Annotated in this window: 59 protein-coding genes (2 of these 59 only partly in view); 26 read left to right on the plus strand and 33 right to left on the minus strand. The window is 27.1% G+C overall.

From position 1 onward, the window contains the following. The 3 genes from AVENP_RS09225 to fliP form a co-directional block, all read left to right on the plus strand. On the plus strand, positions 1 to 174 hold the final stretch of the coding sequence (locus tag AVENP_RS09225; protein ID WP_128358053.1) for a hypothetical protein. The gene continues 267 nt to the left of window position 1, outside the view; 174 of the gene's 441 nt are visible here — the last part of the coding sequence; its start codon lies off the left edge, out of view; the stop codon is at positions 172 to 174. Next, on the plus strand, positions 171 to 1,949 hold the full coding sequence (gene mrdA, locus AVENP_RS09230) for a penicillin-binding protein 2 (RefSeq protein ID WP_128358052.1): 1,779 nt from the start codon (positions 171 to 173) through the stop codon (positions 1,947 to 1,949). Before AVENP_RS09225 ends, mrdA begins: the two co-directional genes overlap by 4 nt. 69 nt (positions 1,950 to 2,018) lie before the next feature. Beyond that, complete coding sequence (gene fliP, locus AVENP_RS09235) at positions 2,019 to 2,747, plus strand: flagellar type III secretion system pore protein FliP (RefSeq protein ID WP_128358051.1); 729 nt, start codon at positions 2,019 to 2,021, stop codon at positions 2,745 to 2,747. Between the two features lie 13 nt (positions 2,748 to 2,760). On the opposite strand, the gene AVENP_RS09240 is transcribed toward fliP, so the two are convergent. Both AVENP_RS09240 and AVENP_RS09245 read right to left on the minus strand, forming a co-directional pair. Further along, the gene (locus AVENP_RS09240) at positions 2,761 to 4,554 is read right to left on the minus strand and encodes a PAS domain S-box protein (RefSeq protein WP_128358050.1); all 1,794 of its coding nucleotides are present in this window, start codon (positions 4,552 to 4,554) and stop codon (positions 2,761 to 2,763) included. 9 nt (positions 4,555 to 4,563) lie between these two features. Next, on the minus strand, positions 4,564 to 5,436 hold the full coding sequence (locus tag AVENP_RS09245; RefSeq protein WP_172664270.1) for a sulfurtransferase: 873 nt from the start codon (positions 5,434 to 5,436) through the stop codon (positions 4,564 to 4,566). Positions 5,437 to 5,680: 244 nt separating this feature from the next. Between AVENP_RS09245 and AVENP_RS09250 the strand changes: the two genes are divergently transcribed. From AVENP_RS09250 to AVENP_RS16005, 4 genes are read left to right on the plus strand one after another with little or no spacing between them, the layout of a single operon-like run. Next, positions 5,681 to 7,039: a TolC family protein gene (locus AVENP_RS09250; RefSeq protein WP_128358048.1), complete on the plus strand. Its 1,359-nt coding sequence runs from the start codon at positions 5,681 to 5,683 to the stop codon at positions 7,037 to 7,039. Continuing rightward, positions 7,036 to 7,788 (plus strand): efflux RND transporter periplasmic adaptor subunit, encoded by a 753-nt coding sequence (locus tag AVENP_RS09255; RefSeq protein WP_128358047.1) that lies wholly within the window; start codon positions 7,036 to 7,038, stop codon positions 7,786 to 7,788. The genes AVENP_RS09250 and AVENP_RS09255 overlap by 4 nt, the downstream gene beginning before the upstream one ends. 8 nt (positions 7,789 to 7,796) lie before the next feature. Continuing rightward, positions 7,797 to 9,356: an efflux RND transporter permease subunit gene (locus tag AVENP_RS16000; RefSeq protein ID WP_128358046.1), complete on the plus strand. Its 1,560-nt coding sequence runs from the start codon at positions 7,797 to 7,799 to the stop codon at positions 9,354 to 9,356. 8 nt (positions 9,357 to 9,364) lie between these two features. Continuing rightward, positions 9,365 to 11,023, plus strand: a complete 1,659-nt coding sequence (locus tag AVENP_RS16005; protein WP_128358045.1) for an efflux RND transporter permease subunit — start codon at positions 9,365 to 9,367, stop codon at positions 11,021 to 11,023. A gap of 15 nt (positions 11,024 to 11,038) precedes the next feature. Here AVENP_RS16005 and AVENP_RS09270 read toward each other — a convergent pair whose 3' ends face one another. The 3 genes from AVENP_RS09270 to AVENP_RS09280 all read right to left on the minus strand — a co-directional run bounded on the left by AVENP_RS09270 (position 11,039) and on the right by AVENP_RS09280 (position 12,779). After that, positions 11,039 to 11,737 (minus strand): hypothetical protein, encoded by a 699-nt coding sequence (locus AVENP_RS09270; RefSeq protein ID WP_128358044.1) that lies wholly within the window; start codon positions 11,735 to 11,737, stop codon positions 11,039 to 11,041. Positions 11,738 to 11,824: 87 nt separating this feature from the next. Next, entirely contained in the window at positions 11,825 to 12,061 is a 237-nt protein-coding gene (locus AVENP_RS09275) for a hypothetical protein (protein WP_128358043.1), read from the minus strand. Positions 12,062 to 12,182: 121 nt separating this feature from the next. Next, positions 12,183 to 12,779, minus strand: coding sequence for a pyridoxamine 5'-phosphate oxidase family protein (locus AVENP_RS09280; RefSeq protein ID WP_128358042.1), 597 nt, complete (start codon positions 12,777 to 12,779; stop codon positions 12,183 to 12,185). Positions 12,780 to 12,875: 96 nt separating this feature from the next. Between AVENP_RS09280 and pdxR the strand changes: the two genes are divergently transcribed. Then, on the plus strand, positions 12,876 to 14,249 hold the full coding sequence (gene pdxR, locus AVENP_RS09285; RefSeq protein ID WP_128358041.1) for a MocR-like pyridoxine biosynthesis transcription factor PdxR: 1,374 nt from the start codon (positions 12,876 to 12,878) through the stop codon (positions 14,247 to 14,249). Between the two features lie 3 nt (positions 14,250 to 14,252). Here pdxR and AVENP_RS09290 read toward each other — a convergent pair whose 3' ends face one another. The 16 genes from AVENP_RS09290 to AVENP_RS09365 all read right to left on the minus strand — a co-directional run bounded on the left by AVENP_RS09290 (position 14,253) and on the right by AVENP_RS09365 (position 25,595). Continuing rightward, positions 14,253 to 15,104, minus strand: a complete 852-nt coding sequence (locus AVENP_RS09290) for a transglutaminase family protein (RefSeq protein ID WP_128358040.1) — start codon at positions 15,102 to 15,104, stop codon at positions 14,253 to 14,255. Between the two features lie 9 nt (positions 15,105 to 15,113). Next, positions 15,114 to 15,899, minus strand: a complete 786-nt coding sequence (locus AVENP_RS09295; protein WP_128358039.1) for a transglutaminase-like domain-containing protein — start codon at positions 15,897 to 15,899, stop codon at positions 15,114 to 15,116. Positions 15,900 to 15,983: 84 nt separating this feature from the next. Then, positions 15,984 to 16,445: an N-acetyltransferase gene (locus AVENP_RS09300; RefSeq protein ID WP_128358038.1), complete on the minus strand. Its 462-nt coding sequence runs from the start codon at positions 16,443 to 16,445 to the stop codon at positions 15,984 to 15,986. Continuing rightward, positions 16,435 to 17,037 (minus strand): ribosome biogenesis GTP-binding protein YihA/YsxC, encoded by a 603-nt coding sequence (yihA, locus tag AVENP_RS09305; RefSeq protein ID WP_128358037.1) that lies wholly within the window; start codon positions 17,035 to 17,037, stop codon positions 16,435 to 16,437. Before yihA ends, AVENP_RS09300 begins: the two co-directional genes overlap by 11 nt. Continuing rightward, on the minus strand, positions 17,037 to 17,528 hold the full coding sequence (gene lptA, locus AVENP_RS09310; protein ID WP_128358036.1) for a lipopolysaccharide transport periplasmic protein LptA: 492 nt from the start codon (positions 17,526 to 17,528) through the stop codon (positions 17,037 to 17,039). Before lptA ends, yihA begins: the two co-directional genes overlap by 1 nt. A 12-nt stretch (positions 17,529 to 17,540) precedes the next feature. Further along, positions 17,541 to 18,071, minus strand: coding sequence for an LPS export ABC transporter periplasmic protein LptC (locus AVENP_RS09315; RefSeq protein WP_128358035.1), 531 nt, complete (start codon positions 18,069 to 18,071; stop codon positions 17,541 to 17,543). Continuing rightward, positions 18,062 to 18,559 (minus strand): KdsC family phosphatase, encoded by a 498-nt coding sequence (locus AVENP_RS09320; RefSeq protein WP_128358034.1) that lies wholly within the window; start codon positions 18,557 to 18,559, stop codon positions 18,062 to 18,064. The genes AVENP_RS09315 and AVENP_RS09320 overlap by 10 nt, the downstream gene beginning before the upstream one ends. Continuing rightward, on the minus strand, positions 18,556 to 19,128 hold the full coding sequence (gene hisB, locus AVENP_RS09325) for an imidazoleglycerol-phosphate dehydratase HisB (protein ID WP_128358033.1): 573 nt from the start codon (positions 19,126 to 19,128) through the stop codon (positions 18,556 to 18,558). The genes AVENP_RS09320 and hisB overlap by 4 nt, the downstream gene beginning before the upstream one ends. 9 nt (positions 19,129 to 19,137) lie before the next feature. After that, positions 19,138 to 20,148 (minus strand): septal ring lytic transglycosylase RlpA family protein, encoded by a 1,011-nt coding sequence (locus AVENP_RS09330; protein ID WP_128358032.1) that lies wholly within the window; start codon positions 20,146 to 20,148, stop codon positions 19,138 to 19,140. After that, positions 20,132 to 21,376, minus strand: coding sequence for a transglycosylase SLT domain-containing protein (locus AVENP_RS09335; protein ID WP_128358031.1), 1,245 nt, complete (start codon positions 21,374 to 21,376; stop codon positions 20,132 to 20,134). Before AVENP_RS09335 ends, AVENP_RS09330 begins: the two co-directional genes overlap by 17 nt. Before the next feature lie 35 nt (positions 21,377 to 21,411). Further along, positions 21,412 to 22,200, minus strand: coding sequence for a TatD family hydrolase (locus AVENP_RS09340; RefSeq protein ID WP_128358030.1), 789 nt, complete (start codon positions 22,198 to 22,200; stop codon positions 21,412 to 21,414). Then, a complete protein-coding gene (locus AVENP_RS09345) occupies positions 22,197 to 22,505 on the minus strand; it encodes a hypothetical protein (RefSeq protein WP_128358029.1) in 309 nt (102 codons plus the stop codon). Before AVENP_RS09345 ends, AVENP_RS09340 begins: the two co-directional genes overlap by 4 nt. A 62-nt stretch (positions 22,506 to 22,567) precedes the next feature. Continuing rightward, on the minus strand, positions 22,568 to 23,896 hold the full coding sequence (gene hslU / locus AVENP_RS09350) for an ATP-dependent protease ATPase subunit HslU (protein WP_128358028.1): 1,329 nt from the start codon (positions 23,894 to 23,896) through the stop codon (positions 22,568 to 22,570). A gap of 6 nt (positions 23,897 to 23,902) precedes the next feature. Continuing rightward, positions 23,903 to 24,439, minus strand: a complete 537-nt coding sequence (gene hslV, locus AVENP_RS09355; protein WP_128358027.1) for an ATP-dependent protease subunit HslV — start codon at positions 24,437 to 24,439, stop codon at positions 23,903 to 23,905. Between the two features lie 4 nt (positions 24,440 to 24,443). Then, positions 24,444 to 24,890 (minus strand): 50S ribosomal protein L9, encoded by a 447-nt coding sequence (rplI, locus tag AVENP_RS09360; protein WP_128358026.1) that lies wholly within the window; start codon positions 24,888 to 24,890, stop codon positions 24,444 to 24,446. 66 nt (positions 24,891 to 24,956) lie between these two features. After that, a complete protein-coding gene (locus tag AVENP_RS09365; protein ID WP_128358025.1) occupies positions 24,957 to 25,595 on the minus strand; it encodes a recombinase family protein in 639 nt (212 codons plus the stop codon). A 210-nt stretch (positions 25,596 to 25,805) separates the two neighbouring features. On the opposite strand from AVENP_RS09365, the gene AVENP_RS09370 reads away from it, so the two are divergent. The 7 genes from AVENP_RS09370 to AVENP_RS09400 are packed head-to-tail and all read left to right on the plus strand — an operon-like array spanning position 25,806 to position 31,908. Next, positions 25,806 to 26,360, plus strand: coding sequence for a UbiX family flavin prenyltransferase (locus AVENP_RS09370; protein ID WP_128358024.1), 555 nt, complete (start codon positions 25,806 to 25,808; stop codon positions 26,358 to 26,360). 2 nt (positions 26,361 to 26,362) lie between these two features. Further along, complete coding sequence (coaD, locus tag AVENP_RS09375; RefSeq protein WP_128358023.1) at positions 26,363 to 26,848, plus strand: pantetheine-phosphate adenylyltransferase; 486 nt, start codon at positions 26,363 to 26,365, stop codon at positions 26,846 to 26,848. Further along, positions 26,839 to 27,405, plus strand: coding sequence for a dTMP kinase (tmk, locus tag AVENP_RS09380; RefSeq protein ID WP_128358022.1), 567 nt, complete (start codon positions 26,839 to 26,841; stop codon positions 27,403 to 27,405). The genes coaD and tmk overlap by 10 nt, the downstream gene beginning before the upstream one ends. Further along, entirely contained in the window at positions 27,398 to 28,621 is a 1,224-nt protein-coding gene (gene hisS / locus AVENP_RS09385; protein WP_128358021.1) for a histidine--tRNA ligase, read from the plus strand. The genes tmk and hisS overlap by 8 nt, the downstream gene beginning before the upstream one ends. Before the next feature lie 2 nt (positions 28,622 to 28,623). Continuing rightward, positions 28,624 to 30,429: a biosynthetic arginine decarboxylase gene (gene speA / locus AVENP_RS09390; RefSeq protein ID WP_128358020.1), complete on the plus strand. Its 1,806-nt coding sequence runs from the start codon at positions 28,624 to 28,626 to the stop codon at positions 30,427 to 30,429. A gap of 25 nt (positions 30,430 to 30,454) precedes the next feature. Next, on the plus strand, positions 30,455 to 31,171 hold the full coding sequence (gene cysE / locus AVENP_RS09395) for a serine O-acetyltransferase (RefSeq protein WP_128358195.1): 717 nt from the start codon (positions 30,455 to 30,457) through the stop codon (positions 31,169 to 31,171). 2 nt (positions 31,172 to 31,173) lie between these two features. Next, a complete protein-coding gene (locus AVENP_RS09400; RefSeq protein ID WP_128358019.1) occupies positions 31,174 to 31,908 on the plus strand; it encodes a sulfite exporter TauE/SafE family protein in 735 nt (244 codons plus the stop codon). Positions 31,909 to 31,910: 2 nt separating this feature from the next. Here the strand turns inward: AVENP_RS09400 and AVENP_RS09405 are convergent, their stop codons facing one another. Then, positions 31,911 to 33,146 (minus strand): DEAD/DEAH box helicase, encoded by a 1,236-nt coding sequence (locus tag AVENP_RS09405; protein WP_128358018.1) that lies wholly within the window; start codon positions 33,144 to 33,146, stop codon positions 31,911 to 31,913. 219 nt (positions 33,147 to 33,365) lie between these two features. Between AVENP_RS09405 and AVENP_RS09410 the strand changes: the two genes are divergently transcribed. After that, a complete protein-coding gene (locus AVENP_RS09410) occupies positions 33,366 to 34,400 on the plus strand; it encodes a D-alanine--D-alanine ligase family protein (RefSeq protein WP_128358017.1) in 1,035 nt (344 codons plus the stop codon). 25 nt (positions 34,401 to 34,425) lie between these two features. Here AVENP_RS09410 and AVENP_RS09415 read toward each other — a convergent pair whose 3' ends face one another. Together AVENP_RS09415 and AVENP_RS09420 are read right to left on the minus strand one after the other, a co-directional pair. Continuing rightward, entirely contained in the window at positions 34,426 to 34,935 is a 510-nt protein-coding gene (locus AVENP_RS09415) for an HPP family protein (RefSeq protein WP_128358016.1), read from the minus strand. A gap of 67 nt (positions 34,936 to 35,002) precedes the next feature. Then, the gene (locus tag AVENP_RS09420) at positions 35,003 to 35,557 is read right to left on the minus strand and encodes a TetR/AcrR family transcriptional regulator (RefSeq protein ID WP_128358015.1); all 555 of its coding nucleotides are present in this window, start codon (positions 35,555 to 35,557) and stop codon (positions 35,003 to 35,005) included. 116 nt (positions 35,558 to 35,673) lie between these two features. Between AVENP_RS09420 and AVENP_RS09425 the strand changes: the two genes are divergently transcribed. From AVENP_RS09425 to aldA, 3 genes are all read left to right on the plus strand, one after another. Continuing rightward, on the plus strand, positions 35,674 to 36,363 hold the full coding sequence (locus tag AVENP_RS09425) for a hypothetical protein (RefSeq protein ID WP_128358014.1): 690 nt from the start codon (positions 35,674 to 35,676) through the stop codon (positions 36,361 to 36,363). Between the two features lie 103 nt (positions 36,364 to 36,466). Then, positions 36,467 to 36,751 carry a hypothetical protein gene (locus tag AVENP_RS09430; protein WP_128358013.1) on the plus strand — a complete coding sequence of 95 codons (285 nt, stop codon included), beginning with the start codon at positions 36,467 to 36,469 and terminating at the stop codon, positions 36,749 to 36,751. Between the two features lie 175 nt (positions 36,752 to 36,926). Then, on the plus strand, positions 36,927 to 38,366 hold the full coding sequence (aldA, locus tag AVENP_RS09435) for an aldehyde dehydrogenase (protein WP_128358194.1): 1,440 nt from the start codon (positions 36,927 to 36,929) through the stop codon (positions 38,364 to 38,366). 44 nt (positions 38,367 to 38,410) lie between these two features. Here aldA and AVENP_RS09440 read toward each other — a convergent pair whose 3' ends face one another. From AVENP_RS09440 to AVENP_RS09455, 4 genes are all read right to left on the minus strand, one after another. Next, positions 38,411 to 38,932: a YbhB/YbcL family Raf kinase inhibitor-like protein gene (locus AVENP_RS09440; protein ID WP_128358012.1), complete on the minus strand. Its 522-nt coding sequence runs from the start codon at positions 38,930 to 38,932 to the stop codon at positions 38,411 to 38,413. 64 nt (positions 38,933 to 38,996) lie between these two features. Then, positions 38,997 to 39,848, minus strand: a complete 852-nt coding sequence (locus AVENP_RS09445) for a helix-turn-helix domain-containing protein (protein WP_128358011.1) — start codon at positions 39,846 to 39,848, stop codon at positions 38,997 to 38,999. Positions 39,849 to 39,869: 21 nt separating this feature from the next. Next, positions 39,870 to 41,759 (minus strand): PAS domain-containing sensor histidine kinase, encoded by a 1,890-nt coding sequence (locus AVENP_RS09450; protein WP_128358010.1) that lies wholly within the window; start codon positions 41,757 to 41,759, stop codon positions 39,870 to 39,872. Then, positions 41,752 to 43,218 carry an ABC transporter substrate-binding protein gene (locus AVENP_RS09455; protein ID WP_128358009.1) on the minus strand — a complete coding sequence of 489 codons (1,467 nt, stop codon included), beginning with the start codon at positions 43,216 to 43,218 and terminating at the stop codon, positions 41,752 to 41,754. Before AVENP_RS09455 ends, AVENP_RS09450 begins: the two co-directional genes overlap by 8 nt. A gap of 493 nt (positions 43,219 to 43,711) precedes the next feature. Between AVENP_RS09455 and AVENP_RS09460 the strand changes: the two genes are divergently transcribed. Both AVENP_RS09460 and AVENP_RS09465 read left to right on the plus strand, forming a co-directional pair. Continuing rightward, on the plus strand, positions 43,712 to 44,275 hold the full coding sequence (locus AVENP_RS09460) for a DUF2179 domain-containing protein (RefSeq protein ID WP_128358008.1): 564 nt from the start codon (positions 43,712 to 43,714) through the stop codon (positions 44,273 to 44,275). Positions 44,276 to 44,299: 24 nt separating this feature from the next. Then, entirely contained in the window at positions 44,300 to 45,478 is a 1,179-nt protein-coding gene (locus tag AVENP_RS09465; RefSeq protein WP_128358007.1) for a N(5)-(carboxyethyl)ornithine synthase, read from the plus strand. Positions 45,479 to 45,563: 85 nt separating this feature from the next. On the opposite strand, the gene AVENP_RS09470 is transcribed toward AVENP_RS09465, so the two are convergent. Next, positions 45,564 to 46,019, minus strand: a complete 456-nt coding sequence (locus AVENP_RS09470) for a carboxymuconolactone decarboxylase family protein (protein ID WP_128358006.1) — start codon at positions 46,017 to 46,019, stop codon at positions 45,564 to 45,566. A gap of 424 nt (positions 46,020 to 46,443) precedes the next feature. Between AVENP_RS09470 and AVENP_RS09475 the strand changes: the two genes are divergently transcribed. Then, positions 46,444 to 46,776, plus strand: a complete 333-nt coding sequence (locus tag AVENP_RS09475; protein ID WP_228201842.1) for a hypothetical protein — start codon at positions 46,444 to 46,446, stop codon at positions 46,774 to 46,776. Between the two features lie 66 nt (positions 46,777 to 46,842). Here AVENP_RS09475 and AVENP_RS09480 read toward each other — a convergent pair whose 3' ends face one another. The 3 genes from AVENP_RS09480 to argC form a co-directional block, all read right to left on the minus strand. Continuing rightward, the gene (locus AVENP_RS09480; protein ID WP_172664275.1) at positions 46,843 to 48,804 is read right to left on the minus strand and encodes a diguanylate cyclase; all 1,962 of its coding nucleotides are present in this window, start codon (positions 48,802 to 48,804) and stop codon (positions 46,843 to 46,845) included. A 128-nt stretch (positions 48,805 to 48,932) separates the two neighbouring features. Beyond that, positions 48,933 to 50,531 (minus strand): cation:proton antiporter, encoded by a 1,599-nt coding sequence (locus AVENP_RS09485; RefSeq protein ID WP_128358004.1) that lies wholly within the window; start codon positions 50,529 to 50,531, stop codon positions 48,933 to 48,935. A 115-nt stretch (positions 50,532 to 50,646) separates the two neighbouring features. Further along, positions 50,647 to 51,594: an N-acetyl-gamma-glutamyl-phosphate reductase gene (gene argC / locus AVENP_RS09490; RefSeq protein WP_128358003.1), complete on the minus strand. Its 948-nt coding sequence runs from the start codon at positions 51,592 to 51,594 to the stop codon at positions 50,647 to 50,649. 172 nt (positions 51,595 to 51,766) lie between these two features. Between argC and uvrA the strand changes: the two genes are divergently transcribed. Together uvrA and AVENP_RS09500 are read left to right on the plus strand one after the other, a co-directional pair. Further along, a complete protein-coding gene (gene uvrA / locus AVENP_RS09495) occupies positions 51,767 to 54,580 on the plus strand; it encodes an excinuclease ABC subunit UvrA (RefSeq protein WP_128358002.1) in 2,814 nt (937 codons plus the stop codon). Beyond that, on the plus strand, positions 54,580 to 54,933 hold the full coding sequence (locus AVENP_RS09500; protein WP_128358001.1) for a DUF309 domain-containing protein: 354 nt from the start codon (positions 54,580 to 54,582) through the stop codon (positions 54,931 to 54,933). The genes uvrA and AVENP_RS09500 overlap by 1 nt, the downstream gene beginning before the upstream one ends. Positions 54,934 to 54,957: 24 nt before the next feature. Here the strand turns inward: AVENP_RS09500 and AVENP_RS09505 are convergent, their stop codons facing one another. Next, entirely contained in the window at positions 54,958 to 55,314 is a 357-nt protein-coding gene (locus tag AVENP_RS09505) for a hypothetical protein (RefSeq protein WP_128358000.1), read from the minus strand. 183 nt (positions 55,315 to 55,497) lie between these two features. Here AVENP_RS09505 and AVENP_RS09510 point away from each other — a divergent pair, with 183 nt between their 5' ends. Then, positions 55,498 to 56,541, plus strand: coding sequence for a CNNM domain-containing protein (locus tag AVENP_RS09510; RefSeq protein WP_128357999.1), 1,044 nt, complete (start codon positions 55,498 to 55,500; stop codon positions 56,539 to 56,541). Further along, on the plus strand, positions 56,538 to 57,671 hold the beginning of the coding sequence (locus tag AVENP_RS09515) for an ATP-binding protein (protein ID WP_128357998.1). It continues 1,233 nt past the right edge of the window; only the first 1,134 of its 2,367 coding nucleotides appear in the window; its start codon is at positions 56,538 to 56,540; the stop codon falls past the right edge of the window. Before AVENP_RS09510 ends, AVENP_RS09515 begins: the two co-directional genes overlap by 4 nt.

A 57,671-nucleotide genomic window follows, 5' to 3' on the forward strand; every position in this document is an offset into this window, starting at 1 on the left:
AAAGATGAAAATCACACCTCTTACAATTTATCAAGTAGTTATATCTACATAATATTTTTTTATATTGGTTTGATAATTCTTTGGTCAATTATTTTTGGATTAAACACACATATTTTGATTACATTAGCTATTAATGTAATCATAGATTTAATATTTTTTGGAGTATTTCTTTGAATATAAGACTAACGCTAATTTTTTTAATAATACTTGGAATCATGATAACTTTATTATCAAGAGTTTATTTTTTAAGTATTAAATCAAACACATATTATGAAGAACTATCAAAAAATAATTACATAAAAAAAATCAATAAAGTTCCAATTAGGGGAATGATTGAAGATAGAAATGGTGAAAAACTTGCTATTAATGAAATGGGTTTTTCCATTCTTGTTAAACCCCATTTAAGCTCGTATAAACATAAAGAAAAATTAGAACAAATTATGGACTCAATTATTAAAGAATTTCCTCAATTTGAAAAAGACAAGTTAATAAAAGATTATAAAAGAGAAGATTCATCTTATAATCATGATTTTATAAGTGTTGTAGACTACATACCTTATAAAGAATTTTTCCCAAAATATACTATTTTGTCTTCAAAAGAAGATATTAAGATTGAATCTTCAACAAAAAGATATTATCCACAAAAAGAGTTAGCTTCGCATATCATTGGATACGTTGGGAAAGCTTCAAAACTTGATATTCTAAATAATGAATTATCAACTTATAATGGAATAATTGGGAAAAATGGTTTAGAAAAATTCTATAACTCAAAATTACAAGGTGAGATGGGTTATAAAGATGTAAAAGTAAATGCTTTAAATCAAGAAATAGAAATACTAAATGAAAAACCAGCTTCTATTGATAATAATATTCAAATATCATTAGATATAAGATTACAAAAATATATTCAAGAGGTATTTACAGGAAAAAGTGGTGCTGTTGTTGTAATGAATGCAAATAATGGAGAATTATTAGCATCAGCTTCTTTCCCAGAATTTGATAATAATATTTTTGCTCGTGGAATTTCAGTAAAAGAATGGAATGAAATGAGAAATGACTTTAATCATCCATTTACAAATAAGATTATAAATGGTCTTTATCCTCCTGGTTCTGTTATAAAAATGGGAGTTGCATTAGCATTTTTGGATAATGGAGTAAAAGAAAACTTTACTGTTAATTGTTCGGGGTCTTTAACTATTGGAAATAGAAATTTTAGATGTTGGAAATCAACAGGACATGGTGTTGTAACATTTAGAAGAGCAATTGCTGAGAGTTGTGATGATTTTTTCTATAAAGGTAGTTTAAAAATTGGAATTAATAAAATTTCTCATACCTTAGATAAATTAGGTTTTGGTCAGCAAACTGGAGTTGATCAAATTAATGAATTTGTTGGAGTTAACCCAAATAAAGAGTGGAAAGAAAACAAATATAAACAACCTTGGTATGTGGGAGAAACAGTAATTACATCAATAGGTCAAGGAAATATGCTTGTAACTCCTTTACAAATAGCTAGATATACAAGTTATATTGCAACAGGGAAATTACCAAAACCTCACTTTTATAAAGCAAATTATGAAGAGCCAAAAGCAGTTGATATTCCATCTGAATATCTAGATATTATCAGAAAAGGTATGTATGATGTTTCTTACGCACCAAAAGGAACAGCTAGCAGACATATTAGCTCTAAAATAACAATTGCTTCAAAAACAGGAACTGCACAAGTTGTTTCTATTCCTCAAGCTGAAAAAGTAAGAATGAAAGAGAGTGAATTACAATATTACGAGAGATCTCATGCATGGCTTACAACATATGGACCATTTGAAAATCCTCAATATGTAGTAACAATAATTGAAGAGCATGGTGGACATGGTGGAGAAGCAGCAGGTGAAATTGCAAGTAAGATTTACGACAAATTAGATGAATTAGGTTATATTAAACCTAAAGAGTAAGATTTATGATTATATCATTTTAATAAATTTTTAGATATTATATTTTTCATTTTTAAAATAGGATTTTTTTTGAAATTTATAATCACACTTTTACTCTTTTCTATTTTTGCCTTTGCAGCAGATACAGCGCCTATAGTTAATCTTTCAGTTTCAGGTATAAATGAACCTGCACAGTTTGTAAAAACGATTAATATCGCTCTTATTTTAACACTAATGGTATTAGCTCCAACACTAATATTAATGGTTACATCTTTTACTAGACTTATTATTGTATTTTCACTTTTACGACAAGCAATGGGTTTACAACAAACTCCACCAACTCAAATCGTAATATCATTATCATTAATATTAACAATTTTTATAATGGAACCTTATGGTAAGAAATCTTGGGAGGAAGGTATAAAACCTTACATGGATGAAAAAATAGGTTATGAAGTTGCCCTTCAAAAAGGAATTCAACCTTTTAAAGAATTTATGATAAAAAATACAAGAGAATCAGATTTAGCTTTATTTTATAGAATTAAAAAAGAACCAAATCCTAAAAATATAGATGATGTTCCATTAACACTTTTAATGCCATCATTTATTGTAAGTGAACTAAGAACTGCTTTTGAAATTGGATTCTTAATCTTCTTACCTTTTTTAGTAATTGATATTATTGTAGCATCCATATTAATGAGTTTGGGTATGATGATGTTACCACCTGCAATGATCTCCTTACCTATTAAAATCATCTTTTTTATCATAATTGATGGATGGCAGTTAATTATAGGAAATCTGTCTCAATCCTTTAAATAGTTGCCTATTAAATTTATTTAATAGGCAACATGAGAATGAAGCTTGCACCAGTGTAACTTTTATTTTCATACTCAAAAGTTTTATTTGAAACTTTTAACTCACCTTTTGCTTTATCTATAATTATTTTTGACATGTACAAACCAATTCCAGTACCTGATTTACTATCTTTTGTTGTAAAATGACTATCAAAAATTTTGTTAATTATACTTTCTTTTATTCCACCTGCATTATCTAGGAATTCTAAAACTAAATTATTATCCTGAATTTTTGTGTTAATTTTTACAAGTTTTATATCATTATTTGAATTTTCCAAAGAATCAATGGCGTTACTTAAAAGATTCATATAAACTTGAATAATTTCATTTTCATAACCTAAAATAACTATATTTTCAATCTCTTTAATAATAATCACATCAATTTTTCTAAGTTTTGAAGATAATAATACTAAAGATTTTTCAATAGAATTTTTTACATTAAACTCTTTTTTTTCTATTTTATTATTATAAAAATCTCTAAAATCATCAATAGTTTTAGACATATATCTAGCAGATTTTGTAATATTATTTAATCCATCTTTCAAAAAATCATCATCTAATATATTTAACTCTTTATTTAAAAGAATTCCAGAGGTTAATGTCGTAATTATGGATAAAGGTTGTTTCCATTGGTGAGCAATATTTTCTAACATCTCTCCCATTGCGGCAAGTTTTGACTGTTCTAATAAAAGTTGTTGATTTATTTCTAGTTGATTTTCTATTTTCTTTTGTTTAGTTCTATCTAAAAAAGAAGCTATATAATAGAGGATTTCACCTTTATCATTTAAAACTGATTGAATTATTAAATGCTCATTTATAATTTTCCCATCTTTTTTTAGATTATTTATCTCTCCCATCCAAAAATTATTCTTATTCAAAGAATTATACATATTTTCATAAAACTCTTTATTATGCATTCCTGATTTTAAAATAGCAGGTGTTTTTCCTTTAACTTCATCCAAAGTATATCCGGTGATTCTTGTAAAAGATTTATTAACTTGAACTATTTTTTGTTTGGCATCGGTTATTATCATTCCACTTTGTGTTTCAAAAGCTGCTGAAGCAACTTTTAATATATAATAAGAATTTTCAATTCTCTCAAGCATAGTATTTACTTCTTTATAAAGCTTCCCAAACTCATTTGTTTCATTTGTAATAACTCTTTTACTTAAAGCCTCTGTTTTATCAATTCGCTCTAAAAAAGATACTAATTTTAAAATAGGCTCAGTAAATTTATTAGCGAAAAAATTTGCTAATAAAAAAGATATTCCTAAAGCATATAAAAATATAAAAAGTATTATAAAAATATCTTTTTTAATAATATCACTTAGTGATTCTATTTTAAATTCAAAATAGACTACACCCAAAGGTATATCTTGATAAATTGCTTTATGATAAATTTTAATAATATTATTATGTTTAGAAGGTTTATTTATACTATTATAATTTATTTTTTCAACTTCAAAACTTTTATCATCAATATTGTATTGAAGTATTGCCTTTGCATTTTTTTTATATAAAACTAATTTCTGAAGATTTGTAAAAGATTTTAATTGAGTTGATATATCAGCAGCAGCTGATACATCATCTAAAAGGATAAGTTTCCCCACATCTTGAGAAATAACTATTCCTATAGTATTTGATAATTCTAAGGTTTTTTTATATTGCTCATTCATATACCAAGAAATAAAACCTATATAACCTAAGGCACTTGTAATTGAAGTCACACTTAAAATAATAAGAATTAATTTTCTTTTGATAGAACCTTTCATCTATTTTTACTACTTTTTAGATGGATTCTCAATAGGCACTGATTCATCATTTCCCCATTCAGCCCAAGAACCATCATAGACAGCAGCTTTATAACCTAATTCTTGTAAAACAATATAATTCAATGCAGCATCAGCTCCTCCATCACAGTATAAAAGAACTTTTTTATCTTTTGGAATATTTTTATAAATTTCTTTTAATTCTGAAAGTTCTCGCATTTTATTTCCAGCTGTATTTACTTGAAAATTTTGAGTACACGCATAATTTTCTGCAGTTGGTATGTGTCCATATCTTTTTGCAATTGATTTTTCACCAATATAGTGAGATTCTGCTCTTCCATCAATTATTGTTTTATTTCCAATAGAGAGTAAAGTGCTTAATTTTGTTTCTATTTTTGAATTATCAATTCTTGGAACAAATTCACTTTTTAAAGCAATATAATTATTTGTTGATATTTCAAAATTATCTATTAATTCTTGTCCATAAGCAACTTTTAGAATTCCAACATTTTCATGTCCTAAAGTTTGTAATATCCAATAAAGTCTAGCTGCCCAAATAAAATCACCATTATCATATGCTACTACTAATTTATTTGAATCAATTCCAGCATCACTAAATACTTCTTTTAAAATATTAAGTTTAGGCATAAAAAATTTATCATCAAATAAAGATTTTAAACCAGGAATATTCACAGCATTTTTAAGATGACCTTTTTGATAATCCGCATAAGGACGTAAATCAACAACTATAACATTGGGATTATTTATATTTTCTTTTAACCACTCAATTGGAGTAATAGAAGGAACTAATTTTTCTTGGGGATTACAAAATAAATATGATACTAAAAGAAGAATCATAAGTGGTATTTTGAATATTTTTTTCATACTAAACCTTTTTACAAAAACAGTAAATTTTAGAGCAAAATAGTTAAACATAAGTTTAATGGTTCAACTAAATTATAAAAATTTTTATTAAATTATCAATAGCAAGCTAGAGATTAAATTTAAAATAAGATATATTATAATTTTTAAGAATACATTATATATAATTAAACTTTATAATTTAATTACTAAAGTTACGTTTTTTCTGTATAATATTATAAAATTCAAATCACTATAGGATTCTTTTATGCATAAGATTTATTTATTTTTATTGTTTTCAACTTTAACTTATGCTCAAAGTGTAAACTTTGATAAAGTTTTAGAGCAAACTTTAAAAAACAGTAAAGATTTAAAACAACAAGAGCTAAATTTTGACTCTTCTAAACTAGATTCAAAAATGATTGACTCAATAAATTATGGAAAACTTTCAATCACTGAAGAGATAAGCAGAACAAATCATGCAGGATATGTTTTTAATTCGAAATTATCTTCAAGGGAAGCTACATTTAACGATTTTGGTGCAGGTCAATTTCAAGGTTCAAACTCTTTAAATGTTCAACCAGATAATTTAAACTATCCAGATGCTAGAAACAACTTTAATACAAAATTAATTTATGAGATTCCTTTATTTACAGGTTTTAAACTCTCAAATCAAAAAGATATTTTAAAACTACAAGAAAAAGCAAATGAAATAAAATACAATCTTGATAAAAAAGAGTTAAGTTTAGAAGTTCTAAAAGCTTATAATAGTGCAGTTGTTGCAAAAGATTTTACAAAAGCTTTAGAAAAAGCCAAAATTGCAATAATGCAAATTTCAAAATCAGCACTTGCTTTTCATAAAGAGGGATTAACTACCAAAATAGATGTAAACGAAGCTAAAGTTTATGAATTAAATATAAACTCTCAATTAATTGAAGCTAGCAATAATTTCCAATTAGCTTTGGCATATTTGAGATTTTTATCATCAGATGACTCAATCAGTGATGTTGAAGCTCTTGAAAATATAAGTTTTGAAATACCACAAGAAAATCTGCTTTATACCCAAGCTTTAGAAAGTAGAGATGAAATTAAAATACAAGATATTCAAATCAATGCAAGTAAAAAAAATATTGATATTGCAAATTCTGCTTATTACCCAAGTGTTTATTCCCATTTAGAATATGGATTTAATGATGATACATTAACCTTAGATGATGATAAAGACTACTATATGGCACTTGTTGGAGTAAATCTTACTTTATTTGATAATACAAGAAATATTGAAAAACAAAAAAGCAAAATTGAGTATGCTAAAGCTTCATTAAATAAAGAAAAATTAAAAGATGCCATAAAATTAGAATTAAAAAAGACCACTTTAAATCTTGAAACAAAAGAGAAAATTCTAAAAGAAAAAATGGAAGCTAAAAATCTTGCAAATGAAGTATTAGAACAATCAAAACTTCTATATCAAAATCATCTAATTTCTATGACAACCCTACTTTCTCAAGAGGCAAATTATAGAAAACAAGAAGCTTTATTGATTGAAGCTAGATATGAAAAATCTTTAGCACTAGCTAAAATAAATCTTGCTTTAGGAAAAAATATAAATAAGGAAAATAAACAATGATAAAAATATTTCTAACAACTATTTTTTGTATAAATTTATTCGCTTCACAGCTTGAACTTTCTGGAACTGTGGTTTCTGATAATGAAAAAATTATCTCAAGCAGAAACATGGGTTTTATAAAAGAAGTTTATGTATCAGAGGGTTCAACTGTAAAAAAAGGCGATATTTTATATGAAATCGACTCTTCTTCTATTGATTCAAATAAAAAAGAGTTAGAATTAAATCTTCAAATTTTACAAAATCAATTACAAAATTTAGAATTAAATCATAGCAGATATAAAAGATTACAAGAGCAAGATTTAGTTTCAAAATATGATTTAGAACAAATTGAGTTAAATGTAATGAATACAAAAAATATGATAGCTATTACAAAAACAAAACAAAAAGAGATAAATGCTCAGTATGATTATTTAAAAATCAAAGCTCCAAATGATGGTTTAATTATCAAAAAATCAATAAAAGCAGGTGAAATGGCAATGCCAAGTTTCCCAGCTTTTGTACTTACTGATTTATCATCTCTTTTAATAAAAGCTGATATTTCTGAAACAAATTTAAATGACGTAAAAATAAATCAAGAAGTAAATATTGAAATTCCTTCACAAAATTTTAAAACAAAAGGAAAAATAGAAGCAATTATTCCAAATATGGCTGGAATGACTCACTCTTTTGTGCTTAAAATTTCTTTTGATAAAGGAAATTACAATATCTATCCAGGAATGTATTCAAAAATCTCAATGGATATAAAATAGGACAACAAATGAATAATAATTTGAATAAAGATTTAAATATAGCTGGAAGATTGTCACTTGTTTTTATAAATCATCCACTAACATTCATCTTTGGTGTTTTTATTTTAGCCTTAGGATATATCTCACTTTTAATAATGCCAAGGGAAGAGAATCCACAAATAAAAGTAAGTGGTGGTGTGGTAATCGTAGCACTTCCAGAAGGAAGCCCAAGCGAAATTCAAAAGGTAATAATTGAACCACTTGAAAAAAAAATAAAAGAGATAAAAGGTGTTGAAAATATTTACTCTTATGCCAAAGATTCAGTGGGAATCGTGCAAGTTCAATACTTTATAGGTCAAGATAAAGAGGCTTCAAATCTAAAACTTTATGATCAAGTTATGAGGAATATGGATTTAATGCCTCAAAATGCAATGCAACCAATAATTAAAACTATGGATATAGACACAGATATTCCAATTGCTACAATTGCATTTTATAGTGATAAAGAAAATGACAAAGATTTGATTTCACAAACCCAGCTTTACAATGAAATAAATAAAATCACTAAAGAGCTAAATAAGATTAAAGATGTTGCATTAGTGGATTTAAAAGGTGAAAAAAAAGAGCAATTTAATGTAATGGTTGATGCAAATAAATTATCATCTTATAACCTTTCATTGGGGCAAGTTATGAAACAAATCCAAGGGCTTTCATATAAAACTCCAAATATTACAACAAATACTCAAAACTCTTCAATAGTTGTTTTTGGAATAAAACAAGCCGTTGAAAATGTAAAAGATTTAGAAAATCTAATCATTTCTTACAACTTTCAAACGCCTATTTATTTAAAAGATATTGCAAAAATTGAGAAGTCTTATGATATTCAAAATAAAAAAGAGGCTTTGATTTATTTAAGAGATGTAATAGAAGATTTTGAAGAAACAAATCAAATTACACTTAGTGCTTCAAAATTAAAAGGTGGAAACTCAGTTACCATAAATAAAGAGATTTTTGAATATATGGATTCAATAAAAGATGATTTATTAGCAAAAAAAATAAAATATACTATCACAAGAGATGACGGATATACTGCGAATAATGCAGTAAATGAGCTTGTTTCAAATCTGCTGATTTCTATTGTGATTATTGCTATTTTACTTATTTTTACACTTGGATTAAAAGAGGCAATGATTGTATCTTTAATGGTTCCAATGATTTTATCTTTGACACTATTTACTGGATTAGTTATCAATGAATCAATAAATAGAATCACACTTTTTGCTTTAATTGTATCTTTGGGAATGTTAGTTGATGCTGCAATCATTGTAATTGAAAATATTCATCGACATAAACTTGAATCACCTCATTTAGACATTTCAATTGTTTCAATAAATGCTACAAATGAAATAGGAAATGCCACAAATATTGCAACAATTGCAATTATAATGACTTTTATTCCTATGTTTTTTGTAGGTGGAATGATGGGGCAATTTATGCACCCTCTTCCTGTTTTTGTGCCTATTTCTTTAGCTATGTCACTTTTTGTGGCTTATGCCTTTACACCTTATTTAGTTAAAAAATTTTTATAGGATATTAGATGAGATTAGAAAAATTTATTTATAGTATTTTAGAAACTCCATTTAAATCTTATATGGTTTATTTTATTACCTTAGTTCTGTTTATTTTAAGCCTTGCTACTTTTCCAACACAAATTATAAAAGCAAAAATGCTTCCAAGTAAGGATTCAAATACTTTTTCAATTTATGTTGATTTAAAAGATGGTTCAAGTATAAATCAAACAAAAGAAGTTACTCAATGTATATCCCAACATCTTCAAAAAAATAAAAATATTACAAATATTTCTGCTTTTTTAGGTGAAGGTCAACCCCTTGATTTTGCTGCACTTGTTAAACAAAGCGCACTAAAAGATAAAGAGTCACAAGCTGAAATGATAGTAAATATTTTAAAACAAGAAGATAGAGACATTACAAGTTACAACCTAGTAAGTAAATTAAGAGACGAGGTTCAAAAAAACTGTTCTTCTTTATATGATGCAAATATTAAGTTTATTGAACTTCCTGCTGGTCCTCCAGTTTTAGCTTCAATCGTGACTGAAATTTATGGTGGAGAGAGTTTTCAAAGTAGAAGAGATTTTGCTTTAAAAATAGCTCAAATACTTAAAAATCAAACAAGTTTAGTTGATATTGATATTTTAGCTGATAAAGATTTTGTGATGTATGAGCTTGAACTTGATAACTCAAAAGCCATTATGAGTAATGTAGATTTAGAACAAATAAAAAATATACTTTTTTTAGCTTTTGAAGGAATGAAAGTATCAGTAATAAATCAAAGTAATGCTCAGAATCAAATCCCAATTTTTTTAAGACTTGATGATTCAAGATTATTACAAAACTCAACTGCAGATGATTTAAAAGCAAAACTTCAAACTCTAAAAATCATAAATAAACAAGGAAATACAGTTAGTATTTCTGAATTTGTAAAAATAAAAGAAATTATAAAAGAACCAACAATTACTTCTAAAAATTTAAACTTAATGATAAATGTAATTGCAGAGACAAACAAAGATAGTCAAATTTATCCTTTATTAAATGCAAGAGATGAGATGTTAAACTCTTTATCAAAAGATTATGAAGTGACAAAAACAAACCTATTAAATCTATCATTTGTAGATAAAAAAACAAAAGAGAAATTTGATTTAGTATTTGATGGAGAATTAAAAGTAACTATTGATACTTTTATTGATTTAGGTGGAGCATTTATAATAGCTTTAGTTTTAATCTTCTTTTTAATGGTTATGTATTACAAAAGTTTTGCAATTTCTGGTGGAATCGTATTATCAAGTTTTATCTCAATTATTGGAGTTATTTTTGCCCATGTAATTATGGATTTAATTACAACTGATACTTTTTATTTAACGGCAACTTCGCTTATAGGATTTATTGGACTTATTGGAATAAACTCAAGAAATTCTACATTAATTATAGATTTTTCAAAACAACTGGTTCATGAAAAAAATCTAAGTATTAATGAAGCCATTGCAAAAGCCACAGCAACTCGTTCTAAGCCAATAATTCTTACAGTTCTAACCATGGTATTCGCAAGTGCTTTAATAGCAAATGATGCAGTATTTGGAGGTCTAGGAGTTGCACTAATTGGTGGAACGTTAATCTCTTATATTGTTTCTATGTTTTTTGTGCCAGTTATTATCAAAAACCAGTTAAAAAAGATTTTATAATCTTTTTTAACTCTTTTATAAAATTTCGAAAATTGTTTTTTTAGAGTATTTCAAAGCATTTTTAATTATGGTAATATATTTGGTATTACTTGTTTCTTTATTAGTGAAATTGCAAAGATAAGGGTCTAATTTTTGATTAAATAATGTGTAATTTGAACTTGCATTAACAAATAAGAATTTTTCTTTTGCTTTCGCTAAATTAAAAAGATATAACCACTCTTTATAAAATTTTCCCATTTTAATAGTCTGATTATCCCCTGTTAAAAAATTTGTGTGTTTAATAACAATACATTTATTAAACTCTAATATTTCAATATCTTCAATTCTAATATTTTGCAAGTCTTTAAACGTTTTAACATATAAAAAAGGCAACATTAGAAAAAGAATATTTAAGAGATTTTTATTATCATTTTTATTAACTTCAAAATATAATAAATATTTTTTTAAAAATCCTTCCATATCAAATATCACTTCTGGATTTCTTGTTTTTGACTTGTTACTTATTGCGTTATTTATTTTTTTGTATTCTTCTTCTGTTATCGAATTTTCACTAAACAGTTTTTGATTTAACTCTTTTAACCTTTTAGAAAAGATCCTAAATGTCCCATAAGATTTATCATTAATATATTCAACTATAAAATCATAAATATCACTTTGATTATTTATTATTTTTAATAATTTATTTTCAAAAATATCTGCTTGACTTTTTGACATCACAGTCCTTATATCATTTTAATAATTCTAAATTAAAATAATTATATTTATTAAAATAATGTAATAAATACATAAATTTTATATATATTAAAATTTAGGTTCTTTAATACCATATTTTTCAAACCATTTTGTTTTCATAATTTCATCCGTAGATAGATTTCTTAGAAAATCATCTCCTTGATTCTGAAAATACAAATCAGTCCAAGTTTTACCCAACCATTTGTGTCTTTCTAATGTTTTAGGCTCCATAGATTTTTCCCAATCATAGTAACTACTAATTCGGCTAGATGTAAAATAATTATATGACTTTTGTACTCTACTCATTTCAACTCCAAAATTATATTTAGTTAATATTATATAATAATTATGTTAATTTTATATAAAAATTCATATTTATGTTTATTAAAAGTAATATCTTCTTCAATATTAATTAATTATTATTTATTTAATATAAATTCATTTTATTTATAGTTTCATTATCTATTTTGCTATCTCTATTTTTTAATTTTTCAATCATTTTCTTTTTTTTCTCTTCATTTAGATTTTGACCTACTTTTATTTTACAACTTACATTTTGGGGTTTCAACTCAATAATTGCAGTTTTGTTTATCATTTTTGTATACATTGCTTTGTCAAATGCTATTGGCTCATAAGATCCATCTTCTTGAAACTTTTGCATTAAAGCATTTAGAACTTCTGCTTTTTTATCGCCATCTTCGATGAAACTTACAACTCCCTCAAATAATACAGAAGCAAAAAATTGTGTTGCAGGACAAGCAGCAAATGTATCACTAAAATATGATGGAATAAAAGAATAAGGTTTAACTACTAAAAAAGAGGCTAATGGATTATTTTTCATAGCTTCGATTTTTCTTCCTTCTTTTGCTCCATGAAAAAATATAGAACCATCATAAACAACATAATTTAAAGCCACACAATAAGGTTTATTTTCACTAATAAGACTTAAAGTACCATATTCACACTCTTTTAAAATTTCATTGATACTATTTTCATCTTTTATATTAAATTCATCTCTTCTCATTTTTTATCCTTTTTTTTAAGTTTTTGATTTGTATAATATCAATAATCTGAATCTATGCCAAGATACATTTTTTTATTTTTTTATGAGGACAGTTTGATGTATAAATTTGAAAAAAATACAATTCCACTTTATATTCAATTATATGAACAGATAAAAGAAGATATAAAAAATAATTTATTAGCAGGAAGTAAACTTCCCTCAATTAGAAAAATGGTTGATGAATATAATTTAAGTAAAAATACAATTCAGTCAGCCTATAATCAGTTATATGCGGAGGGTTACATTGAAAGTAAAGCCAAAAGTGGATATTTCGTTTCTGAAGATATTTATCAAAAATTTGAAAAAGATTTAAATGAAAGTTTTGATAAAAAGAGCAAAAACAAAAATTATAAAATCAATTTTTATCCAGCAAGTTTGAGCAAGAGTTCCTTTCCAAAAAAAACATGGCTAAAACTTTATAGTAAAGTTTTAAAAAGTGATATTCATTATGGAATATACCAAAACAAACAAGGTGATGAAGGATTAAGACAAGAGATACAAAAATATCTATTTTCATCAAGAGCAGTAAATTGCACTAAAGATCAAATAATCATTACAAGTGGTTTTTCAGATTCAATGTTTATTGTAGGAACTATTTTAAAAACTATCTCAAATAGTTTAGCTATTGAATATCCAGGATATGCAGTTGCTAGAAAAGTTCTTGAATTATTAGCTTATGATATAAAAGATATTTCAATAAATTCAAATGGCATAGATATAAATCAATTGGAAAAAACAGCTTGTAAATCTATATATCTAACTCCATCTCACCAATTTCCAACAGGTGTTACAATACCAATTGCTAATAGAATAAAATTAATACATTGGGCAAAAAAAAATGACGCATATATTATTGAAGATGATTACGATAGTGAACTAAGTTATTATAATAGACCAATTCCAGCTATGCAAGGCTTAGAAAATAGTGATAGAGTAGTTTATGTTGGAACTTTTTCAAAAGCTCTCTCACCAGCGCTGAGAGTTGCTTATATTGTTTTACCCATAAAATTACTTCCTATTTATTATTCAACTTTTGATTTCTCATTTTCAGGTGTACCTATTGATCTTCAAAAAACATTAGAACTTTTTTTAAAAGATGGTTATTGGGATAGACATTTAAGAAAAATACGAAATTTAAATAGAAAAAAACATGAGATAATGAAAAATAGTTTACTTCATTATTTAAAAGATGAAATAAAAATATTAAGAGAAGGAAGTGGCTTAAATCTTTTAATAAAACCCCTTATAAATATAGATTTAAATAAATTAGAAAAATTAGCTCAAAAAAGAGATGTAAAAATCTATTTTAAAGAATATTTTGAAATAAAAAAAGTCTTAGCTTTAGGTTTTGGTGCTTTTGAAGAGGACGAAATAGAAAATGCAATCAAAACCTTTAGAGAAATTTGGCAAGAGGCCAAAAGTTTTAAATAAAAATTAAACTTTTGTAACCCAAACCCCAACACTAAGTGTTGAATCAGAAATTCCTGAAAATGAACCAGCAATTGGAGGAACATTATCCGGTAGTCTTGAAACTGCAACTGAAATGTGGTCAGTGCCTACGATATTTCCAGTAGTTGGATCAAAACCTTTCCAGCCACCACCAGGGAGATAAACTTCTGCCCAAGCATGAGTTGAACCAGCTTGATCAGACATCAAAGGTGCATAAAGATAACCACTTACAAATCTTGTTGCTAAACCTAAACATTTAACAGCTTCCATGAATAAAAAAGCGAAATCTCTACATGAACCAGAGCCATAAGTTAATGTTTGTTTTGCAGTTTGAACCCCTGCTTCTTCTCTTACTTTATAGGTAAAGTTTTTAAATATATAAGTTGTTAATTTTTGTAAAAGGGTATAAGTTTGAATCTTTTCGCCATATTTATAAACATTACCTATCCAATTATTTAAAAGTATTCTACTTTCTTCATTTGGTAAAACCATATAAGATGAAAGAATAAAATTATCATTTGGTAAATATTTAAAAGGATAATTTATTGCATAATCAGCAACTATGAAATCAAGTGGTGATTCATTGTACTGTTGAATGATAACTTCACTTTCAATAAAAAGTTGTTGAGTCGGTGTCTCAAAAGTTGCAATTGCCACAGAATTATCTTCAACATCTAAATGCCATAAAATTTTAGCCTTAGGAGTAATATTTAATGTAAATAACTCAATACGTAACTCATGATTTTCTCTTGGTCTTAAAAGCAAATTATGAGTTCCTAAATTTACATTGTCCGAATAATTATAGTAAGTTCTATGAATTATTTTAAAACGTTCCATAATTTATCCTTAATTAATTTTTTTAACTTTTATTTTTTGAGAACTAGGAAAAAGAGTTGAACCAAACTGAGTATAAACAGCTACATCAGCTGCATCTCTACCATGTGCAATAACAACATAACCCTCTTTATTTATATCTTGTGTTGCATCAAATCTATACCAACCATCACCAATATAAACTTCAAACCAAGCATGTAAATCCATAGGTTCTAATTCATATAAATAACCAACAACTATACGAGAGGGAATACTTATACTTCTACATAAAGCAATTGCTAAATGAGCTAAATCTCTACATACTCCATATTTTCTATTATTTACTTCAATTGCTGTTACTTGAGTGTCACTGCTGTTATTTTCAAAACTAATATTATTTCGTATCCAATTGGTTATTGCCAATACTTGTTCATATCCCAAAGGTAAACCTTGCGTAATTTGTGTTGCCATTTGATTAAAGCAATCAGATTCACAATAACGACTAGGAAGTAAATATAAAAGAACATCGTGGGGTAAATTATGAATGTCAACAAATTCTTTTCCAAAAGAATTAATTGAATTATCTTTTATTATAACTTTTGTGCTACATTCTATTTTGAATTTTCCAGGAGGTGCTACTAATCTTTGATAGAAATTACCATAAATATCTTGAAATTGATTAACTTCAACATTTGGTTTTATTTGAAACTCTTCTAGTGATATAAACTGATTTAAGTTATTTTGCGGTCTTAACATAAATAAAAATGGAGTAAATTCAGAAATGTCGAATTTGAAAATGCAACTTGTGTACAACCACATGAATTAATCCTTTAAGATAATATTCATACATTGTACACTAATTAAAAACATTTAAGTAAAAAGAACCTTATAAAAAGTAAGTAATTATAAATCAATAACCATTGCGATTTCATCACAAATAGGAAAATGTTTGCATCTAATACAATCTGCCCAGATTTTGTGTTCAGGAATTTCTTCTTTTGAAATTACTCTAAAGCCACAACTTTCAAAAAATCCTTGTTCATAAGTTAAAGATAAAAGTTGTTGTATTCCATACTCTTTTGCTTCTTTTATACAGGCATCTACAAGTTGTCGACCTAATTTCAGACCTCTAAACTCTTTTGCCACAACTAAACTTCGTACTTCTGCTAGTCTTGGAGAGTGAATATGAGTAGCTGTAAATCCAGCCATTTTTCCATCTACTTCAACAACAGTATATGAACGAATCGTAGTTGCCATTTCATCTTCTGTTCTTAAAAGAATTTTTCCACTTGCTACTTCTTCTCTAACAATATCCTGCATTTTTGTAATATCAGCCACGGTTGGCTTATAGAATCTAATGTCCAAATAAGTATCCTGTAATTTTATTTTGTAAATCTATCATACCCTTTTTTTTCAAATTTGATATAAAAATTCCTTCAGGGTACTCTCTTTTTAATTTTGCTAAATCATTCATTTTTAATTTATCTATTTTTGTAAAGGCTTGAATGATAATTTGATCACCCCTTTTTATAGTTCTTAAAAATTCATCCACATTTTTATCAATATCAAGTAAAGGATGTCTTGAATCAATCAAATGTACAAATATTTGTAAACATTGTCTTTGTTCTAAATAAGCCGTTAGATTTCTATTCCATTCAGCTTTAATACTTTTAGAAACTTTTGCATAACCAAATCCTGGTAAATCCACAAATCTTGCATATAAATATGGTAACTCTTCATTATCTGTTTTGAAATTAATTTCAAAATAGTTTATAAGTTGTGTTTTACCTGGTGTTGAAGAAGATTTTGCTAAACCTTTTCTATTTGTCAAAGTATTAAGCAATGATGACTTTCCAACATTCGATCTTCCTAAAAATGCAACTTCAGCTCTATCTGGACTTGGAGAATCCATAATTCCTTGTGCAGATTGTAAAAATTTAGCTTCAGTTATTCTCATTATTGTTTTCCTTTATCTTGTCCACGTTCAACATTTATCATAAATTTAACTGGTTTATTTTCACTACCTTTAACTCTTGCTTCACCGGTTAATTGATTTACATAAATGGTATCACCATAAACTTTTCTATCATCATTTTTTTCTTGTAAAAAACCATTACCTAAAATTGTATATTCCTCTTTTTGAGGAGAATATATTATTTTATCTCCATTTCCTATATAGTGTTTATCCGCTGTTATTATTTCAAAATCCGCATTACCTGTTGCAACATATTTTAAAGGAATTTTTGTATTATCTTTAGTTGTAGCGAAATAGACATCTACTTTATTAGCATTTAATTTATCTGCACCCATTCTTATTTTCACATTTCCAGTAAAAATAGAGATTCCGTTTTTGTCATCGGCTTGAAAATCTTGTGCATCTATCATCAAAGTTTCACTTTGAGCTAATAAAAGTGTAGAACAAAGTAAAGAACCTATTAAATATTTCATTTTTTTCCTTTTTTAATTTTTAGTAACATCAATTTCGAAATGCGTATTTTTTGCTTTTATAAAACTATTATTTATATCTAAATAGACTGTATCGCCTTTTACAAAATGATTATTATAAATAGCATCAAATGGTTTTGTATTATTAGCTATTTTTTTTGTATCATCATAAAAAAGTTCATTTGTATTTAATTTGATAAAATTATCTCTTGTGTATTTCACATTATCTGTTAAAATATAACTATTACCTTTTTTTACTATCAAATTTGCTTTTAATTTCTCATTTTTAAAATCTTTTGTTTCATCTTGATTTTTCAAAGTAATATCAGCATTATACATTTCATCTCTATTTTCGTATTTTATTGCATGTGTTGCAATTACAATTCTATTTAAGCTATTTTCATTTAATGTATACATTTTAGGTGATTCAAAAATAACTTGTGGAATATCTTTATCAAATATACTTTTTTTTGCATTTTCAACAGGAATAAAGTAACTACCTAAAGATATAACTAAAAGTATTAAAATAAAAAGCTTTATACCCATGCGTTTAAGAACTCCTCTTCAAGTCCATCTTCTTTAAAGATATATTCTAACATTTCTCTAACAGCTCCATCTCCACCTCTATTTTGACAAACTACATTTACAAAATCTTTTAAATAATGTGTTCCATTTGCAGGAGTAAAAGAAAGACCAACTTTTTTTAACATATTATAATCATTTAAATCATCACCAATGGCTGCTACTTGACTCCATGAAAGATTTTCTTCTTTTAATATTTGCTCCAAAACTTCTTGTTTATTTTTAATTCCCTGATGAAGATGTGTAATGTTTAACTCTTTTGCTCTTTTTTCAACAATAAAAGAACTTCGTCCAGTTATTATTGCTGCTTTTTTACCAAATTTTTTTGTCCAAACAGCAATTGCTAAACCATCAGCAACATCAAAAGATTTTGTCTCTTCACCACTATTTGAATAAGTAATTTTTCCATCTGTTAAAGTACCATCTACATCTAAAACAATTAGTTCAATCATAAAACACCTTTTGTACTTGGAATTCCTAATCTATCATTTTTCACTAATGCTCGTCTTAGTGCCACAGCAAATGCTTTGAAAGAAGCTTCTAAAATATGATGTTTATTTCTTCCTCTATCTTGTATAATATGTACAGTCAATCCAGCATTTCCAGTAACTGCATGAAAAAACTCTTCAACTAACTCAACATCAAAATCTCCAACTTTTCCACTTAGATTTACTTCATAAACCAAATACGGTCGATTTGACAAATCTAAAGCACATGTTGTTGCGGCTTCATCCATAACAACTGTTGCATTTCCATATCGCTCAACTGCTTGGATTGGGAAAATTGCTTTTTTTAAAGCTTGTCCTAGAACTATTCCACAATCTTCAACAGTGTGATGAGCATCAATATGTAAATCTCCATCACAAGTTAAATCTATATCAATTCCACTATGCTTTGACAAAGCTTCTAACATATGGTCAAAAAATCCAACACCTGTTTTTATGTTTGATTTTCCAGAACCATTTATATCAATTTTACAGTTAATATCTGTTTCTTTTGTTTTTCTATTTATTTCTACCATCTTCTTTTCCTAATTATTAATTATTAGAACATTACCTAAACCATTTGAATCTTTAAATCTTTTTGCAGCATCAGCATTATTAAAGCCACCAATTAGAACTTTATATAAAACTTTCCCATTTGAAAAAACTTTTTTTACATCAACTTTATTATTAACAAATTTTCTTTGATATTCATTTTTTGTTTTTTCAGCACCATTTTCTAAACCAAAAGCACCAATTTGAATACTATATTTACCAGCTGATAAAACTTTGTTATTACTATTTACATTTGAAGTAGGTTTTACAACATTTTTATTAACATTTGTATTTGTAATAGATTTACCAACTTTATTATTTACAACTGTAGAAACAGGTACAACAGGGGCTTTTGTTGATACTATTGAGTCTTCTTTAATTGCTAAAGGTTCAAGTGCAGCTACCTCTTGTTTTTTACCTATAAGAGTTGGATCATTTTTTGGTAATTGTGCATATGGTGCATCTTTATTCTCAATTTCGCCATTATATCCTAAAACAGTAATTTTTACTTTTGCTGTTCCTTTTCTTACCATATCAATTTCGTTTGCTGCTTTATTTGATAAGTCGATAATTCTACCTCTAACAAAAGGACCTCTATCATTAATTCTTACAATAATTGATTTTCCATTTTCTAAATTGTCAACTCTTACAACAGTATTCATTGGCAAAGTTTTATGTGCAGCTGTCATATCATACATATCATAAATTTCACCATTTGAAGTCTTTTTTGAATGGAAATCTGGACCATACCAAGAAGCAGTTCCCTCAAAATCATCTCCAATATTTGCAATAAATGGATAATATTTTATACCAAAAACACTATATGGTCGCATTGTATACTTATGCATTTCTAGTGAGTTGTTTATTTTTGAATTTTTAGTATCTTTATAAAATTTATTATAATCAACACTAGAAGATTTTTGTGAACAACCAGTAAAAAGGAATACACTTAATAATAAACCTAAAAATAAAATACTCTTCAAACTATTACCTATTAATTTCAATCTTCTCTCCTACTTTTATTAAATTAGTTTTTTTCTTATTATCATCTTTTAATTTTTTTAAACTAACTTTATATTTTTTGGCAATAGATTCTAAAGAATCACCTTTTTTTACGTTATAAATAATTGCTTTTACATTATTATTTTTTTTAGGGTCTATAACTTTAGTATCTTTTTTTGTACCTTTTTTTATTTCTTGAATATTTTCTTTAGTAGGTCTTATAGTAACTATTTTTTGATTATAAATATCTAATTTACTTTCAGGAATATATATATTATAAAGTTTTGAATCAATAGGAAGTACTTCTTTTTTAACATGCTTATTTATATTTTTAAATTCATTGTAATTCATATTAATTGCAGCTGCAACAGATTTTAATTGTAAACCTTTGTGAACTTTTACCTTTGCTAATTTATATTTACTTTTATTATCTATACTTTTAAATAAATCCCTATTGGCAATCATTGAAAATACTATCAACTTTTTCATGTAAAGAAGACTAGATTCAGGTAAGTATTTATTCTTTTGATTATTATCTACCAAATAGTCAAAACTATAAAATGATTTATAATTATTATAAATATCATATAAATTATTAAAACCTTTTTTATTTATTTTATAATCATCAAATATTTTTTGATTATTTTTAATCTCTTGATTATTTCTAAAGTTAGGATTTAGTTCTAAATATCTATCAAGAGAAGCTCGTGCAACTCCTTCTATTACATTTCCTTCGCCACAATTGTAAGCTAAAATTGCTAAATACCATTTATTCAATTTTTTATAATACTTCTTTAAATAAGAACTCGCAGCATCAGTAGATTTAATTAAATCAAGTCTTTCATCAATAAATTCATCATTTCTTAATTTTAAGTTTTTTGCAGTTAAAGGCATAATTTGCCATAATCCAGCAGGACTATTTTTTCCTCTTTCTTGATTAGTAAAACTTGATTCTAACATTGGAATAAAAAATACTGTATCTGGAAGATTTTCACTTTCGATTTCACTTTTTACTATTTGCGCATTTAAAGTGAATTTTCTTAGAATATTATTGTAATAAGTTATATTTTGACTTGATGAATATTCGTCATATGTATCTTGTAAAGATTTATTAGATAAAAATGAAGATTCAATATTTAAATCTTTTAAAATTTTTAAATCTATTTCATTTGAAATATTTGCAAAAAGTGTATTTGTTAAAATAAGTATTGTTAAAAAAAATTTATTCAAAAAGTCCTCTTCTTTTGATATAGCTTATATTATATCTAAGAAAGACTAGAAAACTCTTTAAATAATTTTTTTGCATTATTAGTAGTTAATTTTTGAATTTCATCATCACTTAAGTTAAGTAATTCTGACATTTTACTAGAAACAAAAACCGTATAATAAGGCTCATTTCTTTCACCTCTATGAGGATGAGGAGTAAGATAAGGAGCATCAGTTTCTATTAATAATCTTTCTTTTGGTATTTTTGGAAGTATATCAACTAATTTTTTTGCATTTTTAAAAGTTAAAACTCCACCTATTCCAAAATAGAAATTGTGTTCAGATAATGGAAGTAAATGTTCACTTGCATTAAAACAGTGTAAAACTCCACCTACTTCTTTAGCATTATAATCAATCAAAATTTGTCTTGAATCATTTGAAGCTTCTCGAATATGCACAATCAAAGGTTTTTTTACTTTTTTTGCAAAGTTTATTTGAGCTATAAAAACCTCTTTTTGTTTTTTTATATTCTCTTCTTTTTCAATTTCATCTTCAGGAAGTCTAAAATAATCTAAACCACATTCACCAATGGCAATACATTTTGGATGACTAACATATTTTTCCATAGTTGCTTCATCAAATTTATCTATATCATAAGGATGAATTCCAACTGCAAAATATACTTCATCATATTTTTCTGCCAAAGCAATAGCTTGTGGCAAATCATCAAAATCAGCTCCAGGGATTAAAAATCCCTTTACATTATGATTTAAAGCATTTTGAATTACGTTATCAATATCTTCGTAATATTGTTTGTTGTCTAAGTGACAATGAGTATCAATAATTATGATAATAACCTTTTATTTACTAAATTTATAATATTGTTTATTTGAGAAATATCAGCATGTTTTATCCAAGCATCAATCCCAAAATTTTTAAAAGCTTCATAATCACTATCATCATCAATAATAGCAATAGAAACAAACTTATCTTTACAAACTTTCCCTTTATTCTCTTCAAATTCAAAAATTGAATCAATATCAATAATTACAATGTCAGCATCATTAGCTTCTCCTGTTGTATGAAAATATTCAACGTTAAATTCAGGATTAAATAAAGACTCATCTATTTGACAAAATGTTACAATATTCATAATAATACTCCATGTTTTTTAATAAAAATTATTCTAGCTAAAAGATTATTAATTTATATAACTTATAAAATATATCTTGCTGTGTCGATGTTGTCAACAATATCATCTAATTTACTAGCAACTAATTCTTTTGTTACTATAACTTTTTCACCTTTTCTCTCATCTGCATCAAAAGATATATCTTCAATAACCTTTTCAATAACAGTATGAAGTCTTCTTGCACCAATATCTTCCGTTTTTTCATTTGCAGTAACTGAATATTTTGCAAATGCTCTTATTGCTTCATCATCAAACTCTAATTCTACTTCTTCTACAGCTAAAAGTGCTTTATACTGTTGTAAAAGTGAGTTTTTAGTATTTGTTAATATTTTATATAAAGCTTCTTCATCAAGAGATTCTAATTCAACTCTTAAAGGAAATCTTCCTTGAAGTTCAGGTATTAAATCACTTGGTTTTGAAACATGGAATGCACCAGCTGCAATAAATAAGATGTGGTCAGTTTTTAACTGTCCAAATTTTGTTTGAACACTACTTCCTTCTACTATGGGAAGTAAATCTCTTTGAACACCTTCTTTTGATGGATCTTGTCCTTGAGCTTTTTTTCCTGAAGCAATTTTATCAATTTCATCTAAAAATATAATTCCACCATTTTCGCATCTTTTAAGTGCTTCAATTTTTATTGCTTCTTGATCTAATAATCCTTCACTACAAATACCTCTTAACAAGATTTTTGCATCGTAAATTGTTACTTCTTTTTTAATAGTTTCTTTATTTAATCCACCTAACATTTTATTTAGGCTTTCTTGCATTGAACTCATATCAAAAGGCATTGAAGAATCTAAAATTTCAATATGAGCTTTTTTGGGAACTTCAATTTCAATTTTTTTATCATCTAAAGTACCATCAAGAAGTTTTTTCTCCATAGTATTAAAAGTTTTAATAAAAGACTCTTTTGCACTTTCACTAGCAGTTTCAGGAAGTGGTGGTACTAATTTTTCAATTATTTTTTTATTTACTTCTTCATCAATTTTATCTTTGATTTTTTCTTCAAACTCACGAGTTACTAAATTTATACCCTCATAAACTAAATCTCTAATCATAGACTCAACATCTCGACCTACAAATCCAACTTCTGTATATTTACTAGCTTCAACTTTTACAAAAGGCAATCCCATCATTTTTGCAAGTCTTCTTGCAATTTCTGTTTTACCAACTCCAGTATTTCCAATCATCAAGATATTTTTAGGCATTATTTCTTCTTGGAAAGCTGGATCTACTTTCATTCTTCTGTATCTATTTCTAAGAGCTAAGGCAATAGTTTTTTTTGCATTATTTTGCCCGATAATATAATCATCTAAGTATGCAACTATTTGTTTTGGTGTCATATCCATAGTGGGTTAATCCTCTATTTTTAATATTTTAATATTTTGATTAGTGTAGATACAAAGTTCACCTGCAATCATTAAAGATTCTCGAACAATTTGTTCTTCATCTAAAGTTGAATGTTTAGCAAGGGCACGAGCAGCTGAAATGGCAAAATTTCCACCACTTCCAATAGATGCAATTGCACCATCTTCAGGTTCAACAACATCTCCTGTTCCACTTAATATAAAAATTTTTTCTTTATTTAAAACTATCATCATAGCTTCTAATCTTCTTAAAACTTTATCTTTTCTCCACTCTTTAGAAAAGGCAATTACTGATTTTAGTAAATCACCTTTGCAGGCATTTAAATGTTCTTCAAACATATCAAAAAGGTTGAAAGCATCAGCTGTACTTCCTGCAAAACCTGCAAGAATTTGATCTTTATAAAGTGTTCTTATTTTTGTTGCATTTCCTTTTAAAACAGTATTTCCAAAAGTAACTTGACCGTCACCTCCAATTACTGCTTTATTAGCACCTCTATATGCAAGTATAGTTGTTGCATCAAACATATAATTATTCTCCGATAATGTCAACTTTTAAAGTTGCATGAATTGAGTGTCCTAACTTACAATCTAACTCGTAAATTCCAACAGATTTAATTTTTTTATCTAATGATATATTTTTTTTATCAAGCATAATAGAAAATTGCGATTCTAATGATTCAGATACTTCTTTATTTGTAACTGAACCAATTAATTGTCCATTTGCACCAACTTTATGTTTTATTGTAAGTTTTGTTGCATTTAATTTTTCTGCTAATTCTTTTGCAGTTGCAATTTCTTTTGCTTCATTTTCTGCTAATTTCTTTTGTTCTGCTTTGTATCTATTTAAAACTTCAGTTGTTGCATGTAAAGCTAAACCTTTTCCAATTAAAAAGTTTTTCCCATATCCATCGGCTACTTCTTTTAGCTCACCTGCTTTTCCTAAAGTTTTTACATCTTTGATTAATAATACTTTCACAATAACTCCATTCTATTTTAATTATTTTATTTTACTATATTTTTTTTAAACCATTATAAAGAGATTTTATTTACTAGATTGTGCTTGATTAAGATTTATTTTTATCTTTCTTTTCTTAACATAATTATTCAATCCAATATGATTATTGTAACCTAATAATTTAGAAATTTTTCGTACACTTAATCCAACACCTAAAAGTTCTTCAATTTTATCTCTTTGTAAATCAAACTTAGATTTTTGGATTGTACCTTTTGGTTTTCCCAAAGACATACCATTTAATTTTTTTGCTGTTAATGCTTCTTTTGTCCTTAAACTCATTAACTCTTTTTCTAAACCAATAGTCATTGATATTACACCTAAAATCATTTGAGTTAACATATCTTTGTCATCTATTAAATCTAAACTCTCTTCAATAACAATGATTCTAATTTTATTTGATAATAAGAATTTTACTATTTCTAAAATAGTCTCTATTGTTCGTCCAAAAACATTTAGATTTGAAACAATAATTGTTGAATTCATTTCACAATTTTGTAGAAGTTCTAATATGTTTTTTTCTTCATTTGGAGTATTGATATTTATTTCTATATTCTTAAAATTTGTTATGTTATTTTTCTGTAAATAATTATCTATAGATTCTCTTTGTTTTAATGTGTATTTCTGATTATTCTCATTATTTCTGATATAAATAAAAACTTTTGACATATAAAATCCTTTTACATTAAGTATATTATATAATATAAAATTAAACATAATGTTTAAATTTTTATATATATTATTTATACAATATGTTAGCATAACGTATATTAAATTAAACTTATAAATTTGGATAAAAAGCTTGAATCAAAAGGTAATTGAATTAAAAGTTTTTTTTTGCTATTATCATTTTACATATACTAAAACTAAAGGTTTTTCTTGAAAATAACTGTTGCTATTTCGGGAGCCAGTGGCTCAAATCTTGGTGTTAATTTTGTAAAAAAATTACCTAAAGAGATTGAAGTTTTTGTTATATTTTCTAAAAGCGCAAAAACTGCTTTAAAACTTGAAAATAATCTCTCTACAAAAGAGATATTTAGCGATTATCCAAATGTAACCATTTTCAAAGACTCAAATATAGGTGCAAGTATCGCTTCTGGCTCATTTAAAGTTGATAAGATGATTATTCTACCTTGCTCAATGAATACTTTGGCTAAGTGTGCTGTAGGAATTTCAGATTCACTTATAACAAGGGCCTTTACTGTGATGTTAAAAGAAAAAAGAGATGTTATCGTAGCCCCTAGGGAAATGCCACTAAACAGCATCGTATTAAAAAACATGTTGACTCTATCAAAATTAGGAGTTGTAATTGCACCTCCAATTTTAGGTTACTATAGCGCTCAACAAAGTTTACAAGATATGGAAAACTTTTTGATAGGTAAATGGTTAGATTTACTAAAAATAGATAATAATTTATATAAAAGATGGGAATAAATATGCCAAATAATAATATTAATTCATATAGAAAAGCCATTTATAGTGGAACTTTTGATCCAATTACAAATGGTCATCTAGATATTATAAAACGTGCTGCAAATATTTTTGATGAAGTAATAATTGCTGTTGCAAAAAGTGAATTAAAAAAACCTATGTTTAGCCCTGAACAAAGGGTTTTATTTGCAAAAGCAGCCACTGAAGATATTGAAGGTGTTACAGTTTTAGGATTTGATACTTTACTTGTTGATTTAGCAATTGATTTAAAAATAAATACAATTATTAGGGGACTAAGAGCTGTATCCGATTTTGAATTTGAATTACAAATGGGTTATGCAAACTCATCAATAAATAAAAAGATTGAAACTTTGTATCTTATGCCTACTTTAGAAAATGCATTTGTTAGTTCTACAATAGTGAGAGAAATAATAAGATTTAATGGGAAATTTCAACATTTAGTTCCTGAAAAAGTTTTAAAATGTATGTAGTAATTGAAGGAATTGACACAGCTGGAAAATCTACACAATTGGAACTTCTAAAAAAGAAATTACCTACTGCAATTTTTACAAAAGAACCAGGAGGAACTCCACTTGGTATCAAGTTAAGAGCTATGGCACTTGATGGTGAAGCAAAATCAAAAATTGCAGAAATGTTTCTTTTTATGGCTGATAGAGCTGAACATATTGAAGAAGTAATAAAGAAGTATAAGAATAATACAATAATATCTGATAGATCGATGTTATCGGGAATTGCTTATGCTTCAACATTAAGTATTGATGAATTAATTAATTTAAATCTAATTGCTACAAATAATACTTTACCAACTCATGTAATTTTACTTGAATTAGCTCCTGATGAACTAAAATTTAGATTATCACAAAAAGAAAATGATTCAATAGAATTAAGAGGAATTGAGTATTTAATAAATATTCAAAATAGAATGAAAGAGACAATTAAAAGATTAAATTTAAATCATATTATCATCGATGCAAGTTTAAAAATAGAAGAAATAGAAAAGGAAATTGAGGATTTTATAAATGACTAATAAGACAATACAAAGTTTAAGGGGAATGAAAGATATTGTAAATGAAGAAAGTACTTTATTTACTTACTTTATTGAGAATGCTTCAAATATTGCTAAAAATTATGGTTTTTCGTATATTGAAACACCCCTATTAGAGGAAACAGCTTTATTCAAAAGATCAGTTGGTGAGAGTTCAGATATCGTAAATAAAGAGATGTATCAGTTTATTGATAAAGGTGAAAATGATGTTTGTTTAAGACCAGAAGGTACTGCTGGTGTTGTAAGACATTTTGTTGAAAAGAAACTTGATCGGGCTGGTGGAAACTATAAGTGGTATTATTATGGTCCTATGTTTAGATATGAAAGACCTCAAAAAGGAAGACTTAGAGAATTTCACCAATTTGGTTGTGAAGTTTTTGGTATTGATTCTGTATTTGAAGATGCAAATATTATCATTATGTTAAAAGAAATTCTTGATTTTTTTGGTATTGGATTTACATTAAAATTAAATTCTCTTGGTTGTAATATTTGTATGCCACCATATAAAGAAAACCTAGTTAAACATTTAACAACTTTTAAAGAAGAACTATGTGAAGACTGTAATAGAAGGATTTTAACAAATCCAATTAGAGTTTTAGACTGTAAAAATGAAAAGTGTCAATTACTATTATACAATGCTCCAAAAATCACAACAAGTTTATGTGAATCTTGTAATACAGATTTTGAAAAACTAAAAGAGATATTAGACTTTAACAATATTAAATATGAAATAGATTCAAATTTAGTTAGAGGTTTAGATTATTATAATAAAACCGCATTTGAATTTGTAAGTAATGAAATTGGTGCTCAAAGTGCAATAGCAGGTGGTGGAAGATATGATAGATTAGTTGAATTTTTGGGCGGAAAATCTACAAGTGGAATTGGATTTGCAATAGGAATCGAAAGATTATTAGAACTCATAAAGATGCCACAATGTAATCAAGATATTGTATATATTGGAGCTTTAGATGAAGCATCTTTAAATACGGTAGTAAAAATGGCAAATCAAAAGAGAAAAACAACGAAAACTTTAGTAGAATACGCACCAAGAAGTTTCGGAAAACATTTTGGATTAGCTGAAAAACTTGGAGCTAATATTGTGGCATTAATTGGTGAAAATGAGCTAAAAAATGGAACTATCTATATAAAAGATTTAAAAACAAAAGAAGAAAAAAATTTAAAATTAGAGGATTTTTAAAAGTGGGTAATTACGGTATTGACATCTGGAGTGATGATAATTTTATAATTGAAGATGGACTTGCAAAAATAAACTATGACTGCAAACCATCACTGATTTCTATAGTTAAAGATATAAGAAAACAAGATTTTAAAGGTCCATTACTTTTAAGGTTTCCACATATAACAGAAAAGCAAATAAATACACTATACAATACATTTAATGCAAGTATTAAAGAATATGATTATAAGGGAACATTTAATGCTGTTTTCCCTTTAAAAGTTAATCAACTTCCTAACTTTATTCATCCACTTATTGCTGAGGGTAAAAACTTTAATTATGGGCTAGAAGCTGGAAGTAAGGCTGAACTTGTTATTGCAATGACCTACAATAATGTTGGTTCTCCAATAACGGTAAATGGATTCAAAGATAAAGAGATGATTCACCTAGGTTTCATTGCAAAAAGTATGGGTCATAATATCACAATAATTATTGAAGGCTTAAATGAATTGGAAATAATTATAGAGGTTTTAAATGAAACCAAAATGGAGTGTCCTAATATAGGATTAAGAGTTAGACTACATAGTGGTGGAAGTGGCCTATGGGCGAAAAGTGGAGGGATTAATTCTAAATTTGGATTAACTTCTACTGAGATATTAGAAGCATATGAATTAATGGAAGATAATAATCTAGTTAAGCATTTAACAATGATTCATTTTCATATTGGTTCTGCTATGAATTCTATTAAACCTTTGAAAAAAGCTTTAAGGGAATCTGGACATATTTATGCTGAACTTAAAAACTTAGGTGCAACTAATTTAAACTCAATTAATATTGGTGGTGGATTAGCAGTTGAATATAATGCTTATGAAAGAACAAGATTTTACTCTTTAAGTGAGTTTTCAAATGATGTTATATTTACGTTAAAAGATATTGCAAAACAAAAAGGGGTTGATGAACCAAATATCTTTACAGAATCAGGAAGATTTATTTCGGCTGCCTCAACAGTTTTAATAGCTCCTGTGCTTGAATTATTTTCTGCAGAATATGATTTTGACCATCTAAAACTTAAACCCTCAAATCCTCCTTTAATTCAAGAGTTAAATGATTTATATAGAGATATGACAAAAAAAACTGCTTATGAATATATGCATGATAGTATTGATCATATGGAATCTTTATTAACGCTATTTGATTTAGGTTATATTGATTTGCAAGATAGATCAAATGCAGAAGTTTTAACTCATCAAGTTATCAAAAAAGCTATCTCGTTGCTCGAAATAGATGATTATGAAGAGTTAAAAAAACTTGATGAAAATATTCAAGAAAAATATCTATTAAATTTTTCTTTATTCCAATCACTTCCTGATTATTGGGGAATTGACCAAGAATTCCCAATTATGCCAATAACACATCTTGATAAAAAACCAACAAGAAGTGCATCTTTATGGGATATTACTTGTGATAGTGATGGAGAGTTGCCATTTGATATAAAAAAACCTTTATATTTACATGATGTGAATTTAAATAAAGAAGACTATTTCATAGGTTTCTTTAATGTAGGGGCTTATCAAGATACTTTAGGAATGAAACATAACTTATTTTCACATCCAACAGAAGTAAATATTGTATTTAAAGATAATAAAGTTGTTTTAGAAAAGATTTTAGAATCTCAAAAAATTATTGATATATTAGAAGATATTGATTACGATACTGACAATATAAAAGATATTTTAAGAAAAAATTTAAATGATCATAATTATAAAGATATGGAAAGATATCTAAATGAGAATAGTTATTTAAAAACAAGTTGGAGTTATCGTGAGTAATGAAGAAAAAAAAATTGAAGAAAAAATATCATTTTGGGCGCAATTAAAAGAAGATTTTTATGTTCCTAAAAATAATGACCCAGCACTAGATACTAATTTAGAACTATTTTTTAACTATCCAGGTGTTTGGGCAATTATAAACTATAGAATTGCAAATAAACTCTATTATAAAGGTTGGAAAAAATTATCTAGAGTAATTAGTGGAATATCAAGTTTTCTAACAAAAACAGATATTCATCCAGCTTGTACAATAGGCAGAAGAGTTTTTATTGACCATGCAATTGGTGTTGTAATTGGTGCAACTGCTATTGTTGAAGATGATGTTTTAATTTATCAAGGTGTGACTCTTGGTGGAGTTAGTTTAAATAAAGGAAAACGTCACCCAACTGTTAGATCAAATACAGTTATAGGAAGTGGAGCTAAGGTTTTAGGAAATATTACAATTGGTGTAAACTCTAAAATTGGAGCAAACTCAGTTGTTGTATGTGATGTTCCTGATAATTCAACTGCTGTCGGTGTTCCTGCAAAAATTATCAAAAGAGATAATAAAATCTGCAAAATGGAACATGGTGATTTACCAGACATTAACAAAGAGATGTTCAAATATCTTCTTGATAGAATTCATTTAGTTGAGACTGCTTTAAAAGAAGAAGATGGTATTGATTTAACGCAAAAAGACGAAAAATTAGAAAGTGATTATAATAATTTCATTGAAGCTATGAATTCTATTAAAAAGGCTTAATTTTGAATTTAGAACTTGCAATATTTGGAATAATTACAGGATTTTCTTCTGGTTTTTTTGGAATTGGTGGAGGAACAATATTAGTTCCTTTACTTTTAATGCTTGGGTATGTTATGAAAGAAGCCGTTGCTATATCAATTATGCAAATGGTTTTTTCTTCTATTTATGGCTCTTTTTTAAATGCAAAAAAAGCTAAAGATGTTATTAAAGATGGAGTAATTTTAGGAATTGGTGGCTCTTTTGGAGGAATGATAAGTGGATATATTGTGCCAAATCTTTCAAATGAATTTTTACAATATCTTTTCATTGCTATTTTGATTTTTTCAATAATTAAAATTTTTTATTCCCCTGCTATTCATACTGATAAAAAAGAGACAAAAAATGCATATATTCTACTTCTAATTGGAGCTGGTATTGGTATTCTTGCTATGAGTATTGGTGTTGGAGGATCTATTTTATTAACTCCAATATTAGTTGGTTATTTAAAATATGATTTAAAAGCAGCAACTGCTTTAGGATTATTTTTTGTAATCTTTTCTTCAATAGCTGGATTTATATCAACTTCATATCAGGGACAAATGTTATTTGTTGAAGGTGCAACAGTAGGTATTGGTTCACTTATTGGAGTATATTTTGGAATAAAAGTTAAAGACATTGTAAAAGCAACTTCTTACAAAAATTATGTTTTGCTTTTAAATATTATTGTTTTGGTTATCATGCTTTATAAGACTATTTAGTCTTATAAAGATTTCTCTCTTAATTTATCTTTTTTACTTTTTCTTTTACCTTTTACAGGCTCAGATCCTTTTTCTTTCTTTATTGGTGTACCAATTAGTTCAAAACCTTCTATTTGCTCTTTTTCTAATTTTATCTCACATCTTTTTTCAATTAAAGAGAAATGTTCAAAATCTTCTAACCCAATAAAAGAGATAGCTTCCCCACTTTTACCAGCTCGGCCTGTTCTTCCAATTCTATGAACATAATCAGCTGTTGCTCTTGGTAAATCAAAATTTACAACACAAGAAATATCATCTATGTGCAAACCTCGAGCTGCTATATCTGTTGCAAATAAAATCTTGATTTTTTTATTTTTAAAATCTTGTAAAGTTTCACTTCTTTCTTCTTGAGTTAAATCTGCATGAAAAGAAACAGCATTTAATCCATATTTTCTAAACTTTAAAGCGATATTGTCACAAGAGCGTTTATTAGCCATAAAAACAAGTATTTGCTCCCATGAATGCTTTTGTATTAAATTTCGTAGAAGTGCGCTTCTGTTCTCTTTATTTACCTCTATTGCCCTTTGATTTATAGTTTGAACTGTTTGAGTTTCATCTTCTACAAAAATCTCTTGAGCATTACTTGTAATCTTTGAAGCAATATTTAACATTTTTTGTGGATATGTTGCAGAAAAAAGTAGATTTTGTCTATTTTTTGGAAGTGATTCTAAAAGTTGTTCTAACTCTTTTTCAAATCCTAAATCAAGCATCTTATCAGCTTCATCTAAAACAAAAAACTCAAGAGTAGATAAATTTATTTGTTTTTTATCAAGTATATCAAGTAATCTTCCAGTAGTTGCCACAACAATATCACAACCTTTTTGTATATCCAAAAGTTGTTGTGTAAGACTTTCTCCACCTATGACACTTACAACTTTTGGTTTATTATCAAAATATATAGAAAAATCAATAAAAGCCTTTGATACTTGAAGGGCTAATTCTCTTGTTGGAGTTAAAACCAAAGTTGATATTTTTGCCTTTTTTTTACGCTCTTTATCTTCTTTATTTAATAATAGTTGCAAAATTGGCAAAACAAAACTTGCAGTTTTCCCACTACCTGTTTGAGCTTTTGCCATTATGTCTTTGTTTTGAAGAATAAGAGGAATTACTTTTTCTTGAATAGGAGTTGGATTTGTGTAAGCATTTTCATCAAGTGCTTTATTTATATTATTACTAAGACCCAAATTTAAAAATGGCATTAAAATCCTTTAATTGGTTGTTTGATTAAGGTATTTTAAGATTATTTGCCTTTATTAAAACCAAGTTTGAAAATAAACTCTATTTTTATGTAAATAAATCAAAAATATGTAATTAATACTATTTACGCTAACCTGAGTAACTTTAGGTAGTTTATAAACTAATTACCAATAAACAAAAAGGACAAAATATATGTCAATAATATCTTTTAATAATCTAAAATGATAGAACAAATTAAAACTCACGAAAACTTACAAAATACGCCAAATGTACTAAATACAAAAATCAATAGCTCTATAGAAATAGTAACTGTTCCCCTTAGTAAAGATACAAAAAATATTGGTATTAACTTTGATGCAGAACTAATTTTAAGTATCTTATCAAAAAGCTATGAAAAGGTTATTATTACGCTTATTAGCACAGAAGATGATTTAAAATCTTTAGTAAAAAGAAAACCTGATTTAGTATTTTCTGGGGTTAAATATTTTAATTTTAACAAAGAAAAAGTTTGGTTAAGTGAGTATTTAAAAAAACACAACATTGAATATATTACTTCAAATAAAGAAGTTTTAGACAATGAACATGATAAAAACAATGCAAAAACTATTGTAAAAGATGCGAATTTAAATACTGCGAAATTTTTCACAACTCAACCAGATGAGCATGAAACAGAGAGTTCACTGCCTGTAACATTTCCCCTATTTTTAAAACCAGTATCAAAAAATAATCCAGAGGGAATAAATGCCCAATCTGTTGTTTTTGATTTCAAAAAATACCAAGCAAAAGTTTTGGATATTTACAACACTCAAAAATCTCGTACTTTAGTGGAAAACTATCTATCTGGAAAAGAGTATAGTGTTTCTATTTTAGAGAATAAATCAAAAAATATTCTAACAATATTACCAGTTGAGATTATTGCTGCTAAAAATAAAAATGGACATAAAATCTTAGATTTTGATGCTAAGCAAAGTAATTTAGAAGAAGTTATTGCAATAGTTGATAAAAAAATCCGTAAAGAAGTTTCAGCTTTAGCAATTAACTCTTTTATGGCTTTAGGTGGAAAAACTATGGGAGTAATTGATATAAAAATGAGTTACAATGGAATTTTACATTTTATAGAAGCTGATTTTATGCCAAGTTTTGAAGAGGGTTATTTTTATAAAGCCTTCCAAATAAATGAAAATATAGATTTTGAACATATGATTTTAAAAATTGCAGATGCTGCATTAACATCAAAAATCAAAGATGAGTATTGACATTTAAAATGTCAATACTTTAAAACTACATCCAATATTGTGGATAAGCTCTATTCTTATGCAAATTATTATAGAAAATTGCCACAAGAACTAAAATAATAGAACCCATCAGACTTGGAAAAATCAAATAATCCCAATTTGCACCCAATAAAAACACTATCAACGGATTTGATCCAGCTGGCGGATGAACTGTTCTTGTGGCAATCATAACTGCAATTGCAGTTGCCAAAGCTAATGCCATACTCCAATACTCATTTCCTAAAATATGCAAAAAAGCTAAACCAATAAATGTAGATAAGAAATGACCTAAAATCACATTTCTTGGTTGTGAAAATGGACTTTTAGGAAAGCCAAATAACAATACACACGAAGCTCCAAAAGAACCCATAATCAAAAGATTGTCATAAGATTTTGTGAGATAGCCAATAATTAAAATTGAAATAAATCCACCAAACCATGCAAAAAGTATTTCACTAATTGGTGATTTTACTGGAAGTGCTTCGCCCTGCCCTTTGAATTTTTTAAAATAACTCATATTTTTCCTTTTTAATAAATTTAAACAACCAAACGATTGTTTGTTTAAATAAGATAAAAAAAAACCATTAGATTAAACTAATGATTTTTTCACCTACTTTTAGATAATTTTCCGATGAATCATATAAATTCATCATCATTATTGCACCTTGAGTTAAAGCCACATACTCTTTTGCAAGATTTGATGCTTCTATTTTTGAGTATTTGTTTTTAAAGATTTTTATCAAAGCATTTTCCCAAGCTGTAAAATATGCTTTTATCTCCTCTTTAAAATCCAAATTCAAACTACTAGCTTCCAAAGCTAAATTTCCAAGTAAACAACCACCCTCACTATGCAAAAAATAAGCATCAGTTTTTTTTACAATTAACTCGATTTTTTGTTTATCACTCAAATCACTTATATAAGCAATAGAAAAAATCTCTTTTTCAAAATAGTCATGAATATACTTCAAAGACTCTAAACCTATCTCATCTTTACTCTTAAAATGATGATAAATGCTCCCTTTTATAAGCCCACAAGCTTCGGCTATATTTGCCATAGAAGTATTTGAATATCCTCGTATTTTAAAAAGTTTAATAGACTCTTTTAAAATCTCTTCTTTTGATGTTTTTTTGATTGCCATAATTTTATCCAAACGATTGTTTGGTAAAAGTTTAGCTAATTACGTTTTTAATGTCAATTATTTTATAAATAGTGTGTTAACATAAAATAATTTAAAAAAAATCTAAAGGATAGTTTTTGTTTTCAATTGATGAATATATGAAAGAACATCGCTTAAAACTTGGAAAATCTATTAAAAATAGATTTAAAATTTATCTTGATACAAAATATTGGGGATATTTATGTGATGTGGCTTTAGGTAAAAATACTGATGAAAACTTAATAGAAATTTATAATTTATTAATCAAACTTTCTAAAGAAAAGAAAATTATTTGTCCTTTGAGTTATAGATTATATTCTGAACTTTTTAAACAAAAAGATATAAATAGATTTAATGAAACAACAAAAATCATGGAACTTCTTTCAGAAAATATAATAATTATGTTTGAAATGGAACTAATAGAATATGAATTACTTTATTTCCTATACGAAAATTTAAAAGGAAAAAATCTTATTTATGAATCAGATATTTTTGTTTGGACTAAAGTATGTGATATTTTAGGAGCAATTAATTTTGAACCCTTACCTTTTTTATCAAATGAAAATAATGAATTTATACAAAAAAAATATTTTGAAGACATTTGGAAATACAGTTTTAGCCAACTTGTTAGTAATAAGCTAGATGAAGAAAAAGAATTAATATTAATTAATTCAACAAAGAATATGGTAAATATAATAAATAAGGAAAAAGTTGAATTTGAACATGAACTCAAAACTCAACATAAAGTTTATATGAGTGAAATAGCTGGTTTATTAACAGCAAAATAAAGATAGAATAAAATTTACTTTTAGTTATTTTGCTACTAATGAAACTAATTCTAAAGAACAAATAGGTAATGAACCTGAGGATGATATTCAACCTATTATTAATATGATTTACAATTTATTTGATAATAAAAAAATGGATACATATTTTCCTACTTTTGATATTCGAGCTAAAATGTTTTCAACCATCAGATGGAATAAAAACCAAAATTTTAAAGTAAATGACTTTGATGATATAGGACATATTACTACTGCTTTGCCATATTATGACTATTTTTTTACAGAAAAGAGTTTTTCTACATTAATAAAAAATGTAGAATATGATAAAAAATATTCTTGTTGTGTTGAATGGAAAACAGAAAATATACTCAATATTTTAAAACAATTATAAATAAATTCAATTTCTCTTTTTAATATTGCATTAATTTTTCTTAGATAATTAAGAATATAAATTTTCCTAAATCAAATCCTCAAATAATTATTTACTTATTTAATTTTCTTTTAACTATTAAAGCGTTAGATTATACTTGCTTATAAAATAATCTAAGGAGAATACTATGTCAGAAATAAAAGTCTACCAAATGTATATAAATGGTGAGTTCATCAATCATGTTGACGTCCTACCTGTTATTAATCCGTCAGATAAACAAATTATCTCTTATATCCCAAAAGGAACTGTTGAAGATGTTGATGATGCTGTTCAAGCAGCTTATACAGCTCAGCTTTCTTGGGAAAAATTACCAGCAATTGAGAGAGCTGGTTACCTTAAAAAAATTGCACAAAAAATCAGAGAAAATGCTGATATGTTAGCAAGAACAATAACTCAAGAGCAAGGAAAAGTTTTAGGACTTGCAACTGTTGAAGTTCATTTTACAGCTGATTATATGGACTATATGGCTGAATGGGCTAGAAGATATGAAGGTGAGATTATCCAAAGTGATAGACCAAATGAGAATATCTTTTTATTTAAATTACCAATTGGTGTTGCTGCTGGTATTTTACCTTGGAATTTTCCATTTTTCTTAATTGCTAGAAAATTAGCCCCTGCACTTTTAACTGGAAATACAATTGTTATAAAACCAAGTGGAGATACTCCAAATAATGCCTTTGAATTTGCAAAACTTGTAGATGAAGTTGGTCTTCCAAAAGGTGTATTTAACCTTGTGAGTGGAACAGGTTCAGAAGTTGGAAATGCCCTTGCAGGTCATGAAAAAGTTGGAATTGTAAGTTTTACAGGAAGCGTTCCAACTGGCGTTAAAATTATGGAAGCTGCTGCTAAAAATGTGACAAAAGTTTCATTAGAATTAGGTGGAAAAGCCCCTGCTATTGTAATGGCTGATGCAAATATTGATTTAGCTGTGGAAGCTATTAAAAACTCTCGAGTAATCAATAATGGTCAAGTTTGTAATTGTGCTGAAAGGGTTTATGTTCACAAAAGTATTGCAAAAGAGTTTACTGAAAAAATCACAAAAGCAATGTCAGCTACAACTTATGGAAATCCCTTAACAGAAGAAGTTGACATGGGACCACTGATTAATGAAGCTGCGGTAGCTCATGTGCAAAGTTTAGTTGATAGTGCGGTAAAAGCTGGAGCAACTATTACAACAGGCGGTAAAAGAGCTTCTAGAAATGATGGTTTTTATTATGAACCTACAGTAATTGTGGATGTAACACAAGATATGAATATTATCCAAGAAGAGATTTTTGGGCCAGTTTTACCTATTATGACTTTTGAAACATTGGATGAAGCTATTACTTTAGCAAATGATAGTGAATTTGGTTTAACTTCATCTATTTATACACAAAATATCGATGTGGCAATGAGAGCTTGTAAAGAGATAAAATTTGGTGAGACATATATAAATAGAGAAAACTTTGAAGCGATGCAAGGTTTCCACGCTGGATGGAGAAAATCTGGAATTGGTGGAGCAGATGGAAAACATGGACTTGAAGAGTATTTACAAACAAAAGTTGTATATTTACAATATGATTTAAATAAACAATAAACTCTTTTTATCAGTAAGGATTTTCCTTACTGATATTTTTATAATTATCTTCCGTAATATGCAATAATTGAAGATTTTGCTAAAGTATGAGAATTTACATAAAATCCAACAACAGCTGCATTTGTTTTTTTGTCTAAATCAAGGCTTTCCACATCTAGTGCATAAACTGTAAAAACATATCTATGAGCTTTGTCACCTAAAGGTGGACAAGCACCACCAAAACCAGTAATTCCATAATCAGTCACACTTTGAACTATGTTTGTACTCTCTTTATTTCCAAAACCTTTTTCTAAAGTATTTTTATCTTTTGAAATATTAAAAACTACCCAATGCCACCATCCACTTCCAGTTGGTGCATCTGGATCATAAACAGTAATAGCAAATGATTTTGTTCCTTTTGGTGCATCTTTCCAAGAAAGCTCAGGAGAGATATTTTTCCCAATACAACCAAAACCATTAAAAACTTCATCACTTGAAAGTTGTCCACTTATATCATTACTACTTAAAGTAAATCCTTGGGCAAATAATCCCATACTAAAAATTAATCCTAAAAATATTTTTTTCATATTTTTCCTTTTGTAAATTTATGTGTATTTTACTAAATATCAAAAACTTTAAGTACAAGAAATATTAGTTTTTATATCGGAATTCTTTTGGTGTTTGATTATGGTATTTTTTAAACTGTGAGATAAACCATGATACAGTTGCATATCCGCAACTTGTAGAAATATCCGTAATACTATCATTTGTATTTTTTAAAAGTAAAATGGCTTTTTCTAATCTTTTAGTATCAAGCCAAATTTTTGGAGTTTGATTAAACTCTTTTTTAATATAAGCTCTTATTTTACTTTCTGATAATCTTGTGATTTTACACATATCATCAAGATTTTGTATTAAATCAATATTTGACTCTAAAATAAATTTGATTCTATCTTGACTTGTAGATAAAACAGAATTAAAAAAAGAGTCCATTTGATTTTTGTTAAGTCTAATTGTTTGTAAAAATATCTCTTCTATTTTTAGCTTTAAAAGATTCTCATCAAATTCTATTTTTAAATACTCTTGAAATATTTCAACACTATTATCAAATAATTTATCACTTTTAAAACTTGTTTTTACAATATTTTGTTGCTCATTTATATCTATTTGAATATTATATTTATTTAAAAAATCTAAAATAAATTTATCATCAAAATATATTAAAAGTGATTTATATTTAGACTCTTTTACTGCTCTTTCACTCATGTAATAATTATTTTGAGTAAGAAAAAATATGTCATTTTTTTGTATATTTATATCTTCATCCCTTAGATGAATTATCTTTGAACCCTCGAGCAAAATACCCATAGTATGCATTGTTGTTCTTGCATTTACACTGTTATTTTTTGTTTTTGTAATATAGTTTAAACACAATAAATTATCAATTTTTAAAAGATTTGTATAATTGTTTTCTATAAAATAGTTTGGAACTACATATGTCAAAGTATATTTTCCTTATGCAAACTATTTTTCACTAACAATAGTATAATCTTCTGATGGAATAAGAACAGTAAATTCAGCACCTAAATATTCATTATTTTCATATGAATATTTTCTATTTTTTACTGTAATTGAACCTTTCATATGTTTTTTTATCATTTCACTAGACATATATAATCCAATTCCAGTTCCTTTATCTTCTTCTTTTGTTGTAAAGTATGCATTAAATACTTTATCAATAATATTTTCAGAGATTCCACCTGCGTTATCATATATTTTCAACTCAATACAAGGACAGTGTGCAACTTCACTAGATACCATATTTCCACAAATTTCTATCTCTTTTACCTCAATGAATATGAGTTTTTTCTCCAATTCAGATTTCTCAAATTCATCTATTGAATTATTAAAAATATTCATTAACACTTGAATAAATTCATTTTCAAAGCCAAAACCTTTTACTGGTGAAATATTTTTTATAATATCTATTGATCTATTTTTTAGTTTTGCTTGAACAATAAAAAGAGATTTTTCTATAACTGCTTCTACTTCAAAAAACTTACACTCTTTATCTACTTTAAAATAATCTCTAAAATCATCAATTGTTTTGTTTAAATGTTTTATTGTATTTTCAATTCCAATAAGAGTTTCTTTTAAAAAATTACTATCTAAACACTCATAATCATTTTTTAATCTAATTCCTGTGGCACTTGTTAAAATAAAAGATAATGGCTGTCTCCATTGGTGTGCAATATTTTCAAGCATTTCTCCCATTGCAGCCATTTTTGATTGTTGTGATAAAAGTCTATCTTTTTGAATTAACTCGTTTGTGATTTTTCTATTTTCGGTTACATCAATATAGATACCCAGCATTCCAATTATTTCATTTTTTATATTTAAAAGAGGAACTTTTGAAGTTATTACATAAATAATATTACCAAATTCATCCGTTTGAGTCTCTTCGATTTGTATTTGTGATTTACCACTTTGCATTACTAAATTATCATCTTCAATATATTTAGCAGCTTCCGTATCTTTCCATGGCATTTCATAATCTGTTTTTCCAATAACTTCAGCTTGGTTATTACATTTTGCATCATTTAAGAAATAATTATTAACACCTAAATATTTATTATTTCTATCTTTCCAAAATACAGAAGCTGGAACAGAATCAATAATATTTTGTAATAATAATCTTGAGTTTTTTGTCTCCATTAAACTTTCACTTAAACTTTTTTGTGTTTGCATAAGTTGAACTTCAATTTTTAAAATTTTTCTATTCATAATAAAAATCACAAAAATAGTCATAAAAATAATAAATAATATAAATACTATAGAAAAGAATGTTGTAAGGGTAATTTGTTCATCAATATGAGCTTTATCATGTTTATCAAGTTTAGTGAATTCATCTAAAATAAATTTTTCATATTGAAATACATATTCCATTTTTTTAATTAATGATTCTACTAAAATAAACTGATTACTTTTATCTTTTGATATAAATAATTCACCTTTTAACACAAGAAGAGGTTTTTGATGTAAATTTTGAGGGTTTAAATTTTTATCATCTAAAATAAGTTTAATTTCACTAATTTCTTTTTTGATTATATACCACAAATCATCAAATTTTTTCTTTTGGCTAAGAGGAAAAAAATCAATATTTTTATCAAATTTTTCTATAGAATTATACCAACGTTTTATACTCTCATCTAAATCTTTTGTTATTAGAATATCTTCACTATTTATTTTTACTTCTAAAAAACTATTTTTTGCATTTGAAAATTCTGTTAGTTGATTATTTAAAGATTTTATTTTATTAAGAGAAATAAATAGAACTGTTCCAATTAAGACTACTCCAAGAATTAGTACTAAAAAGCTATATAAACTTATATCTTTTATTTTTAATTCACTCATTAATAGACTCCCTATAGAATTTTATTTGTTTTTCTAATCCTAGTTTTATAGTAATTTCATTCCATTGCTTAGCTGTCAAATCTAATGCTTCTTTAGGTGTTAATTCTTTTTGAATTGCTCTATTCAAATTTTTGTCAAAACTATCATAATACAAATCTGCACCAGGAATTCTCATATCAAGTACAACATTTTCATTTGCTAATGATTCTGAAATAGTTTTTAAATACTCTTTTGCAGACTCTTTGGAAAAATCATTTTCTTCCCACTTAGTTAAATCCTCAGTTTGTAAATGTGAATATCTAGAAGGATTAATTCCACTCCAACCTTTTGTTATATATTTTCCCGTAATTTCCTTAGATGTCATAAATGAGGCAAACTCTAAAGCTAAGTCTTTATTTTTTGAATCATTATTAACTACCATTACCCAATTACCATTAATAGAGGAAGGTTCATTATAAATATCTTCCCAATTATTCTGTTTTGAATTATATACGCTATTTGTTCCAGGAAGTTTGACATATCCAACTTTATTTCTTACCATAGACTCTTTAGAATTTTGAGCCATAGCTCCTAAATCTGCCCAATCAATAGCCATAACAACATCACCTGCTATGAAACTTTGTCTTACTTCAATAGGTGAAAAATTAATTATTGATGGAGGTGCAAATTGCATTATTTTAATATATTCTTCTAAAGCTTTTACAAATCCTGGATTATTTATTTTTGGATTCATATTTATATCAAAGTAAAATGTTTTATCACTTGGATATTTAGCATAAGCTGCTGCTCTTGCAAAAAATTGAAGCATTGTTCCATAACCTTTTAATCTAGGTTCTGCTATTCCATAATCAATTTTTCCATCATTATTCCAATCCCAAGCATTAAAAAATTTAGCTATGTCACTATAGTGTGACCAAGTTTTTGGAATATCTAGTTCGTATCCATATTCTTGTTTAAATCTTTTTTTATAATCCTCATTTTCAAATATATCTTTTCTATAATATAGATTAATATTATCACCATCATAAGGAAAAAAATAATACTTTTTATTCCAAGACAAAACATTATTCTTATATATTGGTAGAATATCATCACTATCTATTTTTTTTTGAATTTCTTCAGATATTTCTAAAGCATGTCCATTTGCTAAGATAGCCCCTGCCCAAGAAGAGAAAATTACAAATACATCATAATTTATTTTCTCATCTGATAATGACTCTTTTATTTTAGGAATCATGTCATCCCAACTAGTAGAGACTATTCTTACTTTTGCTCCAGTTCTTTTTTCAAATGTGTTTAACTCTTCTTTTATGGGTCCAGCAATTGCTTTATCAAAATTTGGTACTAATATTGTAATTATTTTATCATCTGCTTTTTTATTAGAATTTACATCTTTATTATCACAAGATGTAAAAAAAACAATACTAAGAACTATTATAAATAATTGCAATTTTTTCATAGTATTTTCCATTTGTATTTATAATAATATTATCCTAATAAATTAAAAAAATCAAATAAAATAACCGTTAAGTTTATAAACTCTATACAAAAAGTGCTGTATTTATTCTACTGTGAGCTTTTTCATCTAAACCATATATTTGTGATAAGTTATTGATTTGAATTGCTTGAAAACCTATATCTAAGAGCAAAATATCTACTTTGCATCAAGAATGCAAAATTATTATGATAGAATGGAAATACTATCTGGAATTGATTATTAAATGAAAGAACTCAAATAGAGAAAAAAACTGTTGCTCCTATAATCAATCATCCTATCCTTTGACTTTTGTCCTTAGAATTTTAATTTTAAAACTCTTAAATATATACAAAAATATATACAAATAAAAAATTTACATAATCACATCTATTTTGGGAACTAATACTTCCACAATAAAGTTCTGCCTATAAAAAATTAAAAGGAAATCAAATGAAAAACAAATTAAGAGATAAAAATGGCTGAATTCATAGTTGAATATCCCTATTTATTAGCAATTCTTATTTTTTTATCAAGAGTTGCAGATGTATCTTTAGGAACATTTCGGACTATTGTTATATTTCGTGGATACAAACTATTATCATCTATGATTGGTTTTGTTGAAATCAGCATTTGGCTAGTTGCTGCTGGAATGGTATTAAAAAATCTTGATCAATGGCATTTAGCTTTTGCATATTCTGCTGGTTTTGCGACTGGCATTTATGTTGGTATGTGGATTGAAAATAGTTTTGCTATTGGTAAAGAGTTAGTTCGTTGTATCTCCTTTAATCGTGATATTTTAGCACTTAAAATAAGAGAAAAAGGTCATCAAGTAGTTTCAGTTGATGGTGATATGGGGGAAGACAAGCCAGTCGAAGTTTTGTTTATCGTTGAAAGAAGACGTAATATTCCAAAACTTATACGTCTTATTAATGAGCTTGACCAAAAAGCTGTATATACAATATCCGATTTAAAAAGTGTTTACGATGGTCCAGATTTTATAAATAAAAGTAGCTTTTGGAATATGAGAAAAACTAAATAATAAATTTAGAAAAGGAAATACAACATGCAAAAATTAAAAATAGGCGTTATTGGAACTTCAAAAAAAATAGATGAAAGAAGGCTTCCCATTCATCCTAATCATCTCTTGCGAATTCCTGAAATCTTACGAAAACAACTTATCTTTGAAGAGGGATATGGAGCACCATTTGGTATACCAGATGAAGAGATTGCTGCATTAACTGGTGGAATTGATACAAGACATAATTTGTTAGCAAATATTGGAACAGTAATTATTAATAAACCGGTATTATCAGACTTAGAAGAACTTTGTGAGGGTGGAACACTTTGGGGTTATGTACATTGTGTACAACAAAAAGAGATAACTGATATTGCCATTAAGCGAAAACAAACTCTAATTGCCTTTGAAGATATGTTCGTTTGGTCACCAGAGGGTCAAGTTGGGCGACATACTTTTTATAAAAATAATGAAATGGCTGGATATTGTGCAGTTATACATGCTTTACAACTAAAAGGAATAGATGGGCACTATGGAAATCAACGTAAAACTATAATCTTTGGATTTGGTGCTGTTAGTCGTGGTGCTGTTTATGCCCTTAAAGCTCATGGATTTAGAGATATTACTATTTGCGTACAACGCCCCGATCATGAAGTAAGAGAAGAAGTTCTTGATTGTCATTATGTAAGAATTCAAGAAGGTAACAACGATGAAGCACGCATGATTGTAATAGAACATGATGGAACTGTTAGTTCACTATCAGAGCTTATTAGTCAATCGGATATTATCGTAAATGGAGTTTTTCAAGATACTGCAAATCCTACTAATTTTATTATCAAAGAAGAGGCTTCAATATTAAAACCTGATAGTTTAATTATTGATATAAGTTGTGATGAGGGAATGGGCTTCTTTTTTGCAAAACCAACCACCTTTAAAAAACCTATGTTTAAATACAATCGTGTTGATTATTATGCAGTTGACCACACTCCTAGTTACCTTTGGGAGAGTGCAACTCGTTCTATTTCAGCTGCGTTGATTGTATATTTATCAACTGTAATGGAAGGAAGAGAAGCTTGGCAAACAAATGAAACCATAAGACAAGCTATTAATATTGATAAAGGTGTAGTAATCAATAAAGCCATCTTAGCATTTCAAAATCGTAATGAAGAATATCCACACCAATGTTTTACTATTGAAGAAAAAGCCATTTTGAATAAAATCGCTTAATTTTTAGAAAATAAAAAGAGACAAACTACTCATCCACATAATGCAAAACAATATTTGCACTATTTTGGCGAGTAGATGGTATTTTCTATTCTGCTTTTACTTCATATCTACTTGTTATTGCAATTCTATTTAATGTATTTATAATAATAGCTGACCATTGTACTGCTGTAATTTCATCTTCATTTAAAACTTTTGTTGCATCTTCATAAACTTCATCAGGAACTTGTCCTTGAGAAATATTACATATTGCTTCAATCAAAGCTAAACTTACTCTTTCTTTTTCATTAAAATATTGTGTTTCTCTCCATGCGGGAATAACGCTTATTCTTTCTATACTTTCTCCACAAGCAAGTGCATCTTTTGTATGCATTCTAAGACAAAAAGCACAACCATTTATTTGTGATGCTCTTAATAATAAAAGATGAGAAAATCCTTCTTCTATTTTTGCTTTATTCATAAGTAATTTTACTTCATTTTTTAACTCTATTACTTTGTCAAACATATTTGGGTTAGTTTTTCCTAAGTTAATTCTATTTGTCATAATAATCCTTTTAATTAAATTGTAAAAGAATAGTATCAATATTCTGTACTCTTCACAAGATACAGATTTTTCTATTTTATATAGGACAGTTAAAAAAGAATATCTATTTACTGTAAAATAAGGCTTTATAATATTTCAGAAATTTATTTTTTAGTCTGCATACTATATAATTCCAAAAATTTAATATTATAAAGGTATTCAAATCAAAAATATAAAGATTATAAATGGAATAATTATATTTACAATCACAGGAGCAATACTAAGTATTCTTCCTCAAACACAAAAGTATATCATTGAAATATTCTCATTATTATATTCTGGAATAATCTGGCTTGATGAAATTTTATTATCTTCATTTACTATTCCAGTATGGCTTTTATCAATTATTTCTATTTTAGCATCTGTTAGTGTAATAAAATTCTTTTTGTTACTTATAAATAATTCTAATCCAGAATATAAAGCTTATGTAAAAGATTTTATTTATGGTACAAACTGGAGATGGAAATGGAAAAAGGATGAAATAGTAGATTTACAATGCTATTGTCCAATATGTGATTCTGTTTTAGTATATGATGAAAGTTCTTGTCATACAAGATATACAGATGTGGCAAAAACTGATTTTATTTGTGAGAATTGCAAATCACAAATAGTAACAAGTATACACGGTGGTAATAAAAAATATGCCTTTAATGCAGTAAAAAGAGAAATAGAAAGAAAAATCAGAACAAATGAATATAAAACAACTAAAAGTGAATAAAAACTAATTTCTAGTACTTTAACTTTATTAATTATTTATTTCTAAAAAAGGGTATTACAATTTTATTTAATAAGTACATACCCTATTTCGTCCAGCATTTTTCGCTTTATAAAGTGCTTTATCTGCTTTTATGAGTAAATCATCAATAGTTGAGTTATTATTTGCTGCAACTACTCCAAAAGAAGCTGTAAAATAAACTATTCTTTTTTTATCTAATACTAACTTTGCATTTAAAATTTCAATACGCATACGCTCAGCAACTTTTATGGAATCTTCCAAGTTTGTTTCTGGCAATAAAACAGCAAACTCTTCACCTCCAATTCGTCCAAGAATATCAATATCTCGTAAAATCATACGACTTATATCTGCAATTTTTTGTAAAACTAAATCTCCAATATTATGACCATAAGTATCATTAATTTTTTTAAAAAAGTCTATATCGAACATTAATAAAGATAATTCACCTGAATATCTATTATATCTTGATAACTCTAATTCTGCTTGTTCTATAAAATATCGTCTATTAGATAAACCTGTTAAATAATCTGAGTATGCTCTATGCTCAAGCTCTTTACGAGCATTTCTATTTTCTATTGCAATCGCTGCTAAATTTGCAGCAAAAGTTATACGCTCAATATCATTTGAAGTAGGACTTTTTTTCTCTTTATGATAAATAGCAAAAGTTCCCAATACATTCCCAATTGAAGAAATAATTGGTTCAGACCAACAAGAAATCAATCCAGCTTTTAATGCTAATCCTTTATACGGTTTCCAATACTCATGAGTAGTAATATCTTCTACAATAACTCGACTTGCTAGAAATGCAGCTGTCCCGCAAGAACCAACGCCTAAACCTATTGTTGTACCATTAATTGCATTATTATAAAAATCTGGCAAACTAGGTGAAGCACCTAATAAAAGTTTTTTTCCTTCTTTATCAAGTAATAATATACTACATAAAGAAGCTGAATCTTCTAACTCAATATTTTTTACAATTGTATGTAAAATATCTGATAAAGACGAATCTTTTGCAACCATTTCTAACATGGAATCATGGGTTCTATTTCTTAATTCACTTTTCCAATGTTCAGTTATATCATTAAAATTTGCTAAACATTTTTCTCCTAACCAAGAAATATTAACAAGCACTCGCCGTTCACTTCCATCTTTACAATTAATAGTAACTTCTCTTTCTGAAATATGTATAGGTTTATTTATCTTACCTGATAATAGAATATCCCTATGCCAAGATTTTATTTCATCCTTTTGATATCTTAAATCAGAATAAGCTTTTTTATACCAAGTTTCAATAGTAGGAATATCATCAAGTGTATATCCAAATAATTCAATAAATTTATGATTAACATACTCAATGTCACCATTAATATCAGACCAAGAAATGCCAACAGGAGAAAAATCTAAAATATCTTTTAATTGAATTTTCTCTTTTGTACTTTTATGTAAATCATTTGACAATTCAGATTCTCGTAATTTTGCTAAACCATTTTTTGCTAATATTTGTGCCATTCTTACAACACAATCCATATTTGATTTCATCTTCTCTTTACTTATAATAGGAACTGATTTTATAGCTTTAAGATATTCTGTTTCATCATAATTAAATTCTTGAGCTTGATTTTGAAAAAATTTGATATTTGGAGCTTCGTTTAAAACTTGTCCCAAAAATAAAGTTGCTAATATTTGATCTTCAATTACAATAGGAGTTGCATAATCAATTAGCCCATTTTTACAATAAGCACTACTAACTTTACCATTAGAAACATTTTCCATTAAAGCATAATTACTTTCTAAACATCGTGAATTTGTTTCAATATTGGCTCTATGAAATAATGCACAAGCATCAATCCAGCCAGTTTGGAAGATAATCTTGCCATCTTTTCCTACAAGAGCATTGGGAATTCCTGTTGCCTTATAAAAACTTATTAATATTTCTTCAAATTCAGCAATATCAACTAACTCGCTAAAGTTATATTTTTTATCATTACTCATTATAAAGTTATTTTGCATATGTACTTCCAAGTTTTTATGTTATATTAATTATATTCTATTTTTACTAAGATGCTATTAAAAGAAATAATTACTTACATTTAATAAAATATATTCAAGATTATATACTACACTAAAAAATTATTTATTTACTTCATTGTTCTTTCTACAAGCATTTCTGCTGTACAATCGTAAATATCAACAAAATCTTCACTATCTATAGAATCAGGAAGAAAACTCTTTTTTGTTACTTTGGCCAAAATCTTCACTTGTGAATTTATGTCTTTTATCGTGTGAGATAAAAGAATAATACTTTGTACATCATGTAAAGCAATAATCACAGCTTTTGCTTTTAAGATACCTGCTTCTTTTAATATATGTTTTTGTGCAGGATTTCCAAATATTACTTTTTCCCCATGAACTAAAGCATTTTCAAAGAATTCATAATTATCAATAATGGCAATATGTTCAATATTTTCATTTTTTAAATTTAAAAGTATTTGTTTACCAAAACTTCCATAACCACAAACAATTACATGCCCATTTAATAGCTCTTTTGAAGTATTTAATATTTCACTATTAATATCTTTTTTTTGTAAAATTTTATTAGTAATAAATTCAATATTTTTTAAAAAGAATGGTGTTAAAACCATTGAAATTATCACAGAAAGTGTAAGTAGTTGTCCTGTATTTGCATCTAAAAGAGTATTTTGCGTTGCTAGCGTAAATATAACAAAGGAAAACTCTCCAACTTGAGAAATTGTAAGTGAAGTTTGAAGAGCAACTCTTTTACCAACAAAAAAATACATTACTGAAAAAATAATCAAAGCTTTTATAAGAATAATTACAATACTCAAAGCAAAAACTTGTAATACATGAGAGCTAAAAAAATGTACATCTATTTGCATTCCTACAGTTACAAAAAATAGTGCTAAAAATAGATCTCTAAAGGGAATAAGGTCAGCTTCTATTTGATGTTTGTAGTGCGTTTCTGCAATTAACATACCACCAATAAAAGCTCCCATTGAATATGTAAAACCTAAGTAATGTGCTAAAAAGCTAGCCCCAATTGCAATAATTAAAACTATCATAATAAAAAGCTCGTGAGTTTCAGCCTTATCTACTAATTTTAAAATATGATTTAAAAAGTATTTACCAAAAATAATCATTACAATTAACAACACAATTCCTGAAAAAACAATATTAATAATCAAATCACCAATAGCTCGTCCATTTGTGGAAAAAATTGTCAACATTAATAATATAGGAATAACTGCTAAATCTTGGCAAATTAATATTCCTAAAGAGTTTTGACCATAATATTTTGTTATTTTGTTTGTATCATTTAGTATTTTTAAAACAATTGCCGTTGAAGAAAGAGAAAGTGCTGCACCAATAACTATAGAAGTTTTAATATCTAAAGCAAATAAAAAATAAGCTATGAAAGTAAAAGAAAGAATTGATAAACCAATTTGAAGCCCACCATAAACAAAGACTTGTTTTCGCATTTGTATTAGGTTTTCTAGCTTCATTTCAAGTCCGATTGTAAACATTAAAAATACAATACCAAACTCTGCGATTTGATCTAAGATATAAGAATCTTCTACATTAGAACCTATAATATTTACAAGAATTATTCCTGATATTATGTATCCAACAAGAGGTGGAACATCAAAACGTTTTAAAATAATACCCAAGATAACAGCAACAACTCCAGTTGATAACATCATCAAAATAATTTGTTCCATCAAAACCCTTATTTTCAAATAAATAAAGGTGGCATATTAGCATAGATAATAAAGATTATCATCAAAAAATAATTAAAATAATTTTTAAATGGGAAAAATAATTAAATTTATTAAATTAAGACTTCAAACCTGCTTTTTCTTCAAGTCCTAACATGATATTCATATTTTGAACAGCAGCTCCTGAAGCTCCTTTTCCAAGATTATCAAGTCTTGAGATTACAAGCATATAATCATCTGATTCATAAACTGAGATTTCGATTCTATTTGTGTTATTACATTTCATTGCATCTAAAAAACCTTCATCTAAATAATCAATATCATCTTCAATTATTTTTACAAACTCTTCATTTTTATAATAATTTTTGTATAAAGACAATACTTCTTTTTTTGATATGTTTTTTTCTAATTCATCTTTTATTAGATATGACATTACTAACATACCTTGAGCAAAGTTTCCAACGCTTGGTGTAAAAAATGGAGCTGATTCTAAACCTAAGATATATTTCATTTCAGGTAAATGTTTATGGCTTAAAGCTAGTGCATAAGGTCTTTGACTTCTATATTTGTCTTTATTTTCAGGTGCTTCATAAATATCTATTAAACCTTTTCCACCACCACTATATCCTGTGATTGAGTGGCAAACTATTTTTTGTTTTTTTGAAACTATATTATTTTCAATTAATGGTTTCATAGCCATAATAAATCCACTTGCATGACAACCAGGAACACAAACTCTTGTTGAGTTTTTTATTTTTTCTCTTTGAGTTGGATTTAATTCTGCTATTCCGTAAGTCCAATCAGGATTTGTTCTGTGAGCTGTACTTGCATCTATTACTTTTGTTGTATTGTTTGTTATTAATTTTACAGACTCTTTTGAAGCCTCATCAGGTAAACATAAAAAAACTAAATCAGCTTCATTTAAAAACTTCTTTTTAATCTCTAAATCTTTTTTATCTTCTTCATTGATTGTTAAAATTTCAAGTTCTTTTCTATCTTTTAGCATTTCATGGATTTTTAATCCTGTTGTTCCAAACTGACCATCTACAAAGATTTTGTATTTCATTTTTATACCCTATTTTAATATTTTAAATTTTAAGGTGTAATTCTAACATTTTTAACTTAGTTAAATATACTTTTACATCTCAAATAACAATATGAAACCAATGAAAATCTAATTTAATCTCTTATTATAAAATCTATCATATAATATTAGCTTCAAATTTTAAAGGCAAAAAATGACAAATTCTATTAAAATATTTAACGCTTGTGAAAATAACTTAAAAAATATAAACCTAGAGATACCAAAAAATAAACTTATTGTATTCACAGGACTTTCGGGTTCTGGAAAATCAACACTAGCATTTGATACGCTTTATGCTGAAGGACAAAGAAGATATATTGAGTCTTTATCTGCATATGCAAGACAATTTTTAGATAAAGTTGGAAAACCAAATGTTGAAAGAATTGAGGGGCTTACACCTGCCATTGCAATTGATCAAAAAACAACATCTAAAAATCCTCGTTCAACGGTTGGAACTATTACAGAAGTTTATGATTACTTTAGACTTTTATATGCCCGAATTGGAAAACAACACTGCCATCAATGTGGAGAGCCAATTTCACAAATGAGTGCAAGTGATGTAATCAATCAAGTTTTAACTCTACCAAATGACTCAAAAGTAGTAATCCTAGCCCCACTAATTAATAGAAAAAAAGGAAGTTTTGCAGATTTACTTGAAAGCTTACGAAGCAAAGGTTATGTAAGAGCCATGATTGATGGAGTTATGGTAAGACTTGATGAAGAGATAGAATTAGCAAAAACTCAAATGCATACAATCAAAGTTGTAATTGATAGGGTTACAATAAAAGAAGAAAATAGAGACAGAATCGCTCAAGATATAGAAAAAGGTCTAAAAGAGAGTTATGGAGAACTTGAAATTGAAGTTATAAACCATGAAGAAATGGGTGTAGAAAGACACATTCACTACTCTGAACATATGGCTTGTTTCTCTTGTAAAATCTCTTTTGAACCACTTGAACCATTATCATTTTCTTTTAACTCTCCAAAAGGTGCTTGTCCTGCTTGTGATGGTTTAGGAATTAGATATGCCCTTGATATGAAGAAAGTTATCAACGAAGATTTATCTATAGAAGATGGAGCTATTAGAGTTATATATGGATTTAACAAAGGTTTTTATTTCAAAATGCTTTTAGCTTTTTGCGAGGGAACTGATATTGCCGTAAATGTTCCTTTTAGAGAACTGCCTGAACATCAAAGAAAAGCTATTTTACATGGAAGTGTTGATGAAGCTACATTCTTTTGGAAAAGACACAAACTCACACGAAAATGGGAAGGTGTTGTAAAACTTGCCTATGACATGATAAAAGATGAAAAAGAGATGAGTGAATACATGACTGAAAAGAAATGTGACTCTTGTAATGGAAATAGATTAAAACCCTCTTCTCAAAGTGTATTTGTGGCAAATAAAACAATAAGTGATATTTTAAATATTCCAATAGAAGATGCACACGCATTTTTCCAAGATGAATCAAATTTTGATTATCTAAATGAGCAATTTAAAATGATTTCAAAACCAATTTTAAAAGAGATTAAAGAGAGAATCTTCTTTTTATACGATGTTGGTTTAGGATATATAACTTTAGGACGTGATGCTCGAACTATAAGTGGTGGGGAAGCTCAAAGAATTAGAGTTGCCTCACAAATTGGTTCAGGTCTTACAGGAGTTATGTATGTTCTTGATGAGCCATCTATTGGACTTCATGAAAGAGATACAAACAAACTTATTAAAACTCTTCGTGCTTTACAAGAAAAAGGAAATACAGTAATCGTTGTTGAACATGATAAAGAGACTATTCAAGCAGCAGATTATATAGTTGATATTGGACCAAATGCAGGAAAATATGGTGGAGAGATTGTATTTGCAGGAACTCTAAAAGAGATGAATAAAGCAAAAACTCTAACTGCAAAATATATAACTGGGGCTAAAAAAATAGATTATGTTCATAATAGACCACAAGAAGAGTTTATTGAAATAAAAAATGTAACTATAAATAATATCAAAGATTTAAATGTAAAAATCCCACTTAAAAATCTATGTGCAATCACAGGAGTTTCAGGAAGTGGTAAATCTTCACTTATTTTACAAACTCTACTTCCAGTTGCAAAAGAGCTTTTAAATCGAGCAAGAAAAGTAAAAAAAGTAGATGGTGTTGAAATCGAAGGACTTGAAAGACTTGATAAAGTTATCTACCTTGACCAATCACCAATTGGAAGAACACCACGATCAAATCCTGCAACTTATACAGGACTTATGGATGAGTTAAGAGAACTATTTGCAAAAACAAAAGAAGCAATGCTTAGAGGTTATAAAATTGGAAGATTCTCTTTTAACGTAAAAGGTGGAAGATGTGAAAAATGTCAAGGTGAAGGTGAAATAAAAATCGAAATGCACTTCTTACCAGATATTATGGTGAAATGTGATGATTGTCACGGGAAGCGATATAACTCTCAAACTTTAGAGATTTTATACAAAGGTAAAAATATCTCTGATGTTCTAAATATGAGTGTTGATGAAGCATTAGAGTTTTTTGCAAAAGTTCCAAAACTAAATGCAAAACTTCAAACTCTTAGTGATGTTGGTCTTGGATACATTACACTTGGACAAAATGCAGTTACACTTTCAGGTGGTGAAGCTCAAAGAATTAAATTATCAAAAGAGTTAAGTAAAAAAGATACAGGAAATACTCTTTATGTTTTAGATGAACCAACAACTGGTTTACATTTTGCCGATGTTGATAGATTAACAAAAGTATTACATCACTTAGTAGATTTAGGAAATTCTGTTTTAGTAATCGAACACAATCTTGATGTTATAAAAAACTCTGATTGGGTAATAGACATGGGACCTGAGGGTGGAAATAAAGGTGGAATGATTGTGGATGAGGGAACACCTGAATTTTTAGCTTCAAATCACAAAGTTTCTGGTTCATATACTGGATATTATTTAGATAAAGAGATAAACGGTTAATGAAAATAGATTACAACATCTTCAATCAAAAAACAGCAATAGATAGATTTATTTTTGCTGTTGAAAATGGCTTTTATGTGGAAGCTCACGAACTGCTTGAAGATGATTGGAATTTTTATAAAAAACAAGGGGAATTAAACAAAGCTCTTGTTTTAAAAGGTTTAATAAATGGAGCAACTGCTCTTGCACTATTTCATATAAAAAAAAGACCTTTAAGTTATAAAAAAGTTTGGCCAGCTTTTGAAAAATATGTTCCGTTATTAGATGTTGTAGACTTTGAAGAAAAAGAAAAATATTATAAAGTAAAAGATTTATTGATTGTCTTGAGTAAAAAAGTAGAAGTCAAGTTGTAAAAAATTATAACTTGACTTTAGAAATTAAGAAGTAGAGTTTAAACTTAACATATAAGCTTTTACTCTCATCATCTCTTGCGTTGGATATTGATTTTCCATGTTACCTCTTTCTACTTTTACATAAAAGTCTTTAGAAGAATCATTAAATCCAAAGTTTGTATTAGATAAAACTACTTCATATTTATTAGAAGTAGTTTTATCTGTTGCAACTTTTTTTGTATCAGCAACATCTTTTTCTTTTGAAATAGCTTCTTGTTGCACTTTTTGTATTGCATCTTCAGTTGTTATTTCAGATGATTTTGAAGAAGGCTGAACTTTTTGAATTTCTAAAGCCTTATTATCACTAAACTGGTCAATTTTTGGCATTATCCCATATTCCATAATAAGCTCCTTATTTTAAAAGTTTTTTTATAATTAATTATACAACTATTTTTCAATTTTTTTATCAAAAACTTCTTTATTAAGTTTATTTTGATATTATTAGTCCCAAATTCTTAACAACTCACAGGAGAAAAAATTGGAATACGATTCCCGGTTACTTAATTTTTATAAAAGAAAGAATAAATGGAAGTCTTAATATTACTATTTATTACAGTTATTGGTACGTCTTTTTTATGTTCTATTTTAGAATCTATACTCTTATCCACAAACATCACTTATATTTCAACATTAGAAAAAGAGCATCCTACTGCTGGAAGACTTTTTAAAAAACTAAAATTAGACATTGATAAGTCAATTGCTTCTATTCTTATTTTGAATACTACAGCAAATACTTTAGGTGCAACAGCTATTGGAATACAAGCAAAAGAAGTTTTTGAAGGAGATGGCACATTAATAATGGCTACTTCAATTGTTCTTACTTTTATAATTTTATTTGTTTCTGAGATAATTCCTAAAACTATTGGTGCAGTTTATTGGAGACAATTAGCTATTTACACTCCAAGAATTATAAAAGTTTTTATATTTATTACTTATCCAATAATTTTAGTTACTCAATTTGTAACAAAAAAAATAGGTAAAGAAAGTTCAAATAAAATTTCAAGAGAAGAGCTACTTCAATCTACTTTATTAAGTGAAGCTGAGGGTGTTATTGGTGATTTAGAATCTAAAATTATTGAAAATACTCTTGAATTAAATAGTAAAAAATTAAAAGATATTTTAACTCCTCGTTCAGTTGTATTTGCAATAGAAAAAAACTCTTTAATCAAAGATTTAATTGAAGATAAAAGAACCTTTAAATTTTCAAGAGTTCCTGTATATGAAGATCATATTGATAATATTGTAGGAATAATCTTAACAAAAAAACTGTTCAAACAATCTATAAAAGAAAAAGAGATTACTTTAGAAAATATTATGAAACCAGTTTTTACATTACATGAAAATATAAATGTTGCAAAAGCTTTAAAATTGTTTATTCAAAAAAAAGAGCATATGTTTATAGTTCATGATTCATACAATCAAACAGAAGGAATTGTAACTTTAGAAGATTGTATTGAAACACTTTTAGGTCTTGAAATTATGGATGAATTAGATACAACTGCTGATATGAGAAAATTAGCTTTAAATAAAATGAAAGCAAAAAGGAAAGAGACAAAGGAGATAATATGAGCACAAGCTTTGACTATGAGAAATTAAAACTTTTTTATATTGGAAAAGAAAAAATAGATGAGTCAGATTTTGCTCCTTTAGTTTATAAAAATAAAGATTTAACAACTCACGCAGCAATCATTGGAATGACAGGAAGTGGAAAAACAGGTCTTGGAATTTCACTTTTAGAAGAAGCAGCAATTGATAATATTCCCTCAATTATAATTGACCCAAAAGGTGATATGGGAAATTTACTTCTTACTTTTCCACAGTTACAAGGAAGTGATTTTGAGCCTTGGATTGAAGAACAAGATGCTGTAAATAATGGTTTGAGTGTTTCTGAATATGCTTTAAAAACTGCACAAACTTGGAAAAATGGACTTGAAGCAGATTTTCAAAATCAAGAAAGAATCCAAAAATTAAAAGATTCTGCTGATTTTACTATTTATACTCCGGGAAGTAGTGCTGGTGTTCAAATATCAATTCTTTCATCTTTTAAAGCACCAAGTATTGAAGTTTTAGAAGATAGTGAGTTATTAGTTTCATTAATTAGCTCAACTGTTAGCTCACTATTATCATTGATTGATGAAAAAGACGATAGTTCATCTAAAGAGTCTATTTTAATTTCATCTATTTTTATGAACTCTTACTCTTTGCAAAAAGATTTAAGTATTGAAGAGTTAATCTCATTTATCGTAACTCCTCCATTTTCAAAAGTGGGAATTTTTGATTTAGAGACATTTTTCCCTCAAAATGAGAGATTAAAACTAGCTCTAAAACTAAATACAATTATTGCAAATCCCTCTTTTAAATCTTGGATTGAAGGTCAGCCTTTAGATATTTCAAATCTTATGTACGATGAAAATGGAAAAGCGAAAGTTTCTATATTTTCAATTGCCCACTTAAACGATTCTCAAAGAATGTTTTTTGTTTCACTTTTATTAAACCAAATGGTTTCATGGATGAGAAGACAAGAGGGAACAACTTCATTAAAAGCCCTACTTTACATGGATGAAATCTTTGGATATTTCCCTCCAAATGCAAATCCTCCATCAAAACAACCAATGCTTACACTTTTAAAACAAGCTAGAAGTTTTGGAGTTGGAATTATACTTTCTACTCAAAATCCAGTTGATATTGACTACAAAGGT

The organism is Arcobacter venerupis (assembly GCF_013201665.1).
Lineage (GTDB): Bacteria > Campylobacterota > Campylobacteria > Campylobacterales > Arcobacteraceae > Aliarcobacter > Aliarcobacter venerupis.

Excerpts from the sequence above, each read along its gene's own strand:
- AVENP_RS09410 (WP_128358017.1), top strand. The coding sequence starts at position 33,366 with ATGATAGAACAAATTAAAACTCACGAAAACTTACAAAATACGCCAAAT.
- AVENP_RS09240 (WP_128358050.1), bottom strand. The coding sequence starts at position 4,554 with ATGAAAGGTTCTATCAAAAGAAAATTAATTCTTATTATTTTAAGTGTG.
- AVENP_RS09275 (WP_128358043.1), bottom strand. The coding sequence starts at position 12,061 with ATGAGTAGAGTACAAAAGTCATATAATTATTTTACATCTAGCCGAATT.
- uvrA (WP_128358002.1), top strand. The coding sequence starts at position 51,767 with ATGACAAATTCTATTAAAATATTTAACGCTTGTGAAAATAACTTAAAA.
- AVENP_RS09505 (WP_128358000.1), bottom strand. The coding sequence starts at position 55,314 with ATGGAATATGGGATAATGCCAAAAATTGACCAGTTTAGTGATAATAAG.
- AVENP_RS09320 (WP_128358034.1), bottom strand. The coding sequence starts at position 18,559 with ATGATTGAACTAATTGTTTTAGATGTAGATGGTACTTTAACAGATGGA.
- AVENP_RS09500 (WP_128358001.1), top strand. The coding sequence starts at position 54,580 with ATGAAAATAGATTACAACATCTTCAATCAAAAAACAGCAATAGATAGA.
- pdxR (WP_128358041.1), top strand. The coding sequence starts at position 12,876 with ATGTATAAATTTGAAAAAAATACAATTCCACTTTATATTCAATTATAT.
- AVENP_RS09420 (WP_128358015.1), bottom strand. The coding sequence starts at position 35,557 with ATGGCAATCAAAAAAACATCAAAAGAAGAGATTTTAAAAGAGTCTATT.
- AVENP_RS09270 (WP_128358044.1), bottom strand. The coding sequence starts at position 11,737 with ATGTCAAAAAGTCAAGCAGATATTTTTGAAAATAAATTATTAAAAATA.
- coaD (WP_128358023.1), top strand. The coding sequence starts at position 26,363 with ATGCCAAATAATAATATTAATTCATATAGAAAAGCCATTTATAGTGGA.
- AVENP_RS09365 (WP_128358025.1), bottom strand. The coding sequence starts at position 25,595 with ATGTCAAAAGTTTTTATTTATATCAGAAATAATGAGAATAATCAGAAA.
- AVENP_RS09455 (WP_128358009.1), bottom strand. The coding sequence starts at position 43,218 with ATGAAAAAATTGCAATTATTTATAATAGTTCTTAGTATTGTTTTTTTT.
- AVENP_RS09255 (WP_128358047.1), top strand. The coding sequence starts at position 7,036 with ATGATAAAAATATTTCTAACAACTATTTTTTGTATAAATTTATTCGCT.
- AVENP_RS09250 (WP_128358048.1), top strand. The coding sequence starts at position 5,681 with ATGCATAAGATTTATTTATTTTTATTGTTTTCAACTTTAACTTATGCT.
- argC (WP_128358003.1), bottom strand. The coding sequence starts at position 51,594 with ATGAAATACAAAATCTTTGTAGATGGTCAGTTTGGAACAACAGGATTA.
- lptA (WP_128358036.1), bottom strand. The coding sequence starts at position 17,528 with ATGAAATATTTAATAGGTTCTTTACTTTGTTCTACACTTTTATTAGCT.
- AVENP_RS09345 (WP_128358029.1), bottom strand. The coding sequence starts at position 22,505 with ATGAATATTGTAACATTTTGTCAAATAGATGAGTCTTTATTTAATCCT.
- tmk (WP_128358022.1), top strand. The coding sequence starts at position 26,839 with ATGTATGTAGTAATTGAAGGAATTGACACAGCTGGAAAATCTACACAA.
- hisB (WP_128358033.1), bottom strand. The coding sequence starts at position 19,128 with ATGGTAGAAATAAATAGAAAAACAAAAGAAACAGATATTAACTGTAAA.
- AVENP_RS09415 (WP_128358016.1), bottom strand. The coding sequence starts at position 34,935 with ATGAGTTATTTTAAAAAATTCAAAGGGCAGGGCGAAGCACTTCCAGTA.
- hslU (WP_128358028.1), bottom strand. The coding sequence starts at position 23,896 with ATGGATATGACACCAAAACAAATAGTTGCATACTTAGATGATTATATT.
- AVENP_RS09480 (WP_172664275.1), bottom strand. The coding sequence starts at position 48,804 with ATGCAAAATAACTTTATAATGAGTAATGATAAAAAATATAACTTTAGC.
- hisS (WP_128358021.1), top strand. The coding sequence starts at position 27,398 with ATGACTAATAAGACAATACAAAGTTTAAGGGGAATGAAAGATATTGTA.
- AVENP_RS09440 (WP_128358012.1), bottom strand. The coding sequence starts at position 38,932 with ATGAAAAAAATATTTTTAGGATTAATTTTTAGTATGGGATTATTTGCC.
- AVENP_RS09280 (WP_128358042.1), bottom strand. The coding sequence starts at position 12,779 with ATGAGAAGAGATGAATTTAATATAAAAGATGAAAATAGTATCAATGAA.
- AVENP_RS16005 (WP_128358045.1), top strand. The coding sequence starts at position 9,365 with ATGAGATTAGAAAAATTTATTTATAGTATTTTAGAAACTCCATTTAAA.
- AVENP_RS16000 (WP_128358046.1), top strand. The coding sequence starts at position 7,797 with ATGAATAATAATTTGAATAAAGATTTAAATATAGCTGGAAGATTGTCA.
- AVENP_RS09465 (WP_128358007.1), top strand. The coding sequence starts at position 44,300 with ATGCAAAAATTAAAAATAGGCGTTATTGGAACTTCAAAAAAAATAGAT.
- AVENP_RS09315 (WP_128358035.1), bottom strand. The coding sequence starts at position 18,071 with ATGGGTATAAAGCTTTTTATTTTAATACTTTTAGTTATATCTTTAGGT.
- AVENP_RS09485 (WP_128358004.1), bottom strand. The coding sequence starts at position 50,531 with ATGGAACAAATTATTTTGATGATGTTATCAACTGGAGTTGTTGCTGTT.
- AVENP_RS09450 (WP_128358010.1), bottom strand. The coding sequence starts at position 41,759 with ATGAGTGAATTAAAAATAAAAGATATAAGTTTATATAGCTTTTTAGTA.
- hslV (WP_128358027.1), bottom strand. The coding sequence starts at position 24,439 with ATGTTTGATGCAACAACTATACTTGCATATAGAGGTGCTAATAAAGCA.
- AVENP_RS09405 (WP_128358018.1), bottom strand. The coding sequence starts at position 33,146 with ATGCCATTTTTAAATTTGGGTCTTAGTAATAATATAAATAAAGCACTT.
- AVENP_RS09470 (WP_128358006.1), bottom strand. The coding sequence starts at position 46,019 with ATGACAAATAGAATTAACTTAGGAAAAACTAACCCAAATATGTTTGAC.
- AVENP_RS09290 (WP_128358040.1), bottom strand. The coding sequence starts at position 15,104 with ATGGAACGTTTTAAAATAATTCATAGAACTTACTATAATTATTCGGAC.
- yihA (WP_128358037.1), bottom strand. The coding sequence starts at position 17,037 with ATGAGAATAACTGAAGCTAAATTTTTACAATCTGCACAAGGAATTATG.
- AVENP_RS09510 (WP_128357999.1), top strand. The coding sequence starts at position 55,498 with ATGGAAGTCTTAATATTACTATTTATTACAGTTATTGGTACGTCTTTT.
- AVENP_RS09295 (WP_128358039.1), bottom strand. The coding sequence starts at position 15,899 with ATGTGGTTGTACACAAGTTGCATTTTCAAATTCGACATTTCTGAATTT.
- AVENP_RS09430 (WP_128358013.1), top strand. The coding sequence starts at position 36,467 with ATGATTTACAATTTATTTGATAATAAAAAAATGGATACATATTTTCCT.
- AVENP_RS09245 (WP_172664270.1), bottom strand. The coding sequence starts at position 5,436 with ATGAAAAAAATATTCAAAATACCACTTATGATTCTTCTTTTAGTATCA.
- AVENP_RS09460 (WP_128358008.1), top strand. The coding sequence starts at position 43,712 with ATGGCTGAATTCATAGTTGAATATCCCTATTTATTAGCAATTCTTATT.